The 57208-nt window shown below is 68.1% G+C and carries 50 protein-coding genes (2 of these 50 running past the window's edge); 28 read left to right on the top strand and 22 right to left on the bottom strand.

Going from position 1 to position 57208, the window contains the following annotated elements; genetic code table 11:
- Both glmS and glmU read right to left on the bottom strand, forming a co-directional pair.
- Positions 1 to 1750: the 5' portion of a glutamine--fructose-6-phosphate transaminase (isomerizing) gene (gene glmS / locus CYFUS_RS10235; protein WP_095985049.1), read on the bottom strand. The gene continues 86 nt to the left of window position 1, outside the view; the window shows 1750 of its 1836 coding nt (coding positions 1–1750); the start codon lies at positions 1748 to 1750; its stop codon lies off the left edge, out of view.
- A 109-nt stretch (positions 1751 to 1859) separates the two neighbouring features.
- Complete coding sequence (glmU, locus tag CYFUS_RS10230) at positions 1860 to 3296, bottom strand: bifunctional UDP-N-acetylglucosamine diphosphorylase/glucosamine-1-phosphate N-acetyltransferase GlmU (protein WP_095985048.1); 1437 nt, start codon at positions 3294 to 3296, stop codon at positions 1860 to 1862.
- A 425-nt stretch (positions 3297 to 3721) separates the two neighbouring features.
- On the opposite strand from glmU, the gene ggt reads away from it, so the two are divergent.
- Together ggt and CYFUS_RS10220 are read left to right on the top strand one after the other, a co-directional pair.
- Positions 3722 to 5488, top strand: coding sequence for a gamma-glutamyltransferase (gene ggt / locus CYFUS_RS10225; protein WP_232537485.1), 1767 nt, complete (start codon positions 3722 to 3724; stop codon positions 5486 to 5488).
- 20 nt (positions 5489 to 5508) lie between these two features.
- A complete protein-coding gene (locus tag CYFUS_RS10220; protein ID WP_095985047.1) occupies positions 5509 to 6288 on the top strand; it encodes a TatD family hydrolase in 780 nt (259 codons plus the stop codon).
- On the opposite strand, the gene CYFUS_RS10215 is transcribed toward CYFUS_RS10220, so the two are convergent.
- A complete protein-coding gene (locus CYFUS_RS10215) occupies positions 6289 to 6561 on the bottom strand; it encodes a hypothetical protein (RefSeq protein ID WP_095985046.1) in 273 nt (90 codons plus the stop codon).
- A 292-nt stretch (positions 6562 to 6853) separates the two neighbouring features.
- Between CYFUS_RS10215 and CYFUS_RS10210 the strand changes: the two genes are divergently transcribed.
- From CYFUS_RS10210 to CYFUS_RS10200, 3 genes are all read left to right on the top strand, one after another.
- A complete protein-coding gene (locus CYFUS_RS10210) occupies positions 6854 to 7084 on the top strand; it encodes a hypothetical protein (protein ID WP_095985045.1) in 231 nt (76 codons plus the stop codon).
- Between the two features lie 14 nt (positions 7085 to 7098).
- Entirely contained in the window at positions 7099 to 8043 is a 945-nt protein-coding gene (locus CYFUS_RS10205; protein ID WP_232537484.1) for an amidohydrolase family protein, read from the top strand.
- 93 nt (positions 8044 to 8136) lie between these two features.
- Entirely contained in the window at positions 8137 to 8514 is a 378-nt protein-coding gene (locus CYFUS_RS10200) for a response regulator (protein WP_002630036.1), read from the top strand.
- A 22-nt stretch (positions 8515 to 8536) separates the two neighbouring features.
- Here CYFUS_RS10200 and purU read toward each other — a convergent pair whose 3' ends face one another.
- The 3 genes from purU to CYFUS_RS54490 form a co-directional block, all read right to left on the bottom strand.
- Positions 8537 to 9412: a formyltetrahydrofolate deformylase gene (purU, locus tag CYFUS_RS10195; protein WP_095985044.1), complete on the bottom strand. Its 876-nt coding sequence runs from the start codon at positions 9410 to 9412 to the stop codon at positions 8537 to 8539.
- 86 nt (positions 9413 to 9498) lie between these two features.
- Positions 9499 to 9975, bottom strand: a complete 477-nt coding sequence (gene bfr / locus CYFUS_RS10190) for a bacterioferritin (RefSeq protein ID WP_095985043.1) — start codon at positions 9973 to 9975, stop codon at positions 9499 to 9501.
- A complete protein-coding gene (locus CYFUS_RS54490) occupies positions 9972 to 10208 on the bottom strand; it encodes a (2Fe-2S)-binding protein (protein ID WP_095985042.1) in 237 nt (78 codons plus the stop codon). The genes bfr and CYFUS_RS54490 overlap by 4 nt, the downstream gene beginning before the upstream one ends.
- Before the next feature lie 214 nt (positions 10209 to 10422).
- Here CYFUS_RS54490 and CYFUS_RS10180 point away from each other — a divergent pair, with 214 nt between their 5' ends.
- The 8 genes from CYFUS_RS10180 (at position 10423) to CYFUS_RS10145 (ending at position 21792) form a co-directional block, all read left to right on the top strand.
- The gene (locus tag CYFUS_RS10180; RefSeq protein ID WP_095991919.1) at positions 10423 to 11253 is read left to right on the top strand and encodes an ABC transporter ATP-binding protein; all 831 of its coding nucleotides are present in this window, start codon (positions 10423 to 10425) and stop codon (positions 11251 to 11253) included.
- Entirely contained in the window at positions 11250 to 12905 is a 1656-nt protein-coding gene (locus CYFUS_RS10175; RefSeq protein WP_095985041.1) for a hypothetical protein, read from the top strand. The genes CYFUS_RS10180 and CYFUS_RS10175 overlap by 4 nt, the downstream gene beginning before the upstream one ends.
- A 46-nt stretch (positions 12906 to 12951) precedes the next feature.
- The gene (locus CYFUS_RS10170) at positions 12952 to 14808 is read left to right on the top strand and encodes a two-component system sensor histidine kinase NtrB (protein WP_095985040.1); all 1857 of its coding nucleotides are present in this window, start codon (positions 12952 to 12954) and stop codon (positions 14806 to 14808) included.
- Positions 14809 to 14894: 86 nt separating this feature from the next.
- Positions 14895 to 16118 (top strand): hypothetical protein, encoded by a 1224-nt coding sequence (locus tag CYFUS_RS10165; RefSeq protein WP_232537483.1) that lies wholly within the window; start codon positions 14895 to 14897, stop codon positions 16116 to 16118.
- 16 nt (positions 16119 to 16134) lie between these two features.
- A complete protein-coding gene (locus CYFUS_RS10160; protein WP_198316529.1) occupies positions 16135 to 17133 on the top strand; it encodes a HEAT repeat domain-containing protein in 999 nt (332 codons plus the stop codon).
- Between the two features lie 60 nt (positions 17134 to 17193).
- The gene (locus CYFUS_RS10155) at positions 17194 to 17721 is read left to right on the top strand and encodes a hypothetical protein (protein ID WP_095985039.1); all 528 of its coding nucleotides are present in this window, start codon (positions 17194 to 17196) and stop codon (positions 17719 to 17721) included.
- A 55-nt stretch (positions 17722 to 17776) separates the two neighbouring features.
- Positions 17777 to 20902, top strand: coding sequence for a tetratricopeptide repeat protein (locus CYFUS_RS10150; protein ID WP_095985038.1), 3126 nt, complete (start codon positions 17777 to 17779; stop codon positions 20900 to 20902).
- Positions 20899 to 21792: a sigma-70 family RNA polymerase sigma factor gene (locus CYFUS_RS10145; protein WP_095985037.1), complete on the top strand. Its 894-nt coding sequence runs from the start codon at positions 20899 to 20901 to the stop codon at positions 21790 to 21792. Before CYFUS_RS10150 ends, CYFUS_RS10145 begins: the two co-directional genes overlap by 4 nt.
- 54 nt (positions 21793 to 21846) lie before the next feature.
- On the opposite strand, the gene CYFUS_RS10140 is transcribed toward CYFUS_RS10145, so the two are convergent.
- Positions 21847 to 24522 carry a response regulator gene (locus tag CYFUS_RS10140; RefSeq protein ID WP_095985036.1) on the bottom strand — a complete coding sequence of 892 codons (2676 nt, stop codon included), beginning with the start codon at positions 24520 to 24522 and terminating at the stop codon, positions 21847 to 21849.
- A gap of 435 nt (positions 24523 to 24957) precedes the next feature.
- Between CYFUS_RS10140 and CYFUS_RS10135 the strand changes: the two genes are divergently transcribed.
- Genes CYFUS_RS10135 through CYFUS_RS10120 form a run of 4 tightly spaced genes read left to right on the top strand, consistent with a single transcriptional unit; the run spans position 24958 to position 27833 of the window.
- Complete coding sequence (locus CYFUS_RS10135) at positions 24958 to 26541, top strand: serine/threonine-protein kinase (RefSeq protein WP_095985035.1); 1584 nt, start codon at positions 24958 to 24960, stop codon at positions 26539 to 26541.
- 42 nt (positions 26542 to 26583) lie between these two features.
- Positions 26584 to 27033 carry a hypothetical protein gene (locus CYFUS_RS10130; protein ID WP_095985034.1) on the top strand — a complete coding sequence of 150 codons (450 nt, stop codon included), beginning with the start codon at positions 26584 to 26586 and terminating at the stop codon, positions 27031 to 27033.
- 4 nt (positions 27034 to 27037) lie between these two features.
- A complete protein-coding gene (locus CYFUS_RS10125; RefSeq protein WP_232537482.1) occupies positions 27038 to 27253 on the top strand; it encodes a hypothetical protein in 216 nt (71 codons plus the stop codon).
- A gap of 25 nt (positions 27254 to 27278) precedes the next feature.
- Complete coding sequence (locus tag CYFUS_RS10120; protein WP_095985033.1) at positions 27279 to 27833, top strand: hemerythrin domain-containing protein; 555 nt, start codon at positions 27279 to 27281, stop codon at positions 27831 to 27833.
- Between the two features lie 17 nt (positions 27834 to 27850).
- Here CYFUS_RS10120 and CYFUS_RS10115 read toward each other — a convergent pair whose 3' ends face one another.
- Entirely contained in the window at positions 27851 to 29743 is a 1893-nt protein-coding gene (locus CYFUS_RS10115) for a glycoside hydrolase family 3 protein (RefSeq protein WP_232537481.1), read from the bottom strand.
- 250 nt (positions 29744 to 29993) lie between these two features.
- Here CYFUS_RS10115 and CYFUS_RS10110 point away from each other — a divergent pair, with 250 nt between their 5' ends.
- Positions 29994 to 30989: a lipin/Ned1/Smp2 family protein gene (locus tag CYFUS_RS10110; protein WP_198316528.1), complete on the top strand. Its 996-nt coding sequence runs from the start codon at positions 29994 to 29996 to the stop codon at positions 30987 to 30989.
- 131 nt (positions 30990 to 31120) lie between these two features.
- On the opposite strand, the gene CYFUS_RS10105 is transcribed toward CYFUS_RS10110, so the two are convergent.
- Positions 31121 to 31918 (bottom strand): hypothetical protein, encoded by a 798-nt coding sequence (locus CYFUS_RS10105; protein ID WP_095985031.1) that lies wholly within the window; start codon positions 31916 to 31918, stop codon positions 31121 to 31123.
- 26 nt (positions 31919 to 31944) lie between these two features.
- Entirely contained in the window at positions 31945 to 32733 is a 789-nt protein-coding gene (locus tag CYFUS_RS50510; RefSeq protein WP_157758374.1) for a hypothetical protein, read from the bottom strand.
- A gap of 696 nt (positions 32734 to 33429) precedes the next feature.
- On the opposite strand from CYFUS_RS50510, the gene CYFUS_RS10100 reads away from it, so the two are divergent.
- A complete protein-coding gene (locus tag CYFUS_RS10100) occupies positions 33430 to 34311 on the top strand; it encodes a pectate lyase (protein WP_232537480.1) in 882 nt (293 codons plus the stop codon).
- Between the two features lie 63 nt (positions 34312 to 34374).
- On the opposite strand, the gene CYFUS_RS50505 is transcribed toward CYFUS_RS10100, so the two are convergent.
- Positions 34375 to 34830: a hypothetical protein gene (locus CYFUS_RS50505; protein ID WP_157758373.1), complete on the bottom strand. Its 456-nt coding sequence runs from the start codon at positions 34828 to 34830 to the stop codon at positions 34375 to 34377.
- Between the two features lie 178 nt (positions 34831 to 35008).
- Between CYFUS_RS50505 and CYFUS_RS10090 the strand changes: the two genes are divergently transcribed.
- The 4 genes from CYFUS_RS10090 (at position 35009) to CYFUS_RS50500 (ending at position 40886) form a co-directional block, all read left to right on the top strand.
- Positions 35009 to 35761, top strand: a complete 753-nt coding sequence (locus tag CYFUS_RS10090; RefSeq protein WP_095985029.1) for a glucose 1-dehydrogenase — start codon at positions 35009 to 35011, stop codon at positions 35759 to 35761.
- Positions 35762 to 36012: 251 nt separating this feature from the next.
- The gene (locus tag CYFUS_RS10085; protein ID WP_198316527.1) at positions 36013 to 39828 is read left to right on the top strand and encodes a beta-galactosidase; all 3816 of its coding nucleotides are present in this window, start codon (positions 36013 to 36015) and stop codon (positions 39826 to 39828) included.
- 102 nt (positions 39829 to 39930) lie between these two features.
- On the top strand, positions 39931 to 40407 hold the full coding sequence (locus tag CYFUS_RS10080; RefSeq protein WP_198316526.1) for a MarR family winged helix-turn-helix transcriptional regulator: 477 nt from the start codon (positions 39931 to 39933) through the stop codon (positions 40405 to 40407).
- Positions 40408 to 40439: 32 nt separating this feature from the next.
- Positions 40440 to 40886, top strand: coding sequence for a hypothetical protein (locus tag CYFUS_RS50500; protein ID WP_157758372.1), 447 nt, complete (start codon positions 40440 to 40442; stop codon positions 40884 to 40886).
- A 43-nt stretch (positions 40887 to 40929) separates the two neighbouring features.
- Here the strand turns inward: CYFUS_RS50500 and CYFUS_RS10070 are convergent, their stop codons facing one another.
- The 5 genes from CYFUS_RS10070 to CYFUS_RS10050 all read right to left on the bottom strand — a co-directional run bounded on the left by CYFUS_RS10070 (position 40930) and on the right by CYFUS_RS10050 (position 46567).
- On the bottom strand, positions 40930 to 41688 hold the full coding sequence (locus CYFUS_RS10070; protein ID WP_095985026.1) for a slipin family protein: 759 nt from the start codon (positions 41686 to 41688) through the stop codon (positions 40930 to 40932).
- Positions 41685 to 43025, bottom strand: coding sequence for an NfeD family protein (locus CYFUS_RS10065; protein ID WP_420042683.1), 1341 nt, complete (start codon positions 43023 to 43025; stop codon positions 41685 to 41687). Before CYFUS_RS10065 ends, CYFUS_RS10070 begins: the two co-directional genes overlap by 4 nt.
- Before the next feature lie 155 nt (positions 43026 to 43180).
- Positions 43181 to 44398: a cytochrome P450 gene (locus CYFUS_RS10060; RefSeq protein ID WP_095985024.1), complete on the bottom strand. Its 1218-nt coding sequence runs from the start codon at positions 44396 to 44398 to the stop codon at positions 43181 to 43183.
- Between the two features lie 43 nt (positions 44399 to 44441).
- Complete coding sequence (locus CYFUS_RS10055; RefSeq protein ID WP_095991913.1) at positions 44442 to 45821, bottom strand: cytochrome P450; 1380 nt, start codon at positions 45819 to 45821, stop codon at positions 44442 to 44444.
- Positions 45822 to 45856: 35 nt separating this feature from the next.
- The gene (locus CYFUS_RS10050; RefSeq protein ID WP_095985023.1) at positions 45857 to 46567 is read right to left on the bottom strand and encodes a Coq4 family protein; all 711 of its coding nucleotides are present in this window, start codon (positions 46565 to 46567) and stop codon (positions 45857 to 45859) included.
- 268 nt (positions 46568 to 46835) lie between these two features.
- Here CYFUS_RS10050 and CYFUS_RS10045 point away from each other — a divergent pair, with 268 nt between their 5' ends.
- The 3 genes from CYFUS_RS10045 to CYFUS_RS10035 all read left to right on the top strand — a co-directional run bounded on the left by CYFUS_RS10045 (position 46836) and on the right by CYFUS_RS10035 (position 49154).
- Positions 46836 to 47444 (top strand): TetR family transcriptional regulator, encoded by a 609-nt coding sequence (locus tag CYFUS_RS10045; protein ID WP_157758371.1) that lies wholly within the window; start codon positions 46836 to 46838, stop codon positions 47442 to 47444.
- A 117-nt stretch (positions 47445 to 47561) separates the two neighbouring features.
- On the top strand, positions 47562 to 47951 hold the full coding sequence (locus CYFUS_RS10040) for a VOC family protein (protein ID WP_095985021.1): 390 nt from the start codon (positions 47562 to 47564) through the stop codon (positions 47949 to 47951).
- Positions 47952 to 48137: 186 nt separating this feature from the next.
- The gene (locus tag CYFUS_RS10035; protein ID WP_095991912.1) at positions 48138 to 49154 is read left to right on the top strand and encodes an Rpn family recombination-promoting nuclease/putative transposase; all 1017 of its coding nucleotides are present in this window, start codon (positions 48138 to 48140) and stop codon (positions 49152 to 49154) included.
- Positions 49155 to 49330: 176 nt separating this feature from the next.
- Here the strand turns inward: CYFUS_RS10035 and CYFUS_RS10030 are convergent, their stop codons facing one another.
- Positions 49331 to 50197, bottom strand: coding sequence for an MBL fold metallo-hydrolase (locus CYFUS_RS10030; RefSeq protein WP_095985020.1), 867 nt, complete (start codon positions 50195 to 50197; stop codon positions 49331 to 49333).
- Positions 50198 to 50342: 145 nt separating this feature from the next.
- Between CYFUS_RS10030 and CYFUS_RS10025 the strand changes: the two genes are divergently transcribed.
- Positions 50343 to 51260, top strand: a complete 918-nt coding sequence (locus CYFUS_RS10025) for a LysR family transcriptional regulator (protein ID WP_095985019.1) — start codon at positions 50343 to 50345, stop codon at positions 51258 to 51260.
- A gap of 75 nt (positions 51261 to 51335) precedes the next feature.
- Here CYFUS_RS10025 and CYFUS_RS10020 read toward each other — a convergent pair whose 3' ends face one another.
- The 4 genes from CYFUS_RS10020 to CYFUS_RS10005 form a co-directional block, all read right to left on the bottom strand.
- Entirely contained in the window at positions 51336 to 51563 is a 228-nt protein-coding gene (locus tag CYFUS_RS10020) for a hypothetical protein (RefSeq protein ID WP_095985018.1), read from the bottom strand.
- Positions 51564 to 51624: 61 nt separating this feature from the next.
- The gene (locus tag CYFUS_RS10015) at positions 51625 to 53307 is read right to left on the bottom strand and encodes a sensor histidine kinase (protein ID WP_157758370.1); all 1683 of its coding nucleotides are present in this window, start codon (positions 53305 to 53307) and stop codon (positions 51625 to 51627) included.
- 17 nt (positions 53308 to 53324) lie between these two features.
- A complete protein-coding gene (locus tag CYFUS_RS10010) occupies positions 53325 to 54302 on the bottom strand; it encodes a phosphate/phosphite/phosphonate ABC transporter substrate-binding protein (RefSeq protein ID WP_157758369.1) in 978 nt (325 codons plus the stop codon).
- Positions 54299 to 55165, bottom strand: a complete 867-nt coding sequence (locus tag CYFUS_RS10005; RefSeq protein WP_095985015.1) for a response regulator — start codon at positions 55163 to 55165, stop codon at positions 54299 to 54301. The genes CYFUS_RS10010 and CYFUS_RS10005 overlap by 4 nt, the downstream gene beginning before the upstream one ends.
- Before the next feature lie 443 nt (positions 55166 to 55608).
- Between CYFUS_RS10005 and CYFUS_RS10000 the strand changes: the two genes are divergently transcribed.
- A complete protein-coding gene (locus tag CYFUS_RS10000) occupies positions 55609 to 55860 on the top strand; it encodes a hypothetical protein (protein ID WP_095985014.1) in 252 nt (83 codons plus the stop codon).
- A gap of 183 nt (positions 55861 to 56043) precedes the next feature.
- On the opposite strand, the gene CYFUS_RS09995 is transcribed toward CYFUS_RS10000, so the two are convergent.
- Positions 56044 to 57208 carry the 3' portion of a hypothetical protein gene (locus tag CYFUS_RS09995; RefSeq protein WP_232537479.1) on the bottom strand. 374 nt of this gene lie beyond the right edge of the window, so 1165 of the gene's 1539 nt are visible here — the last part of the coding sequence; its start codon lies off the right edge, out of view; it ends in the stop codon at positions 56044 to 56046.

Below are 57208 nucleotides of genomic sequence, written 5' to 3'. Positions count from 1 at the left end.
GCAGGGGAATGGTGGCCACCACGGGCGCGAGCAGCGCGGTGGCGGCGGGGATGCGGATGACGTGGTCGGCGAGCGTGGCCGCGTGCGTGTCGTCCTCGTCGATGACGGCGATGACCTTGCCGCCGCGCGCGCGCACCTCCTCGATGTTGCCGATGATCTTCTCGTAGGCCACGTGCGGCTGCTTGGGAGCGATCACCACCACGGGCATCTTCTCGTCGATGAGGGCGATGGGGCCGTGCTTCATCTCGCCGCCGGCGTAGCCCTCGGCGTGGATGTAGGAAATCTCCTTGAGCTTGAGCGCGCCCTCGAGCGCCACCGGGTGCATGGGGCCGCGGCCGAGGAAGAGGAAGTCCTGGGCGTTCATGAAGTCACGCGCCACGCGCTTGACGGCGGGCTCGCACTTGAGCACGTCCTCGATCATCTTCGGAATCTCGGTGAGCGAGGTGAGGTGCTCCTGGGCCGCCTTGACGGAGAGCGTGCCGCGCATGCGGCCGAGCTTCACCGCGAGCAGGTACAGGCCCACGAGCTGCGTGGTGAAGGCCTTGGTGGAGGCCACGCCGATCTCCGGGCCCGCGTTGGTGAGCACGGTGACCTCGGCCTCGCGCGTCATGGCGCTGCCGATGACGTTGCACAGCGCGAGCGAGGAAGCGCCGCGCGCCTTGGCCTCCTTGAAGGCCGCCAGCGTGTCCGCCGTCTCACCCGACTGGCTGATGGCGATGGCCAGGTGCGTGGACTCGACGATGGGGTCGCGGTAGCGGAACTCGCTCGCCAGCTCCACCTCCACGGGGATGCGCGCCAGGGACTCGATCATCGCCTTGCCCGCGATGCCCGAGTGCCACGAGGTGCCGCACGCGAGGATGGTGATCTTCGTGAGCGCCTTGACCTTCTCCGGGCTCATCGTCCAGCCCTCGAAGTGCACGTCGCCCTCGGACAGCATCATGCGGCCGCGCAAGGTGTCCGCCACGGCGCGAGGCTGCTCGTGGATCTCCTTGTGCATGAAGTGCTTGTGGCCGCCCTTCTCCGCCATCATCGGCGTCCAGTCGATGCGGCGCGTGACGCGGTTCACCTTCTGGTTGGAGCGGTTGAAGATCTCCACGCCGCCCGCGGTGAGGATGGCCAGGTCGCCCTCCTCCATGTAGATGAAGTCACGCGTGTGCTCGAGCAGCGCGGGCACGTCGCTCGCCACGAAGTTCTGGCCCTGGCCCAGGCCCAGCACCATGGGCGAGGACTCCTTGGTGCACACGATGCGGTCGGGATCGCTCTCCGTCACCACCGCCAGGGCGTAGGTGCCCTTGACGTGGGAGACGGCCGCGCGCACCGCCGCGGGCAGCTCCAGGCCGCTCTTGAGCTCGTCCGAGATGAGGTGGGCGAACACCTCGGAGTCCGTCTCCGAGGAGAACACGTGGCCCTTGGCGCGCAGCTCCTCCTTGAGCGCCAGGTGGTTCTCGATGATGCCGTTGTGCACCACCGCCACGCCGCCGTAGGTGTGCGGGTGCGCGTTCTCGTCCGACGGCCGGCCGTGCGTGGCCCATCTCGTATGGCCGATGCCCACCGTGCCTTGCGGCAGGTCCGTCTGGACACGGCTCTCCAGGTTCTTCAGCTTGCCCGTGGCACGCACCACGTTGAGGACGTTGCGGTTGATCACCGCCACGCCCGCCGAGTCATAGCCGCGGTACTCGAGCTTCTTCAGCCCGGAGACCAGGATGGGAGCCGACTGCTTGTCACCAACGTACCCGACGATTCCGCACATATTGTTCTGTCCTCTCTCACGCCCATGGTCCCCGAGCTTCCACCCGGGGAGCAAACCCACCTACATCGGGCGACCTCGATCGCCCTGACGACAAGCAAGACCCACGCCACTACCCCGTCGACACCTTGTCCGGCTTGGCCGGGCTTGATTCCGCGGACTTCTTGAGCCGAGCCTTGTGGCGCTCGACCCACCCTTCCTTGATCACCTGCGGCGCACGGGACACGGCGAGACTCCCGGAGGGCACATCTTTCGTCACCGTGGTGCCCGCACCGACATAGGCACCGTCGCCGACCTTGACCGGGGCGACGAGCTGGGAGTCGGAGCCAATGAACACTCCGTCCCCGAGTTCGGTGAGGTGTTTGTTCACTCCGTCATAGTTGCAGGTGATGGTGCCGGCGCCGACGTTCACCCCGGAGCCGATCTTCGCGTCGCCCAGGTAGGCCAGATGGTTGGCCTTGGTGCCCCGGCCGAGGCGGGCCTTCTTCGTCTCCACGAAATTACCCAGATGTACTTCCTCGGCGAGCTCCGTCCCGGGCCGCAGCCGCGAGAAGGGCCCCAGGATACACCGCTCGCCGACGCGGGCCTCCTCCAGCACCGTGTAGGGCTTCAGGGTCGTTCCGTCGGCGACCGAGGAGGCGTGCAGCACGCAGCCCTGGCCGATAGTGACGCGGCTGCCCACCACGGTGGCGCCCGTCAGGCTGACTCCCGGGGCCACCTCGGTGTCCGGGCCGATCGTCACGCCCTCCTCGATGTAGGTGGTGGCGGGGTCGGCCAGGGTGACGCCGTTGCGCATGTGCCAGGTGTTGATGCGCTGCTGCAGGTCCCTGGCGCGCGCGGCCAGCTCCACGCGGTCGTTCACCCCGGCCGTCTCGTTGAAGTCCGCCTCGATGGCGGGCACCGGCCCCTGCGAGGCGGCCATCTCCACCAGGTCCGTGAGGTAGAACTCGCCCTGGGCGTTGGTGCTCTTGATGTTGGCCAGCGCCGCCCAGAGGAAGGACGAGTCGACGAGGTAGATGCCGGCGTTGCACTCGCGCACCAGGCGCTCCTCGGGGGAGCAGTCCTTGTGCTCGACGATGCGCTTGACGAGGCCGCCCTCGCGGATGACGCGCCCGTAGCCGGTGGGATCCTCCAGCCGGGTGGACACGAGCGAGAGCACGCCCCCGCCCTTCTCATGCGCGGTGATGAGCGCGGCGAGTGTCTCGCGGCGCACGAGCGGCACGTCCCCGTAGAGGATGAGCACGCGGCCCTTGAAGTCCTTGAGTGCCTCCTCGGCCGAGCGCACCGCGTCGGCCGTGCCCCGCTGCTCCTTCTGGAGCGCGAAGCGCAGGGGCGCGGCGGCGAAGAGGTCGCGTACGGAGCGCTCCACCTCGCTCGCCTGGTGTCCCACCACCGGCACCACGGGCGAGGCGCCCAGCTCCAGCGCACGCATCAGGGGATAGAAACACAGGGGCTTGCCGAGAATGGGGTGAAGGACCTTGGCCTTCTCCGAGCGCATCCGCGTGCCCTTGCCCGCGCACAGCACCACCGCCGCCAAAGGAGTTGTCATGTCGGCGATAACTAGGGATCGCTTCAGGGCACGTCAACCACGAGCCGCGGAACGGGGCCCGCGAGCATCCTCCAGATGCGCCCTGACGGACACGGACAGGGTGTTGCGGCTCACGGTGATGCCATAGACGGGCTTGAGGAAGAGCGTCGTCACGGACACATCCGGTGGCGGTGGCATCGTTGGATTGACTGGGTTCGGCTCGGCGTTCATGGTTCCCCGGCGCCATGGCGACGTCCCACGCAAGATGCCGGGCCCGCCAGGTCCCGTCCATCCGTGGTCCATCGTGGGTGGCGTCCGCCGGACACTTCGAAATGAAATGCGTTGTGGTGGGTCCGGCCGGCGGCCGGGATACTCCAGAACCCCCGGCGCGGGGAAGAACGAGTTGCAGGCCTGAGATGGAGGCGTGGCACGTGCGGATGGGAAAGATGTGGACTCTCCGGAAGAGCTGGTCGCTGGCACTGGGCGTATTGCTCGCGGCGGGTCCGGCGGGGGCGGCGCGACAGTACCGGGGCGGCGCGGTGGCGACGGCCCACCCGATGGCGAGCGAGGCCGCGCTGAAGATGCTGGACAAGGGCGGCAACGCGGTGGACGCGGCGGTGGCGGCGGTCTTCACCCTGGCGGTGGTGGGGCCCTACCACTCGGGGCTGGGCGGGGGTGGGTTCGCGCTGGTGCATGACGCGAAGACGGGCGAGACGCGGGCGTTGGACTTCCGCGAGGTGGCTCCCCAGGCCGCCACCCGGGACATGTACGTCAAGGACGGCAAGGTGGTGCCGGGACTGTCCACGGACGGCGTGCTGAGCGTGGCCGTGCCCGGGGCGGTGGCGGGCTATCTCGAGCTGCTCGAGAAGCACGGCAAGCTGTCGCGCGCGGTGGTGTTGCAGCCGGCCATCGAGGCGGCGCGCGCGGGCTTCTGGGTGTCGCCCAAGTACCAGGCCATGGCGAGGGCGCGGCGCGACTGCCTGGGTCGGGATCCGGAGGCCACGCGCATCTTCCTCGTGAAGAACGCCGAGGGCGAGCTGGAGGCGCCGCCCATCGGGCACACGCTGCGCCAGCCGGACCTGGCCCGCACGCTCACCACGCTCGCCAAGAGCGGCCCGGCGCCCTTCTACACGGGCGCGCTCGCCCAGGCGATGGTGGACACGGTGAAGGCCGGAGGCGGCCTGCTCACCCGCGAGGACCTGAAGGCCTACAAGACGCGCACCCACGCGCCCATGGAGGGCAGCTACCGCGGCCACCGGCTGCTCACCATGCCGCCGCCGAGCGCGGGGGGAGTCGCGGTGGTGCAGACGCTCGGCGTGCTGGAGAAGCTGCGGCCCCAGGGACTCGCCTTCCGCGACCCGGAGGAGCTCCACCTGTACGCCGAGACGCTGCGTCGCGCGTACGTGGACCGCACGAAGTTCCTGGGAGACCCCGCCATGGTGCAGATCCCCCTGGAGCGCCTCACCTCGTCCGGCTACCTCGCGGACCTGGCCGGCAGCATCGATCCGAAGAAGGCCACCCCCAGCGCCTCGCTCCTGCCTCCCGGAGAGGACGCGGGCGGCTCCACGCTCAAGAAGCAGGATGCCGGCTGGTATGATCCCTCCACGTCCTCGGAGAAGAAGAACACCACGCACGTGTCCGTCATCGACAAGGACGGCAACGCCGTGGCGCTCACCACCACGGTGAACTACGGCTTCGGCTCGTGCGTGGTGGCCAAGGGCACGGGCATCCTGCTCAACGACCAGATGGACGACTTCTCCGCGCGGCCCGGGGTGCCCAATGCCTACGGGCTCGTGGGCTACGAGGCCAACGCCATCGCTCCGGGCAAGGTGCCCCTGTCCTCCATGTCCCCCACGCTCGTCTTCTCCAAGGAGGACCCGAAGAAGGTGATGCTCGCGGTGGGCAGCCCCGGGGGCTCCACCATCCCCACCACCGTCATCCAGGTCATCTCCAACGTCGTGGACCAGGGCATGGACGTGACGCGCGCGGTGGGACAGGGCCGTCTTCACCACCAGTACCTCCCGGATGAACTGTGGGTGGACCAGTGGGGGCTGGAGACGGCCACGCTCCAGGCGCTGGAGGCCAAGGGCCACAAGCTGCGCCGGCTGCCGGCCTGGGGCGACGCGGAGGCCGTCTACAGCGATCCCCGGACGAACCTGCGCAGCGCGGCGAGCGACCCGCGCAACGAAGGCACCGCCCTGGGCCAGGACTGACCGAGAGGACGCGCGCCACCGTGCCCGAACTGCCCGAACTCTTCGACGCACACCTCCACCCCGAGTCCCTGAGCGATCAGGACCTCGAGTCCATGCGCTATTTCGGGGTGGAGCGGGCCATCGTGGTGGCCCACCACCTGCCCGAGCCCACGCCCAAGGCGCTGCGCAAGCACTTCGACGACCTGGTGCTCAAGCAACTGCCGCGCCTGGAGCGGCTGGGCATCCGCGCCTGGGCGGTGCTGGGCGTGCACCCGCGCTGCATCCCCCGCCGAGGCCTGTCCGAGGTGCTCTCCCACCTACCCGACTACTTCCGGGGTGGCCGCGTCGTGGCCCTGGGCGAGACGGGTCTGCACTCGGGCGGCATCGAGGAGGAAGAGGCCTTCATCGAGCAGCTCGCGCTCGCGCGCCAGCTCAAGCTCAAGGTGGTGGTGCACACGCCCGTGCTCGACAAGGAACGCCACACCCGGCGCATCCTCACCCTCTTGCGCGACTCCGGCGTGCTGCCCTCGCGCGTGCTCGTGGACCACGCCAACGGCCGCACCGTGCGCAACATCCTCGGTTGTGGGCATTGGGCGGGATTGACCCTCCATCCGGAGGCGCTCCGGGCCGAACGCGCCGTGGCGCTGGTGCGCCGGTTGGGCAGCGAGCGGCTGGTGCTCAACTCCGATGCCGGCGATGGCGCCGGGGACATCCTCGGACTGGCACGCCTGGCCAACCTGCTGACCAAGGCGAAGCTGTCGGAGAGGGTGGTGAAGCGCGTGGCCCATGAAAACGCCGCGCGCTTCTACCAGCCCCGCTGACTAATTCACCGCACTCGACTGCAACTCCGTCTGCAAGGTCAGACGCTGCGCTGCATCATCCAGCGTCGCCTGCACCACGATGCCTCTCTGCCGGTAATCCGCCAGCGAGTCCGCTGCCTCATCCAACAAGCGCTGGTAGCGCTCGTCCAACTCCACTGCGATCAACATCATCGTCTCGCCCGCGTCATCGACGCCCGGGCGGTACACCTGGCAGCGCTGGAACCGCGCCCAGCGGCCGTTCGCCATCTTCACCAATTCGCCGTCATAAGCCATTGCGCAGTCCCCCTTTCGACCGTCCGACACGATTGCCGGCACGTGAGTGGAATCACTGTAGTCACAAATTTTCCGCGCGCCATCCCCCCCTTTGAAAATTCGTGAAAGGCCGTCTCCACGGTCCTATAGAAAACGCTTTCCCTCGAAGCCGCCCCCGTCCACCGACAGGCGGCGTACACTTTGTAAATTTGCTGTGGTGTCAATCTGTTGATCGACCCGCCCGGCCGCCCCACGGTCTGGAGGAAGCGAGCGACAGTGGCCCCCGAACGGGTCATCCCTTAGATTGCCTGGGATGAAGTTGCCCTCGTTGTTCCGCCGAGAACGGACCGTCATCAAGCGGGCGGATGCACAGGACCAGGTGGAGAAGGTCCTGGCCGAGTCGCTGCGTGTGCTCGGTCAGGTATGCACCAAGGTCGCCGATGTCATCGAGACCCAGCGCCTGGAGCGTGCCGGCTACGCGCAGAACACCCTGCTGCGGCGCCTGGACACGCCCGAGGACGAGGAGGCGCGCAAGAAGCAGTAGCCGCGCCCCACCGCATGGATCCCTTCGAACAGCTTCCCGCCTGCCTGGGCGCCGCGGGATGGCTGGCGCCCGGCGAAACCAGGGGGCCGCCGCTGCCCGCCCTGGAGGATGAGGAAGGGCCCCGGCTGCCCGAGGGGCTACCACCCGTGGTGGATGCCCACGTGCACCTCTTCCCGGATCGGGTGTTCGAGGCCATCTGGCGCTGGTTCGAGCAGTACGGCTGGCCCATCCGCTACAAGCTGCACACCCCCCAGGTGCTCTCCTTCCTGCTGTCACGGGGCGTGCACCGGGTGGTGGCGCTGCACTACGCCCACAAGCCGGGCATGGCGCGCTTCCTCAACACCTACATGGCCGAGGTGGTCCGCGCCGAGCCGCGCGTGCTGGGGCTGGCCACCGTGCTCCCCGGGGAGGCGGGCGCGGAGGACATCCTCGCCGAGGCCTTCGCCGCCGGGCTCAAGGGGGTGAAGTTGCACTGCCACGTGCAGTGCTTCGCCCCGGACGCGCCCGCCCTGCACGAGGTGTACGCGGCGTGCGCCCGGGCCGGAAAGCCCCTGGTGCTCCACGCGGGCCGCGAGCCCGCCAGTCCCCACTACTCGTGCGATGTCCACGCCCTGTGCTCGGCCGAGCGCGTGGAGCGGGTGCTCGAGGACCATCCGGACCTGCGCCTGTGCATCCCCCACCTGGGCGCGGACGAGTTCGACGCCTACGCGCGGCTGCTCGAGCGCCATGACAACCTCTGGCTGGACACCACCATGGCGCTCGCGGGCTACTTCCCCCTCACCCCGCCGCGCCGCCTGCTGGAGGTGCGTCCCGAGCGCATCCTCTACGGGACGGACTTCCCCCATCTGCCCTATGCGTGGGATCGCGAACTCCGGCGGTTGCTGGAGCTCGGACTCGACGACGAGGTAGAAGCGGGCATCCTCGGCCAGAACGCCTTGCGCCTCTTCGAAGGGTGTTGAAAAGCGGGCAGACCCCTTCCGCAACTGACGGGCCGTTCGCATCTTGCCCCCCATAGAATCCGGCTTTGTCACCGGATACGCTTCGAGGCTTCCATGTCCTACATCTTGGTCGTCGATGACGACGCGAGCCACCGCACGCTCATCTGCGATGCCCTTGAGGAAATGGGCTACCGCACGGGGCAGGCCGCCAATGGGCGGGAAGCCCTGGATGTCTTCGAGGGAGAACTGCCCCAGGCGGTGCTCCTGGACCTGCGCATGCCCGTCATGAGCGGCTGGGGGCTCCTGGATGCCCTCAAGAAGATGCCGCGGGCGCGCGGACTGCCCATCATCATCATCTCCGGCTACGGCTTCGAGTGGGAGGCCGAGCTCGTGGGCGCCGCGGGCTACATCTCCAAGCCGGTGGACCTCGACAAGGTGAGGATGACCGTGCAGCGCATCATCGGACCGCCCGAAGTGGCGATGATGCACTGAAGGGCCCCACCTCCCGGCGGGCTCAGGAGAAGACGACGGTCTTGTTGCCGTGCGGCAACACCCGGTCCTCCAGGTGCCACGAGACAGCGCGCGCGAGCACGGTGCGTTCCACCCGGCGACCGATGCGCACCAGATCCGCCACCGCGTCCCGATGCCCCACCCGGTGCACGTCCTGCTCGATGATGGGCCCGGCGTCGAGTTCCGCCGTCACGTAGTGGGCCGTGGCACCGATGAGCTTCACGCCCCGCGAGTGCGCCTGGGCATAGGGGTTGGCGCCCACGAAGGCCGGCAGGAAGCTGTGGTGGATGTTGATGATGGGACCCCCGAAGCTCGCGATGAAGTCCCCGCTGAGGATCTGCATGTAGCGGGCGAGCACGACCAGGTCCACCTGGTGCGCGCGCAAGAGCTCCAGCGTGGCCGCCTCCGCCTGCGCCTTGGTGTCCGCCGTCACCGGCACGTGGTGCAGGGGAATGTCGAAGGGGGCCACCACCTCGCGCGCGTCCGGGTGATTGCTCACCACCAGCGGGATGTCGGCGGTGAGCTCCCCCTTCTTCCACAGCCACAACAGCTCCTGCAGACAGTGGTCCTGCTTGGAGACGAAGAGCGCCATGCGCTTGACGCGCGCGGCGGGGATGAGCCGCCACTGCATGCCGAAGCGCTCGGCCACGGGCGCGAAGGCCTCCTCCAGCGCCCCCAGCCGCTCCGGCAGCCCGGGCAGGTCGAACTCCAGCCGCATGAAGAAGCGCAGATCATCCGGCTCGGTGTGCTGATCCGAGTCGACCACGTTGGCGCCGTGCTCGAACAGCAACCGCGTCACCGTCGCGACCACGCCGGGACGATCCGCGCAGGAAATCAGCAGCCGGGCGCGCTCCGCGCTCGGACGGACGAGGGAAGGCATGGGGGCACTCATCGCAAGGGGTTCACGGACCGGAGGCAGGCCCCCCACACTCCCCTCCCCCCTGGGAAGAGCGGGAGGCGGCGCGCTCAGCTTTCCTTCTTGATCTGCTGGGCCAGGTAGTTCGTCTCACCCACCTGCTTGATGAGCTCGAGCTGGGCCTCGATCCAGTCGATGTGCTCCTCGGTGTCCTCGAGGATGCGCTCGAGCACTTCCCGGCTGCCATTGTCCGCCAGCGAGCGGCACAGCTCGATGCCCTCGTTGAGGCGCTTCTGGGAGCCCTGCTCCAGGGCCAGGTCCAGACGGAGCATCTCCGGGATGCTCTCGCCCACGTTCACCTTGGCCAGACGCTGCAGGTTCGGCAGCCCCTCCAGGAAGAGGATGCGCTTGACGAGCCTGTCCGCGTGCTTCATCTCGCCGATCGACTCTTCGTAGATTTTCTTCCCGATCCGCTCGTACCCCCAGTTCTGGGCGATACGCGCGTGCAGGAAGTACTCGTTGATCGCCGTCAGCTCGGTCGTCAGGACGTCGTTGAGCAGGTCGATGACCTGGGAATGGCCTTTCATAGGGCCACGGAAGCTACCCGCAGGGTCGCCGCGGCACAACTCTCGCGGCACGCGGGCCGCACGGTGTTGGACTGACGGGCCTCGCCGATGAGCTGACTGAGCTGATCATGACAACCACCGCACCCTGTCCCCGCCCCACAGGCCGATCCCAGCTCCTCGACTGTGTGGGCTCCCTCGGAGATGCGGGCACGAATGGTCCGATCCGAAACAGCACGGCACAGGCAGACGATCATAGGAGAGGCTCACGACGGTGAAGGCCGCGGATCGCGGCGGTCCAAGTGATAATGAGAATAGGTTTCAAAAACGCCCCGGTCAAGTCACCCCCGGAAGCTCGCCCGGACCCCCAGGACGGGGCCCCCCTCTGCCGGGTGGGCCAAGGTGGGCGGAGCGGGCCAGAAGGGGGATTGTCAACGGGAGCGGGCGTCGGATGAGATCATGGGCTCGCGCATGGCACCCCCTCCCCCTGAACTGGCCGTCGACGCCCGTGGGCTCGTGAAGCGCTTTGGCGGCTTCACCGCGCTGCAAGGCATGGACCTGAACATCCCCAAGGGCGCCTTCTATGCGTTCCTGGGGCCCAACGGAGCAGGCAAGTCCACCACCATCGCGCTGCTCACCGGCGTGTACGCACCCGACGCCGGACACATCCAGCTGCTGGGCGTGGACGCGGTGGCGCGGCCCCTGGAGATCAAACGCCGCATCGGCGTGGTGCCCGAGGAGCTGAGCCTCTTCGAGCGGCTGAGCGGGCGGCAGTACCTCACCTTCTGCGGGCGCATGTACGGGCTGGCGGGCGACGAGGCGTCGGCACGGGCGGCGGAGCTGCTCGAGCTCACCGAGCTCACCTACAAGGCGGGCGCGCTGGTGGCCGAGTACTCCAAGGGCATGCGGCGGCGGCTGGCGATCGCCGCGGCGCTCATCCACGCGCCCGAGCTGGTGCTGCTGGACGAGCCCTTCGAGGGCATCGACGTGCTGGCCGCGGGCGTCATCCGCGAGCTCTTGCGCGAGCTGAGCCGGCGCGGGGTGACGCTGCTGCTCACCACGCACGTGCTGGAGATCGCCGAGCGGCTGGCCACGCACGCGGGCGTCATCCGCGGCGGGAAGATGGTGGACGAGGGCACGGTGGAGCAGTTGAAGGAGCGCCACGGCGCGCCCTCGCTGGAGGCCGTGTTCGAGAAGCTCATCTCCGTGCCGGCCGCGCGCAACGCGAGGCTGTCCTTCTATGGGGAGGTGCCCGGAGCGACCGAGGTGCCCGAAGTGGCGCTGCGCCGGGGCTCCGCGTGAGCCGCCCCGCCGCGCCGGGGCTGTTGCGCCACCTGTGGTTGCTCTGGGGCCTGCGCCTCAACCTCGGACTCAACCAGGGCCGGGGCGGCAGCCGGCTGCTCGCGGTGGGCGCCTTCCTCCTGTCGAGCGCCCCCGCCTGGGGCCTGGGCATGACGTTCTACGGGCTCATGCGCCTGCCCGCCGTGGCCCAGGACGGCGTCTGGCCCTTCTTCATCCTCAACCTGCTGTGCTTCGTCACCTCGGCGGTCTGGGTGGCCTGGCCGCTGATGAGCGCGGGCGTGGATGACCACTCGGAGCTGGGCCGCTACGCCCCCTTCCCCATCTCCCCCCTGCGCCTGCTCATCGCCTCCACGGGCGCGAGCCTCCTGGAGCCGCGCGCGCTCGTCTTCTACGCGCCCCTGACGGGAGCAACGCTCGGCTACGCCTCGGTACACCCGGTGCGCCACCGGCTGCTCGCCCTCGCGCTCTACGTGCTCTTCGCCCTGCTCAACGCCGCCTGGAGCCGGGTGGGACTGCACCTGGTGCTCAACGTGCTGCGCGCGAAGAACAGCGCCCAGTTGCTCGGCGGCGGCTTCGTGCTCTTCCTCACGGCCGCCTCGTTCATCCCCCCCATCGACACCTCGTGGCTCACCGCCGTGGGCGAGGGCGGCGTGGACAAGCTGGACATGGCCCTCATCGTCGACGCCACGCTCGCGCTCGGCCGCGTCCCCTCGGGGCTCTTCGGGGACGCTCTCCTGGAGCTCACCTACGGCTTCACGCGCCACGCCCTGGCCGATGGGCTGGGCATGCTCGTCTTCACCTTCCTGGGCATGGCGCTCGCCTATGCGCTGCTCCTGCGCTTCCACCGGGGCGTGGGCCGCGCGGGCCCGGCGGTCAAGGAGGCTGGCGACAGCGACCCCTTCGCCCACACGCGCACCCGCTTCACCACGCTGCTCGCGCGCGAGGCGCTGGACCTGTGGCGCAACCCCCGCGCCCGGCTGCTCGCCGCCGTGCCCTTCGTGCTGGCCATCCTCATGAAGCTCACCTCCGCGCGCGCCCTGGCCGGGTACGCGCTTGGCGCGAGCGCGGATGCCTGGCTGATGGGCGGCCTGTGCATCTATGGCGCGGTGGTCATGGCCTCCACCTTCTCGCAGAACACCTTCGCCTATGACGGACACGGACTCGCCCTGCTGCTCGCGGCGCCGGTGGAGCTGGGCGACGTACTCCGAGCGAAGAACCGGGTGCAGGGCCTGGCGGCCGGCGGCATGGCGCTGGGGGTGGGCGTCTTCTACCGGGTGTATTTCGGCCACGGCTCGGCGCTGGACTTCCTGTGTGCCATGGCGGCCGTACTGGCGGTGATTCCGGTGCTCCTCACCGCGGGCAACTTCCTGTCCCTGTTCTTCCCGGTGAAGTTCCACGCGAGCCTCAAGCGCCGGGACAAGCTGCCCCTCACCGCCTCCCTGCTGGGCATTGGCGCGGCGAGCGTGGGCTGCGCCCCCTTCGTCTGGGCCCTGCGCTCCACCGGAACGGCCGGCCCCGAGGGGCGCACCCTGGCCCTGCTCGCCCTGTGCGCCGCGCTCAATGGAGCGCTCTACCGCGCGCTGCTCCCGCTCGGCCTGCGACTGCTCGAGCAACGCAAGGAAGTGGTGCTGCGCGCGGTCACGCGGGAGTAACCCTCCCTTCCTGCTTCGGCAGGACTCCACGTTAGACTTCGCGGCCATGAGTCAAGGGCCGCACGCGTGGATACCCGGACGACTGGACGCATTCCTCACACGGGAACAGCGCCGTCTGCCCCCCGAGGAACTCGGACGCTTCCGGGTGTTGGTCGGCACCAAGCTCATCCTGTTGTTCGTCTCCCTGATGAACGTGGTGACGGGACCCCTGTTCTCCTCCGCGAAGTGGCCCGTGGTGTTCGGGCTGGTGATGTCGGTGGGCTGGGTGTCGCTGCTGGTGTTCATGCGCGGACGCACCTCGCCCCGTCTTCCCGCGCTGCTGGCGTGCGGCCTGTTCACCGCCTCGTTCTCGGTGCTCACCTACGTCGTGACCACGCCGGGCGTGACCTCGCCCCACGAGAGCGCGCCCTCCGCGATCGCGCTCGTCCCCGTGCTCGCGGTCTATCTGGTGGGAATCCGCACGGGCCTGCTGTTCACCCTGGTCTTCTGCGTCAACGTGGGGCTGCTCCACCCGCTCTACCTGTCGGGCTTCGGCACCCACCATCCGATCTTCCTCGAGCTCCACAGCTGGATGAACGGCGTGCTCGACATCATCGTCCTGCTGCTCACCTGGGCGCTGAGCGCGTTGTTCAGATCCGCGCGCGATGCGGCGAACGCCGCGGTGCGCGACCGCGAGCGCAAGCTGGCCAGCCTCCTGGAGAGCACGGACGACATCGTGTGCTCGCTGGACGCGCAGGGCCGCATCGTCACCATCAACTCCGCCGCGAGACGGCGCTTCCGCGATGTCTACGGACGGGAACCGCGCCCGGGCGACTCACTGGCCGAGTGCGCCTCGCCCGAGCTCCGGGACAACTGGCAGAAGACCCTGGCCCTGGTGCGCCAGGGGCAGCCCTTCCGCCGCGAGGTCGCCTACCCCCTGGCCAACAACGAAATCCTGGACATGGACATGTCGCTCAACCCCATCCTGGACGAGCACGGACAAGGGGTGGGCGTGACGCTCTTCGGACGTGACATCCGGGAGCGCAAGCGGGCCGAGGCCAGGCTGGACGAGCTGCACCGCGGCCTGGTGGAGGCCTCGCGCCGGGCCGGCATGGCGGAGATGGCCACGGGCGTGCTGCACAACGTGGGCAACGCGCTCAACAGCGTCAACGTCTCGGCCTCGCTCGTCAGCGAGCAGTTGCGCGGCTCCCGCCTGCGCATGCTGTCGCGCGCCGTGGAGCTGATGAAGGAGCACACGAACGACCTGCCCGCCTTCCTCTCGGACGACGCCCGGGGCCGCCAGCTTCCCGAGTACCTCGCCTCCATCACCCAGCACCTGAGCCAGGAACACACGACGATGCATGAGGAGATGCAGCGGCTCATCCGCAACATGGAGCACATCAAGGCCGTGGTGACCCTGCAACAGGAGCACGCCCGCTCCCGCGGCCAGGTGGAGCCCATCTCCGTGGTGGAGCTCATCGACGACGCGCTGCGCCTGCACGCGACGTCCTTCGAGCGGCTGGGCATCCGCATCCAGCGCGAGTACGACGAGCTGCCCCAGGTGCTGGTGGACCGGCACAAGCTGCTGCAGATCCTCGTGAACCTGCTGACCAACGCCCGGCACGCCCTGCTGGAGAGCGGACGGGACGCGAAGCTGCTCGCCCTGCGCGTGCGCAAGGGCGATGACGAGCGGCTGCGCATCGAGGTGAGCGACAACGGGGTGGGCATCACCCCGGAGCACATGCGGCGCATGTTCGAGCATGGCTTCACCACGAAGAAGGACGGCCACGGCTTCGGGCTGCACGCCAGCGCCCTGGCCGCGCAGGAGATGGATGGACGGCTGAGCTGCGACAGCGCCGGGCAGGGCGAGGGCGCCACCTTCACCATCGAACTGCCCCTGCGTTCGCGGGAAATGACGGGATAATCGGTTTCTAATATTTTTTAATTCTTTCCTGGGATGGCGCTCCGGCCGGTGGCTCGTAGTCAGTGCAACCCCGCACCTGGCACGCCATGAACCCTGACGTCCCCTCCCGCTCCGGGCCCGCCCCGGTGAGTCCATCGTCCCGACGCGGTCCGACGATCGCGGTCGCGCTCGGCGCCGTGGCGCTGCTCTCGGCCGTGGCGCTGCTCACCCGGGGCGCCGAGCAGCAGGGCGACGCGTCCGGGTCAGCCCCGGCCCCCACCCCGCGCGTGCCCTCGGCGAGCACGGCGCGTGCGGCCCCGGGCTCCACCACCGGCCAGGGCGGACCCGAGCAGCCCCAGGAGAAGGCTCCGCGCTTCTCGAAAACCACCTGCTGGCAGGACCTGGAGCGCTTCAACGAGTCGGTGACGCTCGGCACGTTCCGGGACTGGGCCGCGCCCCTGCTCGCATCGAGGGATCCCCACGTGCTCGCCTACCTCAAGGAGCGTCTCGCCGAGCTCATCGGCGAGGACGAGGGCCGGGCGCTCGATGTGCTCGGCTGGGCGCGCGAGGCCTCGGCCGTGGAGTTCAAGCTGTTCCTGGCGGGCGTCCGGGGCGCTCCGGCGCTGCTCAAGCCCCGGGTCGTCGAGCAGTTGATGACCCTGGGGCTCGACGAGAAGCTGGACCTGGGACGGCGCGCGGGCTTCCTGGACGGACTGCAGAAGCTGCCCCGGCTCGAGCCCGCGCAGCTCGAGCGGCTCACCCACTTCGCCAAGGACGCCGCCTCGGGCGAGGCGGGCTGGGTCACCACGCGCGCCATCGGCCGGGTGATGAAGCAGGACTTCGAGCGCACGGGCAACGTCAAGCCCTACCTCGACAAGCTCCTCGCCATCGGCAGCGAGTCGATGGACGAGCCGGTGCGCTACCTCGCGCTCGAGATGGAGATGCACGCCGACGCGCCGCTCGACCCACAGACCACCGCGCGGCTGGCCCAGGTGCTCACCACCGAGGGCAGCGGCGACGTGCGGCAGGTGGCCGCGCACGACCTGTCGCTCGCCCAGGACAAGGCCCAGGTGCTGGACATCTACGCCCGGGCCTTCGCCACCGAGCGTGACCTGTGCGTGCGCTGGGCCCTCTTCCGCTTCTCCGCCCGCGCCGCCGGCAAGGACGCGCTGCCCGTGATGGCGAACATGGCCCTCACCGACCCTCGCTTCCAGGGCGACTACCAGGACTTCGAGCGGCTCTACGCCAGCGGCATCGTCGACTACGACCGCATCTGGTTCAGCCTGCCGTCGCAGGACCCCCATGGCTGTCTGGATCACCATGACGGCTGAGGCCCGGAGACTCCCCATGACCCTTGCCCCTCGCAAGAACCCGCTGTCCGCCCTGGTGCTCGGCCTGGGCCTGCTCGCCCCGGCCCTCTCGCCCGCGCAGACGTCCACCTCCGCGGCCGAGGCTCCCGCGCTCCAGGGCGAGACGTGCTCGACGGCGGGCCTGATGGATCAAATCCGCCGCGGGCTCGGCTCGAAGTCCGAGGCCTACAAGCGCTACCTGCGCACGCTCCTGCGCGAGTCCGCCACCACGCTGCCCCTGGAGGAGCTGCGCGCGGCCTTCGAGCGCGAGTACGACCCGGTCATGGTCGAGCACCTCGCGGCCGCGCTCGTCGCGCGCACCGAGCGCGGCCTGGAGGACACGTCGCTGGAGCAGGTGGCCCAGCGCGCCCTGAACGACCGCGACCCGGCCCTGCGCGCCGCCACCGTCCGGGCCATGCGGCAGACAGGCGCGCTGGAGCGCACGGGCGACATGTACGAGCGCCTGGTGCGAGACCCCTCCCCCGAGGTGCGCCAGGAGGCCGCCACCAACCTCGTCACGGACAACCTCGAGGTGTACGGCGGGCGCCATGCCGAAGCGGCGGACACCGCGGTGGCGGCGGCGGCGGCCTCGTCGGATCCCAAGGTGACGGCCCGGATCCTCGGCAACATCATGACGGGCGAGGTGAGCGCCGACTCGGCGCGCAAGCTCGAGCGGTTGCTCGGCAGCGAGTCCCCGGAGGTGCGCGCGGCGGCGAGCACCGCGCTCGGCGGCGTGCCCGCGGCGCAGATGGCCAGCGCGCGCCAGGCGCTCAGCGCCCAGTACCGCGCCGAGACGGACCCCCAGGCGCGCAAGGCCATGCTCGCGGGCATCGCCCGGCTCGGCTTCTCCAGCGCGGTGCCCGAGCTGCAACGCCTGCGCGACGTGGATCCGCGCCTGGCACCGGAAGTCGACGCGTGGACGCGCGTGCTCAACCAGAACCTCCAGGAGTGGAGCCTGATCCTGCGAGCGAAGCAGCAGCTCACCCAGGCTCGCTGAGTAGCACCTCAAGCAGCACCCCCCACGGGGGCCGGACCACCGGCCCGAGAGGAACCTCCGATGCGTAACACCCTGAAGACGACCCTGGCCTCCCTGATGACCCTGGCCCTGCTGCCCACGGCCGCGACCGCGTACACCGTGGGCGCGCCCTTCCCGGGCACCGTGACGGCCACCACCTACTACTCGAGCGGCTCCTTCCACGGCGCGGTGGACCTCTCCAGCGCCAACGCCTGCGGCTACTGGGGCGTGGAGACGGCGGTGAAGGCCTCGCTCTCCTGGAACGTCACCATCCGCACCACCGAGAAGGTCTGCTACGGCAACGGCAGCGGCAACCAGAACGAGGTGAAGCACACCTTCGCCAACGGCTACACCTTCCGCCAGTGGCACTTCCTCTACGTGTCCACCACCTCCAAGGACAAGACGTGCGACCGCTGCCAGATCGGCGACGAGGGCGGCACGGGCAACGTCACCGGTCCCCACACCCACATGCAGTACGACAAGAGCGGCACCAACAGCACCTCCTGGTACTCGGGCACCGTCAAGGGCGAGTTCCTGGACCGGGACGAGGTCGTCGGCACCGTCGGCTAGCAACTCCGCGGGGAGATTTCCCAGGAATCGGGAAAAGTTGTACTCCTAGGAGGACGTGACTACCCCTCCAACGTGTCCGGACGAGACGACGCTGAGTGACTTCCTCGCGGGGATGCTCGCGGAGGAAGAGCGGACGCGGGTGCTCGCGCACCTGGATGGGTGCGAGGGGTGCCAGCGTCAAGTGGCGCTGGGCGCCAGCTCCTCCCCGGGTGTGCCGGAGGAGGAGGCGGCGGACACGCCTCTGGCCCCGGGAGCCCGGCTCGCGCGCTACGTGGTGCTCGGGCGCATCGGCCGGGGCTCCATGGGCGAGGTGTACGCGGCGCACGATCCCCAGCTGGAGCGGCAGGTGGCCCTCAAGCTGCTGCGCCCGGAGGGCCGGCACGTGGAGGAGCTGCGGCAGCGGCTGCTGCGCGAGGCCCAGGCACTGGCCCGGCTGTCCCACCCGCACGTCGTTGTCGTGCACGACGTGGGCGTGTGCGACCAGGTGCTCTTCCTGGCCATGGAGCTGGTGGAGGGCTGCACGCTGGCGGACTGGCTGAAGCAGCCGCGCCCCTGGCCCGAGGTGCTGCGCGTCTTCGTCGACGCGGGACGGGGGCTGGCGGCGGCGCACGCGGCGGGCCTGGTCCATCGCGACTTCAAGCCCGCCAACGTCCTCGTGGGCCGGGACGGCCGCGTGCGGGTGACGGACTTCGGGCTGGCGCGCAGCTCCGATCGGGAACCCACGCCCGAGGAGGATTCCGGCCCCCTGTCCTCCCACCGGGGGCCCGATGACGTCCGCTCTCCGCTCACCCGGACGGGCGCGCTGCTGGGCACACCGGCCTACATGGCTCCCGAGCAGTTCGCCGGACAGAGCGCGGACGCGCTGTCGGACCAGTTCAGCTTCTGCGTGGCGCTCCACGAGGCGCTCCACGGCGTGCGGCCCTTCGAGGGCAAGACGCTCGAGGAGCTGCGGCAGGCCATGCACGAGGAGCGGCTCCGTCCCCCCGGCGGCGAATCGAAGGTGCCCGCCCGGGTGCGGCGCGCGGTGCGGAGGGGCCTGAAGGCCTCGCCTGGCGAGCGTCACCCCTCCATGGAGGCGCTGCTGGCCCAGCTCGCCCCCGCCACCCAGCGCGTGCGGACGTGGGTGGCCGCCTCCGCCGTCGCCGCCAGCCTGCTGGGGGTGTCCCTGGGCTACGTGGCGGCCCACCGACGCGAGGTGCGCTGCGAGCAGGAGACGGAGAAACTCGCCGCCGCCTGGAGCCCCGAGCGGCGCGAACACGTACGCGAGGCCTTCCTCGCCACCGGCAAGCCCTACGCCGCCGCCGCCTGGGAGGCCGTCTCCCGCGCGCTGGATGCCCACGCCGCCACCTGGCGCACGCTGCGCACCGAGTCCTGCCTGGCGGCGACCCGGGACGACTACCACACCGCGTGGCTGAAGACGGCCTGCCTCGACACCCGGCTGTGGCACTTCGCCGCCGTCACCGACGTGCTGGAGAAGGCGGACGCCCAGACGGTGCAGAACGCGCCCCAGATGGTGGCCTCGCTCGAGGGACTCGCCGGGTGCATGGAAGTCCCCCAGGTCGCCACCCGGCCCCAACCCCCCGACGCCCTGCGCCCCCGGGTGGACGCCGCGCGCCGCCGCCTCGCCGAGGCCCGTGCCCGCCTGGAGATCGGCAACCACGCCTCCGGCCTCGAGGTCACCACCGCGCTCCTGAAGGAAATCGAGGGGCTCGACTTCCGCCCCCTGGAGGCCGAGGTACTCGCCCAGCACGGACAGCTGCTCGGCCTGCTCGGCAAGACCAAGGAGGCAGAGGAGCTCCTCTACCGCGCCGTGTGGGCCGCCGAGGCCGGGCGCGATGACGAGATGGTGGCGCGCGCGTGGAACCTCCTGCTGTGGGTGGTGGGGGACCAGATGGCGCGCATGGACGAGGCCAACCGCATCGTCCACCACGCCCGGGCCGCCGTGGAGCGGCTGGGGCGAGAGCGCGTCCCGGCGCTCGCCACGGATCTGAACCTGCGCATGGGCGGGCTCTTGCTGATGCAGGGCAAGCTGGACGAGGCGGAGGCGGAGTTCACCCAGGGGCTGGAGCTGTCGCGCCGGACCCTGGGCCCGGAGAGCCTGCGCACCTCGTACCTGCTGGCCGGACTGGGGCGGGTGCGCTCGCGGCAGATGCGCGGCGCGGAAGCCCTGGCGTTCTTCCGCCAGGCCCAGGAGCTGCGCGAGCGGATGTGGGGACCGGATCACCCCACGCTCGCGCTCAACCTCAACAACATCGCCACCCAGTTGCAGCAGCAGGGCCGGCCCGAGGAGGCGCTCGCCACCTTCCGCCGCGCCCTGTCCCTGCTGGAAGCGGCGCGCTCCCCGGACCACCCGAGCCTCGCCGCGCCGATCAACAACCTGGCCGTCCTGCTACGGCTCGCGGGCCGGCTGGAGGAGTCCCGGCGGTACTTCGAGCGCGCGCTCGCCATCTTCGAGCGCGGCAAGGGCCCGGATCACCCCAACACCATCACCGCGCTCGGCGGACTGGGCATGGTGGCCTACGACGAGCAGAACCTCGACAAGGCGCTCGGCTACGCCCAGCAAGCCCTCGAGCGCATCCAACGCAGCCTGGGGCCGGACACGCCGCGCGCCGAGCTGCCGCTGCGCACCCTCGCCGCCGTCCACCTGCGCGCGGGCCGCCCCGCCCTGGCGCGCGAGCACCTCACGCGCGCCCTGCGTCTCTTGGAGAAGGCGAACGGCCCGGACAGCGCGGTGCTCACGGGCGTGACGCGCGAGCTGGGCGTCGTGAACCTGCGCTCGGGAGCTGCCCGTGAGGGCCTCGCGCGCTGCCAACGCGCCCTCGAGCTCGACGAGCCGGCGCAGGGCGCGGAGAGCCCGGACGTGGCGTTGGACCTCGCCTGTCTCGGCGAGGCCCACCTGGAACTCGGGGCCCCCGAGCGGGCGGTGCCGCTGCTCGAGCGTGCCCGGCACATCCACGAGCGAGCCCCCGGAGACAAGCTGGACGCGGCCTGGGCCTCCTTCCTCCTGGCCCGGGCGCTCGAGCACGGCACGGCCGAGGAGAGGAAACGCGTGGCCGCCCTGCTGGAAGAGGCCCGGAGCCAGATGGATGCGCTGGGGACACGCGCCCGCGTGGAGCACCGCGCGCTGATGGAATGGCAGGCCCGGCACCCCCTGATGGCCGAGCGAGGGCACACCCCATGACGAGCGGAGAGCACGTTCCCCTCACGCGGGTCCTGCTGGCGTGGGCCCCCGAGGATCGCCGGAACTGGCTCCGGGAGTGGCCCGGACTGGAGACGCTGCTCGCGGGACACCTCGCCGCGGGAGAAGGGGCCTGGCCCACGGTGAAGCTCGCGCCGGAGGCATTCCTGCGCCACCTGGCCCGGCACCTGCCCGCTCCGGGGACTCCCGAGGAAGCGCTGCGACAGCTCCACGCGGCCGATCTCTATCTGGCGTGCGCCTGCGCCGAGGGCGAGCCCCAGGCCCTGCTCGCCTTCGAGCAGCACGTGCTGCGCAAGGTGCCCGCGCGCCTCGGCTCGCTGCCGGCCGCCACCCTGGACGAGGTGCTCCAGATGTTGCGCCAGCGGCTGCTGCTGGGCATGGGGGGAGCGCCTCCGCGCATCGCCGACTACGCGGGCCGGGGCCCCCTGCGCGCCTGGGTGCGCATCGTCGCCGCGCGCCTGGTGGGCGCGATGTCCAACCAGAGTGGACGCCAGGAGCTCTTCTCCGAGCCCCCCGAGGCGCTCGAGCAGTTGCTGGCCCCGGACAACCCGGAGCGCGAGGTGCTGCGCGCCGACTCCTCCGAGGCGCTCTCCTCGGCGCTGCGAGCGGCGCTGGCGGCCCTGCCCGAGCGCGAGCGCGCCCTCTTGCGCATGCACCACCTGCATGGCCTCACCATGGACCGGCTCGCGACGATGTATGGCGAGTCACGCTCCAGCGTCGCGCGCCACGTGGCCCAGGCCCGCGAGCGGCTGCTGCGGCTCACCCGCCACGAGCTGGCGGCCCGGCTGAAGCTCGAGGGACGCGAGCTGGAGAGCCTCCTCGGGCTCGTGCGCAGCCGGTTGGATCTCAACCTCGGTGGGTTGATGGACTGAAGGGCCTCCGGGCCCGGCGGCCGCATCCGGGCCGCCAGACCTGGAGGGAGTGGCTCAAGGCAGGGCCACCGCCTGCTCCAGCGCCGCCTGGATCTGCGGCAGCGCGTAGGGCTTGGGCAGCACCACCACGCCCTCCAGCGGCGCCTCTCCCCGGGGCAGCGCCACGTGACCATGGCCCGAGGCGAGGATGATCTTGATGCCCGTCTTGCGGCCCGCCACCTCGCGCGCCAGGTCCACGCCCGACGCCCCGGGCAGCGTCACGTCCGTGAACAACACGTCGAAGCCGCTGGCGGCCAATGCGCCCTTGGCTTCCTCGGCGCTGGTGACCGCCAGCACCTCGTGGCCCAGCAGATCCATCAGCTCGCACGCCGAGGAGCGCACGTCCTCGTCGTCCTCCACCAGCAGCACGCGCAGCCGGCGCGACGCGGAGGGCGCGGGAGCACTCGCGGGCGAGGAGGCCGTGGGAGGCTTGGGAGAAGGAGCCGCGGGGGCCGGGGACGCGGGGGACGTGGGCACCACGCGGGCGGCGCCGCGGACCGCCAGCCGCTGCTGGCGGCCGTTGAGCAACTGCCTCAGCTTGCGGGCCAGGTCATCCCGGCTGTAGGGCTTGCTCAGCAACTGCACGCCCGGATCCAACCGTCCGCCATGGACGATGGCGTTCTCCGTGTAGCCCGAGGTGAAGAGCACCTCGATGTCCGGGTGGAGCGCCTTGGCCTGCTTGGCCAGCTCGGGGCTGCGCACCGGACCGGGCATCACCACGTCGGTGAACAACAGCTCGATGGGCACACCGCTCTGGAGGATCACCAGCGCGCTCTGCGCGTCCACGGCCTTGAGCACGCGGTAGCCCAGCTCGCTCACCATCTCCACCACCGTGGTGCGCACCTCGGGATCGTCCTCCACCACCAGGATGGTCTCCGAGCCTCCCTCGATGGGGCCGGTGATGACCTGGGCGTCCATCGACTCGGCCTCCACCGCGCGGGGCATGTAGAGCTTGATGGTCGTGCCATGCCCCAGCTCGCTGTAGAGCTTGATGTGACCGCCACTCTGCTTGACGAAGCCGTACACCATGCTCAGGCCCAGGCCAGTGCCGCGGCCCTCGGGCTTGGTGGTGAAGAACGGCTCGAAGGCCCGCTCCATCACCTCCGGCGTCATGCCGCTGCCCGTGTCCGACACGGCCAGCAACACGTACTGGCCGGGAAGCACCTCGGGGTGCATCCGGCAGTAGCGATCATCGAGCACGGCATTGCTGACCTCGATCGTCAGCTTGCCGTTGTTGCTCATCGCGTCCCGGGCGTTGATGGCCAGGTTGAGGATGACGTTCTCGAGCTGGTTGGGATCGATGGCCGTGTTCCACAGCCCTCCAGCGGTGACGGTCTCCAGCTCCACGTCCTCGCCCAGCGTGCGGCGCAGCAGCTCGTCCATGCCGCGCACCAACCGGCTCAGGTTGACGACGATGGGCTGGAGCGGCTGGCGGCGCGCGAAGGAGAGCAACTGGGAGGCGAGCTTGGCACCGCGCTCCACGGCGCGGGTGGCCGTCTGCACGCGATGCAGGGCGCGCTCGTTGCCCCCCACGTCGCGCTGCAGCAGTTGGAGGTTGCCGGCGATGACCTGGAGCAGGTTGTTGAAGTCGTGCGCCACGCCGCCGGTGAGCTTGCCCACCGCCTCCATCTTCTGGGACTGGCGCAGCTGCTCCTCGGTCTTGCGCCGCTCGGCCTCGCTCTCCTCGAGCGCGCGGGTCCGCTCGCGCACCAACTGCTCCAGGTGTTCCTGGTAGTGGCGCACCTGGGCCTCGGCTTTCGCCTTCTCGGTGACGTCCTGGCCGTAGATGAGGATGGCCATGACGGGACCGCCCGACACGCGCACGGGCCGGTACTCGAAGTCCACGACGAGGTTCTCGATCGGCCCATCCTTCTTCAAGCGGATGGAGAGATTGAAACCCTTCATGGAGATCGTCTCGCCCTGGTGGAACACCCGCCGGAGCATGTCGAAGATGGAGTCGTTGCCCGTGAGCTCGGGCCGCGCCTTGAGCAGCGGCAGGCCGATGACGTCCCGGAAGCCAACGTAGGGCAGGTAGTTGGCGTTCATCATGTCGAAGACGTAGTCAGGACCGCGTAGGACCCCCACGACCCCGGGAAGCAGATCGATCAGCTGGCGGAGATAGCGGCGCTCGTAGTCCAGCTCCTTGTTGTTCTCCTGAACGGTCCACGCCTGACCGAGGAGGGAAGCGAGCTGCTCCCCGGAGACCCCTTCCAGCCGCTGCCCCTTGGCTCCACTCGCGCCATTCGAGGTGCGCAGATCCGTGACGTCCACGGCGTGCTGGAGGATGAAGGCCACGTTGCCCGTGGAATCCAGCAGGGGCTTGTGGGAGTAGGTCCACACGCGCTTCTCGAGCACGGGGCCGCCCTCGCCGGGACGAGCGATGGGCTGGACCGCCATCGCGAGCAGGTCCGGCATGCGACTGGCGAGCACCCGCTCGAGCGACTCCCGGAGCTTCCCCGCGCCATCGGGATCCGCGGGATCCGAGCCCTGGGGGAGCACCTCGAAGAGGTTGCGCCCGATGATCTCGTCACGCCGTAGCGACGTAGCCCGCAGGTAGGCCTGGTTGGCCGCGACATATTTCAGTTCCCGATCCAGGACCATGAGCGGAGCGGGGGCGGAGTCGAACAGTTTCTGGGAATCGATCATGTCGGACATGCGGAACCAGGAGATGGCGCCCCAGGGCGCGACCATGTGCTTAGTGCATCCACGATATTCGTCTCACGACAAACGGCGCACCGGGTAAGAATCCCACCGGTGGAATTCTCTTGTGAGAGGGGATGAACCTGAAGTGTCGACAGGCTGAAAGTTGGCTTGCCTGCCCGGTGGACAAGGGTTCCCTCATGCGCTCCAGCGCGGGAAGAGCTCGGCTCCCGGCGGAGGCACTCGAGGCGACTCGCGAGGGTCGTGCTTGAACCGCCGCCGACGCATGGACGCCGCTGGGGCAGCGCGCCAGGGGAGCGCCGTGCGGGTGAGAAGGACCCCGCGCGACCGCCGCCCACCGGGGTGGGAGACCAAAGACAAACACCGAGGTGCCGAGCGACTTCGTCATGGACTTCGAGGTTCCGCGACCCGTGACCGCCGTCCCCCCCGAAGGAGGCGAGCCTGATAGGCTCCCCCCCAAGCACCATGGACTCAACCGCTGTCGTCGACCCCCGTATTGGCACCGTCTTGCAGGAGCGCTACCGGATCCTCCAGCGGATCTCCGCGGGAGGCATGGGAGTGGTGTACCGCGGCGAGCGCATCGAGCTCGGCCGGGCCGTGGCCATCAAGTTCCTCCACTCCTGGATGGCGACGGAGCCGAGCTTCCAGCGGCGCTTCCAGATCGAAGCGCAGGCCATGAGCCGGCTGTCGCACCCGTGCTGCGTCTCGGTCATCGACTTCGGCGTGCAGGACGGCGCCCCCTTCATGGTGATGGACTTCGTCACGGGACAGCCCCTGCGCACGCTGCTGCGCGAGAGCGGACCCCTGCCGGTGAAGCGGGCGCTGGGCATCGTGCGGCAGGTGCTCGCGGGGCTGGCCCACGCCCATGCCCAGAACATCGTCCACCGGGACATCAAGCCGGACAACCTCATCCTGGCCGAGGCCACGGGGCTGGGCGATCAGCTCCGCATCCTCGACTTCGGGCTGGCGAAGCTGCGCGACACGGTCTCGGGCCTGACCACGGGTCTGGCCGTGGGCACGCCCAGCTACATGGCGCCGGAGCAGATCCGCGCCGGGGAGATCGATGCCCGGACGGACCTGTACGCCGTCGGCGTGCTCCTCTTCGAGCTGCTCACCGGTGCCAAGCCCTTCGACAGCGAGCGGATGACGGAGGTGATGCGCCAGCACCAGGAGGACGCGCCACCGACCCTGGGCAGCATCCAGCCCGAGGCGGGGTTCTCCCAGGAGCTGGAGGCGGTGGTCCACAAGGCGATGGCGAAAAAGCCCGGAGACCGCTTCCAGTCGGCCTCGGACTTCGCCGCCGCGCTGGACGCGCTTCCGGACGTGGGTGCTCCCTCCGAAGCCCCCCGGGTGAAGGCCCACACGCCCTCCCCGTCCTCGGGCCACGAGGCCACCGTGCCCAGCCGGCCCCAACCGAAGGCGGCGCCCGACCCACGAGCACCGCTGCCCTCCCGGAACAAGCGGCCGATGCTGGCCGTGGGGGCCGCGGGCGCGCTCCTGGTCGGCCTCGGCGCGGCGCTCCTCTGGCAGACGAAGCAGGGGCCCGGCACGACCGAGCCTTCCACCGCGAAGGGCGCGCCACCCACCTCCGGCGACAGGTCCGCCTCCTCCGCCCAGGAGGAGAGCGTCCCGCCCGAGGACCTGCCCAACATCGAGCAGATCGAACGCTGGGTGAAGGAGGGAGAGCGACGGAGGGATCAGACGCTCCGTGCGCTCGCCAGCCTGCGCGCGCAGTACCCCCAGAGCGCCTACGCCCCCTATCTGGAGGGACACGTCAACTTCGACAATCTGCGCTGGGCGGATGGCCTCGCCTCCTATGGGGCGGCCATGAGGAACAACGCGGCCTACCGCACGGACGCGAAGCTCATCCGCAACGTCATCCGCTGCCTGGTGAGCGACGGCTTCCACACGAGGTGCGCGGACTTCCTCGTCCGTGAGGTGGGGGCTCCCGCGGAGCCCTTCCTCGAGGAGGCGGCGCGCTCGGACTCCTACGCCAACGTCCGCGCCCGCGCGTCCAACCTGCTGCGGAAGATGAACACCCGGCGCTGAGGGCTCGCACCCGCTCGCGGCCCCCAAGGGGCGCACGGCGCGATGTACGACGCGGCGGAGGGGTCCAGAACCAGGACCACGGACAGCCAGGCGCCGGAGCGGTGTTTCCTCGTCGAGCAGGCGCCGACACGGGACCCGCGGTGGCTCCAGGGCATGTCGCTCGTCATCGAGGAGGCGTTGCTCGCGGAGTACCACCCGGCCGAGTGCGCTCGGCCCGGGGAGCGCTGTGCCATCGACTACTACCAGGTGAAGTGGACCACGTGGACCCAGGAGATCTGGTCCGAGCCCTACCTGCCCGGGTTGAACGACCTGGATGGGAAGCCCCACTACGACGGCACGCGGCGCCGCAAGTGGAGCTACTTCTACGATCACACGCACCGCTACCGGTATTGCGCTCGGTCAGCGGCGGAGGGAGCGAGTCCCAACAAGCCTGGCCGCCCGGCCGTCCGGTTCAGCGAGGCTGAGCGGGCCGTCCCTCCGGACGAATCCTAGAGGGGTGCAAGAAGGACTCCCGACCTACCGTCTCGGCTATGTGGCCAACTGTCTCTCGCTCGGCCTGGGAGCGAGCCACACGTGTCGGCTCGCCAGTGCCACGCCCCATCGGCTGGAGCAGCTCATCGAGCTGAACCTCTCCGACAGCTTGCACCTGACGCGCGCTCCGGTGGTGCGCAGGTTGCTCTTGGACTCACCCTCCCCCGGTACGCACCGCTGAGCCAGGGGACAACCGTGGAGACGGCATGAGCGACACGATCATCGACCTGCAGAAGCGTGACCACATGCTTCTCGACGAGTTGCTGCAACGCCACGAGCGCGCCACTCCGATCGGGCGCCGTGACACGTTCAGGGAGATCGTGAACCTGGTCACGACCCACGCCTTCGCGGAAGAGACGGTGCTCTTCCCGTTCTCGCGCTGGGTGCTCACCTCGGCGGAAGCCATCACGTCGGAGCTCGCATCACGGCACCAGCGCATCAACGAACTCCTGAAGGAGATGGATGGGTTCTCACCGGGTGAGGCCGGTTTCGAGACACGCGCCAGGGAGCTCTTCCCCTTGCTGCGCGCGGACGTTCGCGACGAGGAGGAGCGACTGCTGGCCGCGCTGGCGCAGCACCTGGACCGAGAGGAGTTGACGCGGCTGGGCACCACCTGGGCCACCGCGAAGAGGGGAGCACCCAACCGAGCCCATTCAGGAATTTCGCGCCGGCCGCCGGGCAACCTGCTCGCGGACATCCCCCTCTTCTTCGTGGACAGGATGCGGGAACTGCTCGCCCGGTGGCGCCACGCCCCCCAGTAGGAGCCCCCGGCGGGTGCTCAGTAACTCAACCCGAAGAAGAGGGGGTACAGCGGATGGGCCGTGTCCTGCGGCATGTCCGAGCGCTTCGCCTCCACTTCCGCCATCGACGAGGGCAGTTCGAAGGGCAGCTTGCCTTGGGGCGAGGCCTTGCCCGTCAGGACATCGAACAGAGCGGAATCGCTCACACCGAAGTTGCCGAGGAGCGCGCCGACCTTGTCCTTCACGTTCGTCAGGATCGCCGGGCGGTCCAGGTAGACCGTGACGATGGTGGGCACCCTGGCGCTCACGCGCTTGATGACTTCATAGTCGGCGTTGCCGTCCTCGAAGGCGAGGTTGCCTTCGTGTTGCCGGAGTCCGAACACGTACTGGGGATGGAGCGTCTCGAACGGAGTCACCGTCCGAATGATCGCGACATCCGCCTCCTCGGGGGTGTTGACGACCGTCAGTCCATACCCGGCGGCGACGGCACCATCGATGCCATGGAGGTAGACCTTGCGGATGTGGGCCCCCAGCGGGAGCAGCTTGTCCTTGTTCTCCAGCAGGACGAGTGAACGCCGCTGGGCCTCCGTCGCCTCGGCCTGGAAGGCGGAGTGGCCCACCACCTCGCCCGCCCGCTCCACATCGACGTAGGGGTTCTCGAACAGGCCTTGCTGGAACTTCTGCAGCAGGATCCGGTACACCGACTCATCCAGGCGTGCCTCGGTCACCAAGCCGGCGTTGACGGCTTCCACGAGCGCGTCGGAGTCATCGACGCCACCGAACTGATCCATGCCCGCGTTCACGCTCTTGGCGAAACGCTCCACCTTGGACAGGTGCTCCACGCCCCAGGGCGTTCCAAACCCCACGAAGGAGGGAGTCTGCCCGGGAGGCGCGCCATGGCGGCACGCCTCGTCACAATCGTTGGTGATGGCCCAATCCGAGAGGATGACGCCATCGAAACCATACCGGCCTCGCAGCAGTTCCATCAGGAGCTGCTTGTTGAAGCCCCCGCCCACCTGCTCCAGGGGCTGGCCATTCAAGGTGACGCCTTGGAGGATGGAGTAGGTCGGCATCACCCCGCCGGTCCTCGCGGCGAACGCGCCCTCGAAGGGCTTGAGGTGGTACTCGAAGTTCTTGCCCGGGAACACCGCGTATTGACCGTAGGCATTGTGGCTGTCGAAACCATCCTTCGCGGCGCCGTAGCCGGCCCAATGCTTCACGACGGCCACCACGCTGCCCTTGCCAATGCCGTGGCCACCGTCCTGGAAGCCCTCGATGTAGGCTCGCACGAGCGTCCTGGCGAGGTCGGCATCCTCGCCGAAGGTTCCATGGATGCGCGCCCAGCGCGGCTCGGTGGCGAGATCGGCCTGCGGAGAGAGCGCCTCCTGGATACCCACCGCGCGGTACTCCCGCCGGGCGATGTCTCCGAAGCGCCGCATCAGGGCCTCGTCCCCGATGGCCGCGAACCCGAGCACCTCTGGCCACTGGGAGAAGCCCCCCGCGGCGACACTGGCGCCCAGCGTGAATTGAAAGTGGTTGCGGGGGTCCGTGCTGATGGTGGCCGGAATGCCCAGGCGCGTCGCCTCCGCGATCTCCTGCAACGCATTGTTCTCCCCCGCGAGGAACCGGCCATTGCCTTCCAGCCTCGTGATGAGGCTGTTGACCCCCTTCTCCGAGATCATCCGGGTGGCGAGTGCCCGGTCATAACGGCTGACGCCTTCCGTCATGTGGGTGGGAGCCGTTCCATGCATCATGACGCCCGCTTTTTCCCGCGGCGTCATCCGGCCGAGGAGATCTCTCGCCCGTTCTTCAGGAGTCCGCCGCCAGTCCTCGTAGACCTCGACCTGGCCATTCTTGTTCAAGTCCTTGAACCGAAGGCCCTCCTTGACGATGAAGCCAACTCCCCTGCTCCCGAGTTCCACCTGAGACATCAACAATCCCATACCCGATATCACCCACGTCCAGAGCCAGGGGGCAGGTAATATTTGGTGTACCGACATTTTTGCAATATATTCGCAACACGAACACGCCATCCGGCACGATGACGCACGACGTCATGTTTGAAAGTGCCATGACGCGAGAAGTCGGGGGACGTCCGCCCGCGTCGAGGGGTATGAGGCGGACCGGCCTCGGGCGGCCCCCATTCCGCTCGAGCCAGCCCCCCCAACCCAGGAGTTCCTCATGACACGAACCGTGACCCAGCCGTTGGCGTTGATGCTCTGGATTCTGAGTGCCATTCCCTCTTCCGCGTCCGCGCAGCTCACCTGCCCGGACTATGCCTCGGTCGCCAATCCCCCGGCGCTCCAGGGCCCGGCGCGCAAAAGCTTCCGGCACTCGGGCAATCAGATCCTGTCCTGGACGAATCCGCCCTACCACATGGTGCATGACCAGCTCGTCCCCGTGGGAACCCCGGCCACGGTCGTGGGCAAGTTCGACTACGGCGGCGTCTTCCACAAGGACCTCGAGGACGAGGACGTCCATGTCTACCTCATGGGAACCCTCACGCCGGGTTGGGAGTACGTCGGCAAGTACCGCACGGACACGGATGGCAAGGTCTACGTGCCCCTCACCCGCCCGGTGGGCGAGTACCGGGTGAAGATGATCGTCGAGGGCGATCTCAGCTCGGCCACCGGCTTCGTCTCCGTGGTGGAACCGGGCCGGAAGAGCGTCCTGTTCGACATCGATGGAACCTTGACGCTCAATGACTTCGAAGCGGTGGGCGACTACCTGGGTGTCAGCACGGCCCAGGCCTACGCGCACGCGGTCGAGGTGGTGAACAGCTACGCGGCCCTGGGCTACCAGATCATCTACCTGACGGCCCGGCCCTACTGGGTGGCCAAGGACACGCGCGAGTGGATTGACTACCAGGGCCTGCTGGAGGGGCACGTGCACACCAATCCCTATGGGGACGGTCCCATCCCGCCGGACACCCAGCAATACAAGACCGATTACCTCACCTACCTGCTCGAGGATGTCGGGCTCGACATCGTCCGCGTGTACGGCAACGCGACCACGGACATCGGCGCCTACGCGGCCGTGGGCCTGCCCAAGTCCGAGACCTTTATCATCGGCGAGCACGCGGGAAGTGAGGGCACCATGCCCATCCGCAACGACTATCTCCAGCACCTGAACACGGTCGTGGCCTCCACGCCCGGCGCCGGGTGCACTCCCCGCTAACCGGGAAACCACCACGCCGGACAAGGGCCAACATCCGGGGGAAATACAGCCCCTCGGATGTTCCGGCGACCACGGCACCCGTTCGCGCATTGATGCGCACGTTGCACGGAAGGGGCTGACCAACCCAGCACCTATCGTGGGCCGAGTTCATGATCCCAATCGTGCAACAAGCTGATCAGATCTCCCGTGCGTGCACCAGACACCCGTTCGAAAGACCATGAGTCGAGCGTGGCGAGGTGCTCGCGTTGGAAGGCAGGGTCGGCCACCAGTTCCCTGTGCTTCAAATGACCGGCATGAGCGAGAGCCCGAGGCATCTCCCGGAAGATGGCCTCGATACAGTCCTCCCGCGTCGCCCTCGCCATGCGCTCCGCCGCCATTTCCAGGCGAACGCGTACCGAGGAATGTCGCACCGGGCACCACACATCCATGGCCCAGTCACAAGCAGCGACCATCAACTCCTCGAGCGTATGAGCTGCCCCCGGTCTCTTGAAGAGATAGCTCGCGCACTGGAGCGGCTCCCAGAAACGCAGCACCGCCTGAAGGCGTTGCGCCGTGCGCTCCGCGCTCACCGCGCCCATGTGCGTCGTCGCGAAGAACAGGGCCCCCCAAGCCGTCTCTCGGAAGAACGCTTCGTAGGCATGCCTCACGGGAAACGGTTTCTGACCTTCCGAGGCCAGGGCCCCCATGACATGCGACATCATATATAGCCGCCAGGCCGGGCGCTCTCGTTGGAAGTCCACCACATCGTGCGCCACCACTATTCCGCCCTCGGGGACCTCCAGCATCCTCCGAGGTGCAGGAAAGGTTCCTCCCCCTTGGTACTGCGCTCCACACCGCAGTCCCTCCGCGCGCGTCTTCTGCTGCACCGAGCGGAAGGAGCCATGGAGGAACGACGGCAGTTGCAGTGAAGTGGACTGTCCTGGCGTCATGGTGCGCGTCCTAGCAAAGCAACCCCTCAGCGAGGAAGGGACATGCCAGCGGCGGCTGGAACCCGACCTGGGAGCGCGGTGGGTGAGGGCCGCGCCGGGAAGGGAATGACCTGGCCACCTCCCTCTGCTGGTGGTTGCTGGGAACCCGATCCCGTGCTCATCCGGCCTAGAAGCGCTCTCCACAAAATTGTCGTCGCGACTCCTCCAACGAGGTCGATGACCATTCCCACGGTTCCGCTGACGGTCGCGAGCTTCTCACGTCGGTTGACCATTCCGTCCACGGCCTGACCTACCCATCCACCGTACTGCCGCAGTTCTTGTTCAGTGAGTTCCACCCATTGCGCGGCTTCGAACGCCGCAGCCTCGGATTCAAATGGTTGTTGGCTGCGCGTCCACCTGTATTGGGTGACTCCGGGTTCTGGGCTGTTCCATTCCAGCCGCCAGATGTATTGCCCTCTCGCGAAACGAACGAGGATCTCACCCTGGAAATTGGTGCCCCCCATGAACCGCCTTCCGTTCAAGATGGTTCGGTTCAATGCGGCAAGATACCTGCGAGCCTCTTCGCGACCTTCCCGGAGAGCCTGTTCGCCCCAGGGTTTGATTTCGAAAAGGCTCCGGAGGGAAACATCGGTGATGTCTGGCCGCAGAGCACTCTCATCCTCTCGCAAGAGGGACGAGTCTCCCAGTTCCGTTTCATCAAGGATGAGTTTGATTGACTTGGTATTGTAATAGGCGATGCTTCGCGGGTGATTGACGCTGTACATGAAGGCAACCAGCCGGTGCGAAGCATTGCCCAAGAAGAACTCCCAGGGCATTCGAGAATGCGGATTCCGGCCAGGAACCTCGTAGCCCTGGACCGTGGGGTCTGCGGGCTGTCCGCCCGTTACCAGCCCATCGCTCATGACCAACAAGAGCCGTGGAGACGGAGCGGAAGCCTGCGTCGCCCTGAACGGTGGCACCTGACTCCAGGCTGAAGAAGCCCGTTCACCAGAGGTCGAGGCGCAGCCCGCGAGCACTGCGGTGAACCACAGGGCCGCCCCAGCCCGAGCGCTCCTGGACAGGGACCCACACCAGACGAAGACACGCACGAGCACCTTCCTACACGACCTGAGCAGGTGCGGCACAGATGCCATTACACGTCGACAAGAGACGCACTCTTCGTGCGAGCCCTCCGAGCAGGCATGACAGCCCCCACCTGTATGTCCCTGGGATTACAGGTCCGGACAAGCGAATACATTTCCGGCGGCGCCATGGCTGCCGTTATCAGCGTGCTGTGACGCTTTGCGTAATCAGCTCGACAGCAGCCCTGAAAAAGTAAATCTCCACCAATGCGAGATCACCAGCAAATCAACGAAGGCGACTTGTCCTTGAATTTCGAGGTTAAACGTTATACTAAACCCTCCACGAAGAAAGTGCCCCTCGGCCAAGGGCACCGCGCAGTTCACTGCGCGTGTGAATTGGCCGGATGCGTCATGAGTTCAAATCGCCGGACCACCAAGGAGAACCAAAGCATGTTCACCCCCAAGACACTGCGTACCCCTGCCCTGCTGCTCGCCGTGGGAGTTTTCGGAACCGGGTGCCTGGACGGAGGAATGACGGCGGAAGAGGAACTCCTGAGCGAGCAGACCGGCGCGCTGGAGACCATCGCGACCACCATCCCGACGCCCAGCAACGGATCTGCTGGCGAGCTCAGGAGCAGCACGACCCGGTTGAAGAATGCCGCCAACGGTGGATCGAATACCTACGACTTCGCCAACAAGAAGATCGGTGTGAACAGCACCAAGTCGTGTGACGGCGAAGGCCAGCTGACGGTGTTCGAGGTCGAGGACGGAGTGACGGTCAAGAACCTCATCATCGCGGGCGGAACCTACGGCGGTAATGGAATCGTTTGTCTGGGCAACTGCACGCTCGAATACGTCTACTGGGAGGATATCTGCGAGGACGCGGCGACGAACAGCAAGGACGGGGCGACGATGACGCTCAACCATGTCATCGCCCTGCACGCCAGCGACAAGGTCTTCCAGCACAACGCCAAGGGCAACTCCAAGACCGTCATCAAGAACTCCTACATCAGTGACTTCGGGAAGCTCTGGCGCTCCTGCGGTGACTGCACGGCCAACGGCGGTCCGCGCAACCTCATCCTCGACAACGTCAAGGTCGAGAACGTCAAGACGGCCCTCGCGGGTGCGAACCAGAACTACGGCGACACCGTCGCGATCACCAACCTCTTCGTCAAGGGCGGCTACAACGCCTCGAAGGACAAGCCGAAGATCTGCACGGAGTACATCGGCGTCACGGATCACAACGGCGAGTCGACGAAGGTCAACGATGGCAAGAGCCAGTGGAACACCCCGACCTGCCGCCTGAGCCAGAGCAACGTGCAGAGCTGGTGATGACCACCGGGTGAGGAGGGAGGGCCCCGAGGGGTTTCCGTCAGGGCTCCCTCAGCGGGGCAGTCAGTTCCCGCTCGTGCTCGAGCGGAACTGCTGCTCACACACCTTGCTCCCCGACACCTGGGCGCCGCTGCTGCCTCCCGACGCGGCGTTCAACGTGCCGTTGTACTTCAACTCGAAGCGTCCGTTGGACACCGAGCCCTCCATTCCGATCCCCACATCCATGTCGGGATAGAGGATGACGGTCTCCGTCCAGGGCAAGACCGGATTCTCCACGACCACCGGAGTGGTAGTACCGTCGCGGTAGATGATTTTCGTGATCGTGCCCGCTCCGCTTCCGATGACCTCGTACTTCACGGAGTAACCCGCGGGCGCCGGTACCAACGTGGGAATCTGGGAGATACCGGTATCGGTGGTGCAGTCCAGGGGAGAAATCTGCTCCGAGGCCGGCTCTCCACATGAGGCCAGGGCAACACCTGCCATCGCGAGGAATGTACGAGCGAAAGAACGTGAGTGCATGAGTCTCCTCGAGCAAGGCACGCGCGAGTGCGTGCACGAAGCCAGGGGACCCCTCTATCACTGATTCCCAACCCGGATGTTCGCGACTTGACACATGTGGGCCCCGCCGCCCAGCATCCCTCCCCCCAGGCGCCGGGAAGCCCCTTTCCGTGGCTCCGCGCCATGGGAGGGGGAAGCCATGCTGCTCGAGAACAAGGTCATCATCGTCACCGGCGCCACGTCTGGCATTGGTTCCGCCACCGCAGTGGAGGCGGCCCGACAGGGAGCCCGGGTGGTGGTCGCGGGACGCCGCGTCGACAAGGGTGAGGAGGTAGTGGGCCGCATCCGCGCCCAGGGAGGTCAGGCGCTCTTCGTCCGCACGGACGTGACGCGGGAGGCCGAGGTCGAGGCGCTCGTCACGCGCACCGTCGCCGAGTACGGCAGACTGGATGGCGCCTTCAACAACGCCGGCATCCCCGGCCCTCTCGGCAAGCTCGCCGACATCCCGCCGGCCGAGTACCGCCAGCTCATGTCGGTCAACCTGGACTCCGCCCTGCTCTGCATGCGCCATGAAATCCCCGCCATGAAGAAGAGCGGCGGCGGCGCCATCGTCAACTGCGCCTCCATCCTCTCGCACGTGGCGGGGCCCACCTTCGGCGCCTATGTGTCGGCCAAGCATGCGCTGCTGGGCATGACCAAGGCCGCGGCGCTCGACTACGCGACGGAGGGCATCCGCGTGAACGCGGTGCTGCCCGGCCCGATCGAGACGGAGCTCTGGAGCCACCTGGAGCATGGAGATCCGGTCTTCAATGCCTTCATCTCGGGCGTGCCCATGCAGCGCTCGGCCCGCTCGGAGGAGGTGGCCCGGCCCGTGCTGTTCCTGCTGTCCGACTGGGCGACGTACATCACCGGCACGGCGCTCACCATCGACGGCGGGTATACGGCCCGGTAGGGCACGCGGCCAGGCCAGTGAAGGCCTGGCCGCACTCCAGGAGCGGCTCGGCACCGGGGTGAACCCGACAACGGCATGGCCGTATGAATCGAGGCCCGCGGTGAAGTCCAAGGTCCGACGCTTGGGTGTCACCGATGGGTGGGAGTCAATCGTCCGGCGAGCCGTGGTGTATGGTGGCTTGGAATCAAAGCCACGGCATCATGACGCCGTATGTCAATTCATCGAGGACATCGGCGGGAGAAGGATCGCACATGAAGCAGCAGGCAGGCGGACGGACCTCCCGAAGGACACGCTGGCTGGGCGGAACCATGATGGCCTCGTGGGTGGCGGCGCTGTCAGTGGCCTCGCTGTCCTGTGACAAGCCCCCGAAGCCACCGCCCGAACCCCAGCCGCCCACCTGCGGAGGCGAGGCCCCGGCGAGCCCTCCTGGCGCGGGCGTGCCCGTGTATGGGGCGGCGGTCGAGGCCTTCGGTGATGGCAAGCCCCATCAAATCACCTACGACAAGTACTCGCTGATGATCGATGGCAAGCGCGAGTACATCTGGTCCGGCGAGTTCCACCCTTTCCGGCTGCCCAACCCCGACCTCTGGCGGGACATGCTCCAGAAGTACAAGGCGATCGGCATGAACGCGGTCTCCTTCTACTTCAGCTGGGCGTACCACTCGTCAGCACCCGGAGTGTATGACTTCAGCTCCGTGCGGGACGTCGAGCAGTTGCTCGACATCGCCGAAGAGGTCGGCCTCTATGTCATTGCCCGGCCCGGTCCGTACATCAACGCCGAGGTCGACTCCGGTGGCTTCCCCGGCTGGCTCCAGACCCAGGCCGGGCGCGCCCGCAGCGATGCCGACGACTACCAGGCCGCATGGGAGCAGTACTTCGACGCGATCAACCCGATCCTCGCCCGCCACCAGCTCACCGACGGCGGCGGCTCGGTGATTCTCTACCAGATCGAGAACGAGTACGACCGGACGGATGGTACCGCGCAGAACTACATGGAGGAGCTCAAGGCCGCCGTCCGCGCGGATGGCATCACGGTTCCCCTCTTCCACAACGACAAGGGCCGTGAGCTGCGCTGGGCGTGCGGTAAGGGGGCGCCCGACCTCTACGCCACCGACACCTACCCGGGCACCTCCGTCACGGATTACGAGTTCCTCCGCCATGGCGAGAAGTTCACGCCCCCCCGGTGTGGTGTCGAGGACCGGCCGTTCTTCTGGGCGGAGTTCCAGGGCGGGTGGTTCCAACCCTGGGGAGGCAAGCTGTACGAGGACAACCGCGACGCGTACGGGCCCACGTTCGAGCGCATCACCTACGGCAACAACATCAACAACCACTTCACGCTCCAGAACCTCTACATGCTCTACGGCGGGACGAACTGGGGCTGGCAGGCGGACCCCAACGTCGTCTACACGTCGTATGACTACCACGCGGCCTTCGACGAGTACCGCCAGCAGACGAACAAGATTCCTCCGCTGAAGCAGCAGGGCTACCTCGTCGATGCCGTCGCGGACCTGCGCCAGCTCGACAACCTTCCGGAGCAGGTGGAACACGGCAACCCCGAGCTCCACGTCGATGGAGACGTCAATCCCGTCACCGGGGCGCGGTTCTTCTTCGTGCGGCAGGAGAACATCAAGTCGGTCTCGCGCCAGGACACCACGCTGCGGGTACAGGTCTCCGACGGCGACTACACCGTGCCCCAGCAAGCGGACACGGCGCTGACGATCAATGGCCAGGACTACAAGATCCTCGTCGCCGGATACGACCTGGGCGCACAGCGACTCGTCTATTCCACCGCTGAAATCTATACGCACCAGCGCATCGGCGAGCGGGACGTCGCCGTGCTCCACACGCGCAAGGGCGAGGCCGCGGAGCTGGTGTTGCGCTACACGGCGGAGCCCTCCGTCCAGGTGCTCTCCGGCGGCGTCACCTCCACGTGGGACAGCACGAAGAACGACCTGCGCCTCAACTGGTCCGCGGACGGACTCGCCCGGGTCCACGTCACCGAGGAAGGTCGCGCACCGCTGGAGCTCCTGCTCGCCGACAGCGACACCGCTTCGACCTTCTGGACGGCCCACACCGCACGCGGCCCGGTGCTCGTCCGCGGCGCACAGTTGATCCGCGAGGTCCAGCAGGATGACGCCGCCCTCCGGCTGGTGGGCGACGTCAGCGCGGCGGCGGACATCGAAATCTGGGCGGGTGCTCCGTTCTGTCAGCTCACCTGGAACCGTGGCGAGCAGACCTGGTCGGAGACGGAGTACGGCACGAAGGTCCTCTCCGTGACCGGTCCCCAGCCGGTGACACTGCCCTCGCTGACCTCCTGGAAGCACACCGTGGATCAGCCCGAGGCGGCTCCCTCCTTCGATGACTCGGCATGGCTCGTCGCCGCGCATACGACGACGAACAACCCGACGAAGCCCTCCACCCTGCCCGTCCTCTACGCCGACGATTACGGGTTCCACTATGGAGACGTCTGGTATCGCGGGCGCTTCCAGGCCGTCGGCGACGAGACGGGCATCTCACTGACCGCGGGCACCGGCAAGGCGGGAGCCTGGGCCGTCTGGCTCAACGGCACCTACCTCGGCACGGTGCGCACGAGCCCCCAGGCGCAGAACTCGAGCAAGGACATCCCCTTCCCCAGCGGGCTGCTCAAACCGGGGCAGGAGAACCAGCTCTCCGTGCTGGTGCGCAACATGGGGCACAACGAGGACGGTGGCAGCAACGACGGGCACAAGAATCCCCGGGGTCTGCTCGCGGCGAAGATGATGGGTTCCGGGTCCGTGATCTCCTGGCGCCTCCAGGGCGTACGCGGCGGCGAGAGCCTCGTCGAGCCACTGACCGGGCCCCAGAACAATGGAGGACTGCACGGAGAGCGGGCCGGCTACACCCTGCCGGGCTTCCCCGACGAGACGTGGGAGTCCGCCACCCTGCCGCAAGCAACGGTGGCCCCGGGCCTGCATTGGTATCGCACGGAGGTCCAGCTCGAACTCCCCGAGGGACAGGACATCCCCATCGCGCTGCGCTTCGGCGGAGAGACGACTCCGAAGTACCGCGCGTTGATCTTCGTCAACGGCTACAACCTGGGTCAGTACGTCAATGACGTCGGTCCCCAGCGAGACTTCTCGCTACCCCAGGGCATCCTGCGCCATCGCGGGAAGAACACGCTCGCGCTCGCGGTGTGGAGCGACGACGGCGCGGGACCGGGCCCGGTGGAATTCGTGACGAAGGCGAACGCCGTGACGGGGCTCGTGGTTCGTGACGTGGAGAGACCCTCGTACGCGCCGGTGCGCTACGCCGAGCAACGGGCGACCACGGTGCGGCTCGCGCTGCCCGCGGAGGCCGAGGATGGTGCGTCCTTCACGGCCACCGCGCGGTTGGAGGTTCCCTCGGGGGAGCCAGCGGCCACGGGGGTGCAATTCACCCTGGAGGTCCCGAGCGGCTGGACGTCCGAGCCGACGGGTACCACCCCCGACGGCATCGCGTCCTGGAAGGTCACGGTCCCCTCCACGGGCCGCACGCCGGCGTCTCCGCCCGCGCTGCTGCGGGCAACGGCCACCTACACGCAGGGCAACGCGGCCCGCTCGTCCAGCGACGTTCGCTTCGTCGGCCGTCCGGTTCCTCCGCCGGTGGCCGGCGAGCAGTGGATCAGCGACATGACCTTCGACGCCAGCACCAACGGCTGGGGCCCCGTGGAGCGAGACATGTCCAACGGGGAGCAGGCGGCCGGGGACGGGCGTCCGCTCACGGTGGGCGGCACCGAGCACGCCAAGGGCCTCGGCACGCACGCGGATTCGTCCGTCACGGTGACCCTGAGGGGCTGCGCGTCCTTCACCGCGATCGTCGGCGTGGACGACGAGGTCGGAGACCGGGGAGATGTCACGTTCGAGGTCCTCGGGGACGGCAAGTCCTTGTGGAAATCCCCGACCGTGACGGGGAGCAGCGCGCCACTGCCCGTGAGCGTCGATGTCACGGGCGTGACCCAGTTGCGCCTGGTCGTCGACGACCTCGGGAGCAACGGCAAGGACCATGCGGATTGGGCCTCGGCGAAGGTCACCGGCTGCACCAGCCCATGAGGTGGTACATGCTCTGAAGAAGAGAGCCACGGCGGCCCCGTGTGGGGCCGCCGTCCTGGCGTTCCCCACGCCCACCTGGGCACCCACAGGACACATCACACCGTGAAGACCAACGAGAGGGGACTGAGAAGGCTTCACCCCTTGGATGATGCGCTGGAGGCGATGTATTTCGGCTGGCGCGGCATGACGCGTGAGGCCGACCAATACCTGGCCACGCTCGGGCTCTCCCGGGTGCATCACCGCATTCTCTATGCCATCGCCCGCCGCGAGGGCATCACCATCACGGACCTGCTCGAGACCCTGGGCGTCACGAAACAAGCACTGCACCGCCCGATGAAGCAATTGATTGACGGCGGCTATGTGGTGACGGAGCGGGATCCGTCTCGTCATCGCTACAAGATCCTGGCGCTCACCCCCGCCGGACAGGCGGTTGAGCACCGGGCGTCCAGCCACGAGCGGGAAGTGATGCGGCGAGCGTTCGAGCACGTCGGGCACAGCGGTCGAGACGCCTGGTCCGCGGTCATGGCGGCGATCGCGCGGAGCGGTGAAGGTGACTCCAACACAGGTCAACAACGTTGACCTGAGCCCGGGACACCGTTACCTTGTGGGCCATGGGGATATTTGTTTTCTTCAAGGCCGTGCTCGTGTTGAACGTGCTGTGGTTCGGCGCGGGTGCTTGTTACTTCGGGCTGACCCCCCAGGCCTCCGCCAGACTGCTCGTGCACCCGTCAGCGCGAGGGTCTCCCTTGTATCCAACACTCGCGGCCACCCTGCCGTTCCTCGGGGGGATGAATCTCGCGATGACCGTGTTCGCGGCGCTGCTGCTCCTGTGTAGCTCGGTGTTTCCCCAGCCCGAACAACAGGCGGTGTTCGCGGCGGTGTTCACCGTGGGCCACGGCAGTCAGTTCGCGGGCAACGTCCGGGTCGAGACACGGAAGCGGCGTCTGCGCGAAGAACTCTGGCCCGTGATGCGCGGCACCATGTCCTTCATCTTCCTGACGGACTTCGTGTTGATGGCCGCCAATGCCGTGGCGTGCGTCTTGTTGCTCCTCGCGTGAATGGGCCGGCCTGACGGTGACCTGCGTCGGCCTGAGCCATCCGTCACTTCCGCGTGAGGTCGAGCGCGCGCATCAGGTCCAGGGGGATGGGAATGATGGTCTGATTGCCTCCTCCGGTGATTTCCACCAGCGTCTGCAGGTAGCGCAGTTGGAGGGTGATGGGATTGCGGTTGAGCACCTCGGCGGCCAGGCTGAGCTTCTCGGCGGCCTGATGCTCACCCTCGGCGGCGATGATCTTGGCGCGGCGCTCGCGCTCGGCCTCCGCCTGCCGGGCGATGGCGCGCTGCATCTCCACCGGCAGATCGATGTGCTTCACCTCCACGTTGGAGACCTTGATGCCCCATGGGTCGGTGTGGGCATCCAGCACCTTCTGGATCTCCCGGTTGACGCGCTCGCGTTCGGAGAGCAGCTGGTCCAGCTCGACCTGGCCGAGGATGGCGCGAAGGGTGGTCTGGGAGAGCTGGCTGGTGGCGTAGAGGTAGTCCTCCACCTGGAGCACCGCCTTGTCGGCGTGGATGACGCGGAAGTAGACGACGGCGTTCACCTTCACGCTGACGTTGTCCTTGGTGATGACGTCCTGGGGAGGCACGTCACGCGCGACGGTGCGCAGGTCGATGATGACGATGCGCTCGACGAAGGGGATGATCCACCGGAAGCCGGCGCGCTTGATGCCCACGAAGCGGCCAAGCCGGAAGACGACGCCGTTCTCATACTCATTCACGATGCGAGCGCCGGAGAGGAAGGCGAGCACGAAGATGCCCAGGGGAATGATCAACCCAAGAGCGCCATAGATGTCGTTCATGTCTTGACCTCATCGACGAACAGGATGAGCCCCTCCACCCGGCGCACCACCACGCGGGCGCCAGCAGGAAGGGGGGTGGAGGAGACAGCGGACCAGCGCTCGCCATGGACGAACACCGCGCCGCCGGAGGGCGAGACGGTGTCGAGCGTCCGACCCACCTCGCCGACGAGGCCCAGGTCTCCACCCAACTGGGGTTGGCGGCGGGTCTCGGCGGCACGAAAGGCGAGATAGACAGCCGCCCCGGCGACGAAGACGGCGGTGGGTAGCAGCGTGGACAGGGGAACCCTCGGCGGGCTGTCGAGGAACCACTCCGGATCGAAACGATCCACCAGGAACACGCCGCCGAGCACGAGCAGCCCAAGGCCGGCGGCGCCGAGCAGGCCGCTGGTGACGAAGAGCTCGGCCACGAGCAGGGCGACCCCCAGCAGCAGCAGCACGATGGCGCCAGCGCGCACGGGCAGGGCCGAGGAGGCGAGCAGGGCCAACACGAGGCACACCACGCCGACGAGGCCGGGGGCGAAGAGGCCGGGGTGGGTGAACTCCACGGCGAAGCCGAGACCCGCGAGGAGGAAGAGGATGTAGACGACGGCCGGCTGGGCGAGGGCGTGGAGGACGCGCTGGGAAAAGGAGGGTTCCAGCTCCACGAGCCAGGCGTTGGCGGTGCGCAACGTGACGGGGGAGTCGGCGACGGTGACGGAACGGCCATCGGCCCACTGGAGAAAGGCCTCCTCGGTGGGGGCAACGTGCTCGATGACGTGGAGCTCGAGGGCCTTCTCGGCGGAGACGCTCTCGCTCTGACGGACGGCGCTGATGGCCCACTCGGCATTGCGGCCGCGCTGTCTGGCGATGGACTCGACGAAGGCGACGGCGTCGTTCTCGATCTTCCGGGCCATCTCCTTGCCTCCGCTCTGTTCGGGGTCCTGCCCGGAGAGGCCGGAGACGGGGTGGGCGGCGCCGATGTTGGTGCCGGGCGCCATGCCCGCGAGGTGGGAGGCCAGGGTGATGAAGACTCCGGCACTGCCAGCCCGGGCGCCGGAGGGGCCAACCCACACGAGGACGGGGACGCGGGCTCCCAGGAAGGCACGGACGATGTCGCGGGTGGACTCGAGCTCTCCGCCGGGAGTGTCGAGCCGGACGAGCAGGGCCTGATGACCGGCCTGCTGCGCGCGGCGGACACAATCGACGAGGAAGGCACTGGAGCCAGCATCCACCGTGCCCTCCAGGACGCAGCGGGAGACCATGGCTGGCGGAGGAGCATCCGCATGGCTGGTTGCCTGGCAGAGCATCACCATCCCCAGCACGAGCACCCTCCACACCGAATGCCCAGACTCGCTCATGGCGCCGGTCCCCGTGTCCCATCATCCACATGGAACATCTGGCCACCGCGCCCCACGGTGTCGCCCCTCCCCGAAGGCCATCCATCCAGCCGCGCACTCCCCCCAGGGGCCAGCGTCTCTTGTTCTACACCGCGGCCCGCCCGTGTGTTCTCTCCCTATGCCCAGCTCAGCGGCAGGCTCGTGAGGGCCAGAGCGAAGCCACCCGAGAACCGCGGCGGGGCCTGGGGGTCCAGCCGGAACGGCGGCACGCGCTTCAACCACTCCTGGTAGAACACCTTCATCTCCAGACGGGCCAGGTTCAGGCCGACGCACCGGTGCGGACCCGTATTGAACGTCATGTGCTGCTCCGTCCGGCCCAGGATGAACTGCTCGGGGTTGGGGAACGCCGTGTCGTCGTAGTTGGCCGCGGGCAGGAGCAACAACAGCGCGTCACCCTGCTTGAACTGGACGCCATGGCAGACCGTGTCGCGCGTCACGTGCCGGGGAATGGACGCAATACCATAGAGCCGCAGCAGCTCCTCGATGGCTCCGGGCAGCAGGCTGGGGTCGGCCCGAAGCTTCGCCTGCAACTCCTGATCGCGCGCCAGGTGCCGGACACCAAAGCACAGGGCATTCACCACCGTGTCCAGCCCCCCGAGGAACAGGAGGATGCTGTAGCCCATCATCTCCTGGAACGTGGGGTTGCGGCCGTCGAGGTTCGCGTCGAGCAGCCGGCTGATCAGGTCATCCTCGCGCTTCTCCTGCCGGGCCTCGATGGTCTCCGCCAGGATTCCCGCGATGCGTTTGAACGTCTCCGCGCGAGTCGCGGGCTCCACCGTGGCGGACGCCGCCTGCAAGGCCAGCTCACGGAACTCGGCCAGGCGATTGGTCGGCATGCCGGCCAGCTTCAGGAACAACGTGACGGGCAGCGGCTCGGCGATGTCCGGGAGGAAGTCGCAGCGTCCCGCGGCGAGCACCTTGTCGATGAGCTCGTTCGTCATGGCCCGGATCGCCGTCTCCAGTCCGGCAACGGATTTGGCTGACAGCGGCTGGTTGAGCGGGGTCCGGTACAGGGTGTGCTGCGGCGGATCCACCGAGATGGGCAACAGCGACAAGCCCCCCGTTGCTTCCTTGCCGTGTTCCCCCGGGTTCTTGCTGCTGTAGACCTCCGGGTTCATCGTGATGTCCACGATGGCCTTCTTCCGGGTCACGAACCAATGGCCCCCATTGAACGGGGAAAAGAAGATGGGAGGGGCCTCGAGGATGAGGGAGCGCATCCGGGCGTGCGGATCCTCGAGCACCCGCGGATCCCCGGCGATGTCGTACTCGTAGACCAGCTCCGGCGGAACGTGCGCGGGGATCTTGTCCAACTTCTGTCCGTTGAAGGCATTCATGGTCGAACCTCTCTGGGTGTTGGAGAAACGGTGACGGAGGGGCTCACCGCGCCTCGATCAGCATCGGCAAGCCGTTGCTCGAGCCGAGGGTGCCGAACATGTCGATTCGCGGCACGTGGCCGGGCTTCAGGCGCAGCTTGAAGCGGCGTGCGAGCATCGCCGCCATCACGTGTGTCTCGAGCAGGGAGAAATTATTGCCCAGACAGATGCGCGGTCCGGCGGCGAACGGGTGGTAGGCGTGCGCATGGCGCGCGGCCTCGCGCTCGGGCAACCAGCGGTCGGGATCGAAGCGCTCCGGCTCGTCCCAGAACGCCGGGTGCCGGTGGGTGCCGTAGGAGAAGACAATCATCCTCGTGCCGGCCGGGATGCGGACCCCATCGAGCTCGTCGTCGGCAACGGCGTCACGGGCGTACATCGGCGCGGCCGGATAGAGCCGGAGGACCTCCTTCACGACCTGGAGGGTGTAGGGGAGCTTCTTCAAGTCGTTGAGCGTCGGAGGCGCGTCGCCCAGCACCGAGTCCAGCTCGACGTGCAGCCGCCGCTCCACCTCCGGGTTCTGGGACAGCGCGTACCACAAGAACGAGAGCGTCCGCGCCGTGGTCTCATGCCCGGCGGCGAACATGGTCAGGCCGTTGTCGATGAGGAGCTGCTCCGCCATGAGCCTCCCCGTCTCCTCGTCCCGGATCGTCATCATCTTCGTCAGCAGATCATCCGGCCACTGCTCGGTGGGGATGGCCCGGCGCCGCGCGATGAGCTCGCGGATGTAGGCCGTCACGAGCTTATGGGCCCGGCGGAACCGCAGGTTCCCGGGGGTGGGCACCCACTGGGGCACCTGGACGGGGCGCATCCCCGTTTCCGAGATGTGGGAAACCATCGTCTCGATCGAGTTCTTGATGCGCAGCAGGGCCTCGTCCGACTCGGTGCTGAAGACCGAGTGGAGGATGACGGAGGCGGTGACCCGCATCATCTCGTCGAGCATCTCGACAGGGCGGCCGGAGCCCTGGAGCTGGGACCGCCAGCGCTCGATGAGCTGCTGCGTGTCGGAGAGGAAGATGGGATAGAACTTCTCCACGCCACGAGGGGTGAAGAACGGCGCCATGAGCCTGCGCTGCCAGCGCCAGTCCTCCCCGGTGGCGGTGACGATGCCATTGCCGAGCAGCAGCTCGCGGAGGACGTCGTAGCTCTCGCCCTTGTCGTAGCTCTCGCGGCGCGTGACGTTGACGTGGCGCACGTGGTCCGGGTGGGTCACCAGCACGAGCGACTGCGAGCCCATCCGGATGCGGAGCAGATCCCCATGCTGGCGCCAGGTGTTCGTCATCCAGCCGAGAAACCCCTCTCGCCGGATCGCCTTGAGCAGCTCGAGGGTGGAGGGGGCGTACTCCTTGAGGGGGCGAGGCGTGTCGATGGCGAGTGCTGGATTCATGGTCGTGGAGTCCTTGGAGAGGGGTTCAGCACGGCTCACGCGCGGGCCGGGGTCGAAGAGGGAATCCTGAGCCGCTGGCGCACCACCTCGACCGTCGCCGCCCAAAAGTGGTCGTACCGGATGCGGACAAGCTTCTCGGACCGCTGGCCCCGCCGGTACGCCGCGCGCAGCCTTCGCGCGTACTTCCAGAAAGGAGGGAGGCCATGCGGCCGAAGCACCGCGGCGAACAGGAGGATGAGGACGCTCGTGCGGAGTCCAAGGTTGCCGGCCACGAAGGCCTGGAGCTCCATCTCGCCGACGGCGTCCGTCGCGTAGCCGGTCACCACGTGGTGAAGGTCATGCGTCTCCCGGTACCACTTGACGAGGTAGTCCACGTCGTTGCGGACCTCGTACGGGCTCTCGAACGGGTGGATGCCGTTGTCCGAGAAGTAGCGGGCGAACGCGTTCCCGAGCGTCCCAGCCGGGAGCCGGCCGAGCGCATCGAGGTCGATGCTGCGACCCTGGAGGCTGGGGCGAGCGGCGAGCAACTCCCGGCCGTCCTCGCTCTTCGCCAGCTCCGAGCAGAGCCGCTGGAAGACGTCGCCGTCGAGGCTCGCGTTGAACAACGGCGCCGCGATGCCGTCATCGGGGCGCTTCTCGAGGACCTTCAGTGCCCGGACCGCCACCCGCAGGCGGGTGAACAGGGATGCGCCTTCGGGCAGGAAGAGGCCGTCTTCGATGCGTGAGGTGGGTGAGCTGAAGTTCATCTCGATTCTCCGCTGATGACAGGCAGGTGCCCCATGAAGGCACCTGGACTTCGTGGCAGTTTATGCCACGGAACTGGCAGAAACCGCCACATGCGTCAGGGTGGGGATGGGTGCGCGACGGGCCAGGAGACAGTTCCCGCCACGACTTGTTAGGCTCCACGCCATGCCCCAGCGAGTGAGTCCTCGCCCACAGGAACGACCGGCCGCAGGTGCGGACCGGGAGCATCCGCGCCTCACCCTCGAACCGCGCGAGGGGCGCGACCAGGCGATGCTCGAGGCCTCGCGCGCCGTCATCGACCTGTTCCTGCGGGAGCGCACGAGCGACTTCTCCGTCAAGGAACTCGCGGCCCACGCGGGCCTGTCCGAGCGGACCTTCTACCGGTACTTCCCCCGGAAGGAGGACGCCATCCGCCCGGTCGTCGACGCGTCGCTCGCGCGCATCGTCTCCGACATGCGCGCCGCCCCCCGAGACAAGCCCCTGCGCGAGACGATGGAGGAGGCGCTCAGCCAGAGCCTCGCGCAGGAGAACACCCTGAACTGGGAGAACTTCCTCTCCGTGGTGAACGAGACGGAGAGTTTCCGCGCGGTGTGGCTGCAGATCCTCACCGACGCGGAGGTCGCGCTCGCGCGCGTCGTCGCCGAGCGGCTGGGTCTCTCCCCGGACTCGCAGCGGGCGCGCCTGGCCGGCGCCGTCCTGGCCACCGCGGGACGCCTCGCGATGGAGCAGCCGTTCTCCGCGGGGCGCAAGCGCGACGCGAGCAAGGTTCTCGCCGAGTGCCTCGAGTTGCTCGGCCCGACCCTGTTCGAGGAGCCCGCGGGCGGACGCCAGCCCGTGAGACGCCCGCCACCCCAGCGATCCCGCCAGGGACGCAGGTAGGCAGTCCTCCAGTTCCCCGCGCGCGGCCGCGCTTGGAGATGAAGCGCACGACATGCCAGGGCCACGGCGTAGGAATGGGTGCCGCTGGATCAGGACGGCTCCCGGTAGGATGAGTCCATGCGCATCGAACACATCGCCATCTGGACGCGGGACCTCGAGCGGCTCCGCTCGTTCTACGAGACGTATTTCCAGGCCAGCGCGGGGCCTCGGTACGTCAACGAGCGCAAGCGCTTCTCCTCGTACTTCCTGAGCTTCGCCTCGGGCGCGCGCCTGGAACTCATGGCGAAGCCCCTTCTGGTGGACGCGAGCGGCAACGCCGACACGCCACCCACCGGCTATGCACACCTGGCGCTCTCGGTGGGCTCGCGCGAGGAGGTGGACGCCATGGCCGAGCGCTTCCGCCAAAACGGGCTCCCCGTGGTGGATGGCCCCCGGCAGACGGGGGACGGCTACTACGAATGCGTCGTGCTCGACCCCGACGGCAACCGCATCGAAATCACCGTGTGAGCCTGGAGAAGGTGTCAGACGATTTGTAGAGATGATTCGTACGACTCGGGCGAGCCCGTTGGAGACCGCTCCCGGGAGAAGGGCATCTCGCCCAGGAGACGAAGGGGGGCGGACACGGACGTCCACGGCCTGTTGACTCCCTCCAGGGAGCTCCTGGCCCGCTCCGTGCTGAAGGCACCGTGCGCCATGCCCGGTCCTCATGATCTCTTCGCCCGCTATACCTTTGGCCGCCCCGAGCGGGCCGAGGCCGAGTTGCGTGCCGTCCTGCCCGCCCAGCTCGTCTCCGCGGTGGACTGGTCGAGTCTGCGCCTGGAGCCCGGCAGCGTGGTGGACCCGGAGCTGCGAGAAACGGAGAGCGACCTGCTCTTCACCGCCCGCCTGCGCTCGGGCCGCCCGCTGCTGCTGTACGTACTGCTGGAGCACCAGTCCTCGGTGGACAAGTGGATGGCTCTGAGGATGCTGCGCTACGTGGTGCGTCAGGTGGAGCGCTGGCGTCAGGAACACCCGGAGTGCTCGGGGTTGCCCGTCATCCTCCCGCTGGTGATGTACCACGGGCCCGAGGGGGCCTGGAGCGCACCGCGGCGGGTGGAGGACCTGTTCGAGCTGCCGGGGGAGAGCGAGGAGGAGCGGGCGCGCTGGCGAGCCTGGGTGCCGCGCTTCGAGTACCTGCTCGATGACCTGACAGCCGAACGGGAAGAGGCGTTGAAAGCACGACCCGGGCCTGCGCTGGCCCGGCTGGCGTGGTTGGTGCTGCGCTACGGACGTACTGAGGAACTGGCGAGAAAGCTGCCCGAGTGGGTAGGCCTCTTCGCCCAGGTCCAGGCGGCGCCAGAGGGCGCCGAACATCTGCGGGTGGTCATCCGTTACCTGCTGTGGACCGGGGACAAGGCCGTCCACAACGTTACAGGTCAGGTGCTACATTCAGTCCAGGACGAGCAACGCGCGGAGGAGTTGATGCGGAGCTATGGCGAGGAACTCATCGAGCAGGGACGTCAGCAGGGGATGAGCCGAGGACGTGCCGAGGACATCCTACGGATTCTCACCCTCCGGGGGATTCACGTGGAGGAAGGAGCCCGGCAGCGCATCCTCGACTGCACGGACATGGACACGCTCGACAGCTGGTTCGACCGGGCCCTCCAGGCCACGACCCTGTCCGAGTTGCTGGACGTCGGAGCACACGCGCCTCGGCGAAAGGACTCGTGACACGGCCTCCGCTCGCGTGCCTCTGACAAGGCAGGCGCGGCCATCGCCTGGCCGGCCGACAGAAACAATCACAGAGCGCAGGCGGCCCCAAACGCCGCTTTTCGCATGGTCATCTCAATGGACTGCAAGGCCGCGCCGTCCGGTAGTCCGGTCAGCGCGGCCTGGGTGTTCAAGGATCAGCGCTTCGCCTTCCCCGCAATCGCCGCCTGCGCGCTGAAGTCGAGGATGATGGGGAGTTCGAACGCGCTGTACTTCGCGAGCACGGGGCGCTTGAGGCCGTCCACGTCCTTGGCCGCCACGAGCGAGGCCTCGAAGTCGCGGATGTAGGCCGCCGTCTCACGCAGGGCCGCGGGGCCCAGGGCCGCCTTCTCCGCCCGGTGGCCCGGGATGACCGTAGTGGCGCCACGCTTGTCGAGCTGCTCGATGTTCTTGAGCCACTGTGCCCGCCACGTGGCGTCCGCGTTCACGAGATACGCATGGACCTGCTGGTAGGCCGTATCCCCCGCGATGAGCGTCCGGGTAGAAGGAATCCACACCGCCGTGGCCGCCTCGCTCTCACCGGGGTTCAGGCCGATGAGTTCGAGTCGCTGCCCCTCCAGCTCCAGATGGTCCGCCGCGAGCGGGGACGGAATCACCGGCTCGGAGGTGAGATTGGCGCCGAAGAGCGGCTTCCACTGCGCGAGCTGCTTCGGCGCGAGCGCCTTGAGCTCCGCGATGACAGCGGGTGCGGCGACGAGCCGCGCCTGGGGGAAGGCGGCGCGCACCACCTCGAGGCCGAAGTAGTGGTCCGGGTGTCCATGGGTGATCAGGATCGTCTTCAGCGTCTTCTTCGACTCGAGGATCTTCGCGACCAGCCGGTGCGCCTCCGCCAGTGTGAACTGCGAGTCGACGAGCACCGCGTCCTGCTCCCCCGTGATGAGGGTGGACGTGACGCGAAAACCCTCGGGAGCCGCGGTGAAGACCTCGGTCTTGAGCGGCGCGGCGGCCTGGACCGTGGTCGCGAGGGTGAGGGAAATGGCAAACATTGGAAGGGTGAGTTTCATGGCGTTCTCCTGAGATGAGGGATGACTCCCGGAGCCGATGGCTTCGAGACGCCTGACAAGATGCGAGACAAGCCCCGTGAAGGAAACGACATGAAAATCATCGCACTGTTGACGCTACATCACGAATCACGCGAGCGTGGTCCGCATGGATGCCTTCTCGGAGATCGCGGTCTTCACGCGGGTGGTGGACCTGGGTGGCTTCACGCGGGCGGCGGAGAAGCTGAGGCTCACGCCGTCGGGGGTGAGCCGCATCGTGTCGCGGTTGGAGGCGAGGCTGGGGGTGCGGCTCATCAACCGGACCACCCGCAGCCTCAGCCTCACGGACGAAGGGGCCGCGTACTACGAGCGTTGTACGCGCATCATCGCGGAGCTCGAGGACGCGAATGCCACCCTGGCGCGGGCCAGCGTCACTCCGCGTGGACGGCTGCGCGTGGACGCTCCGGTGCCGATCGCGGACTTCGTCCTCGGGGCGGCGCTCCCGCGCTTCCTCGAACGCTACCCGGAAGTGTCGATCGACTTGACGGTCCGGGACCAACTCATCGATCCGACCACCGAGGGAGTGGACGTGGTCATCCGCCTCGCGGCGGCGCGTGATTCCGAGCTCATCTCCCGCAACCTCGCCCGCGCGCGCTCCATCCTGGTGGCTTCTCCCGCCTACCTCGCCGCGCATGGGCGTCCCCGCACGCTCGCCTCGCTGCGCGAGCACACGTGCCTCGCGTACCTGTCGAGCACGGGCCCCCTGCCCTGGCGTCTCAAGGGAAACTCGGGGGAGACGAACTACGTGGTCAACGCCAGGCTCGTCGCGGGCTCGGGCAACGTGCTCACCCGGGCCGTGGTCGCCGGGCTGGGTATCGCCCAGACCTTCGAGTACCACGTGGCCGCGGAGCTCGCCCGCGGCGAGCTCGAAATCCTCCTCGAGGAGCATGAGCCCGAGCCGCGCATCGTTCACGCGCTCTTCGCGCGGCAGAAGTCCGCCGTCCCCAAGGTCAGGGTCTTCATCGATTTCCTGGCGGAGCTGTTCGCGTCCACGACGGCGGATCTCGCCGGCCGGAAGCGACGCTGAAAACACGACGGGCGGTGGGGTTTCCCCCGCCGCCCGTTCGAGCAACGACACGTCTGGTTGACTTCAGCCCGGCGGTCAGCGAACGACCCGGAAGCCGATGTCCGGCCCGAGCTTCTGCACACAGCCGAGCAGGATGTTGAGGTAGCCCAGCGTCTCCAGCCACCGGGAGTTCCGCAGCGGCCCGGCGTCGATGGGGTCGAAGCCCAGCTCCCGCCCGAAGCCGAGGACACGCTCCTTGGCGGCCGCATCATCCCCCGCGATGAGGAGACTGAGCCGCTCGCCCTTCACCTGCCCCTTGTCCATGTTGACGCCACGTCGCGAATCGCGCGACGGCGGGGGAAGGTGGTCGGGTCGAGGATCGGCGTTATGCGCTGCCCTGCTCCTCGGGCCGGTAGGGAAGCTCCAGCGTGAAGGTCGCGCCCTTCCTGGGGCCATCGCTGTGGGCCACCAGCGAGCCTCCCAGCGCACGAGCGGCGATCGCACATGAGTGGAGCCCGAAGCCGTGTCCGTCCTTGCGCGTGGTGAACCCATGCTGGAAGATCTTCGTGAGCAGCTCCGGCGCGATGCCCATGCCGTTGTCCCGCACCTGCACCTGGACGCGGTCCTCCGTGGGACGCTCGACCCTCAGCGTCAGACGCCGCTCGCCTTCTGGATTGTCATTCACCGCGTACTTGGCGTTGCTGATGAGGTTCAGGACGATCTGCAGCAGCTTGTGCTTGTCGACCATCACGTGCGGCAGTGGGGCGAAGTGCCGCTCGACCTCGACGCCGTGCCGCCCGAGCGCCGCCGCGTTGATGCGGAGCGCGTCCTCGACCAAGTCCTGCAGCGAGGTCACCTCCAAGATGTTCGAGGACATGGCGTAGTTCTGCTGGAGCTCGACGATCATCCGGATGTGCTCGACATGGCGGTGGAGAGCCGCCGTCATCTCCAGCAGTTCGTCGCGCGTGGAGGACAAGTGCTGCCCGAGCTTGCCGAGGTACTCGGGCAGGCGCCGCCCGCGCTCGTCCTCCGTCATGAAGACCGCGAGGTCCGCGCGGTGCGACTCGAGCAGCTCGGCGAGCTTGATGAGCGGTTGCACGCGGAGCGTCCGCAGCCGCTCGTCCAGGATGCTGGCCGAGGTGTTGATGCTGTTGAGGACGTTGCCCACGTTGTGCAGCACGTTGGTGGCGAGCTCGGCCATGCCCGCCTGGCGCGCCAGCTCCACGGCGCGGCGCTGGGCGTCCTTCAGCTCCTGCGTGCGCTCCTTGACACGGACCTCCAGCCCATCATGCGCGTGGCGCAGGGCCTCGTTGGTCTGTGCGAGCTCCCGCGTGCGCTCGGCCACCCGCTGCTCGAGCTCGTCGCGGGCCAATCGTAGCGCCGCCTCGCTGCGTGCGAGCTCCTCCGTCGAGGCCGCGAATGGCAGGAGGATGCGCCAGATGACGAACATGGCGCTCCCGAGCATCAGCAGGAAGAGGCCAATCGGGGTGAAGCGATGAACGGCGGTGAGCCGGCTGCTCTCCACCTGCACGCGACGCTGCAGGAGCACGGAGACGTCACCCAGTGCCAAGGTCAGCTGCGACGACGCGGCGCGGAAACGCTCCACCTCGGGGTTGTTCTTGAGGGAGTGGTTGTCGGAGCGGAGCAGACGCACATGAGCCGCGTGCGTCTCCTCCCACAGCGCCCGCACGGAGGTGAGTGCCTCACGGACCTCCGGCGCCTCAACGCCCCGCAGCGTCACCATCACGTCACCGGTGCGCGCCTGTCCTCCCTGGAGCATCGCGGTGTTCGCGGCCACGAAACGCCCCGCCAGCGCCTGGGAGGTGGTGCGCTGCCGCACCAGCAGTTCCCAGTCGGCCGTCGCCAGTCCGACGAGGGCGAGGGAGGTGGCGCTCTCGAACTGCTCGGCGGTGGTGCGCTGGTCGGCCACGACCGCGACGTACTGCCGGCTCCGGTCCGTGATCGCGTCAATCTCCACCACGGCCAGCAGGGAGAACACCTGCAGGACGATGCCCAGCGTCACCATCCCCGCGATGGGCCAGAGCAACCTCCGGGTCTGGTTCGCCATCCGTGTCTCTCCGGCGATCATCGGATGTGGGTGAAGCCCGCCTTGTCCGCGGCTTCCCGCATCGAGCGGATGTCGTCGTAGTTGCTATCGTCCACGAGGGTGAAGCGCTCGAGCAGTGCCTCCTCGAGGATCTTCCGCCCTTCCGGCTCCTCGTGCATCGTCACCAGCGTGCGCTGGAGCGACTCCCGGATAGACTCCGGCATCCGGTTCGAGGCGACGATCGGGCAGATGCCGGCCGGGCCCACACTCTCGAGGACCCGGACCTCCGCGGCGTGCCCGAAGCCCTTCTCCCGGTCGAAATCCAGCACGAGGCTGTCGACGAAGCTCGCATCCGCCTCACCGGCGGCGACCATGCGGATCGACTCCTCGTGGGAGCCGGACCGGAGCACCTTGCCGAAGAACCCGTTCGTCAGGCCAAGTTGGATCAATCGGTAGCGAGGCAGGTTGTAGCCCGAGTTGGAGATTTCATCGTTGTAGACATAGGTCTTGCCCGCGAGGTCGTGGATGGACTGGTAGGGGCTGTCCTTTCGGACGATGAGGTCCGAGTAATACTTGGGCTTCCCTCCATACCGGGCGGCCTTCATGATGGGCGCGGCGATGAGCCGGACCGCGGGCCGCGGGTTGTCGCGGAGCATCACGTAGGGCAGGCCGCAGATGAAACCGCAGTGCACGGTTCCCTCATCGAGCATGCTGTTGATGGTTCCGTAGGCCAGTCCACTGATGAACTCGGTCTGGATGCCGGTCTTGTGCGTCAGGTACTCGGCGAGCCGCGAGTAGACGCCGATCCCCGACTCGGAGACGAAGGCGGCGGACATGGCGAGCCGGATGGTCATGCCAGCGGTCCCGGCGCGTTCCCTCGAGGGGGAAGGCAGCTCGGCGGCCATGGCGGCGGTCTCCGGCACGTAGGTTCGCCACCCGAGGAGGGCACCGCCAGCGATCGCGAGGACACCTGCGAGGCCGAGGAGCAGAAGGGAGCTGCGCGTAGGGACACTCACCGGGGCTTCTCCAGGGCGAAGGCGACGCCGCTTTGCAACGTGGAATGTGTCTTCACGCCACCCAGGTCGCCTCCGAGAAGCGCCAGGGCCCGCACGAACTCGGGCCCCACTCCGGTCAAGACGAGCTCGGCGCCCGCCAGACTCACGGCCCGCGCGGCGCCGATGAGTCCCTCGGCGAGTTCGGAGCCCAGACCCGGCACACCCGTCACATCGAGAATGGCGAACCGCGCACGCCGGCTCGACAGCCCCATCACGAGCGCCTCCCGCACCTGTCGCAGCCGCTCTGGATCCACCTGGCCGAGGAGCGGCAGGAGGACGACGTCCTCGGAGAGAGGGAGGAGGGCCAGGGACGTCGGCGCCGAGGGCCGCGCGAGGTGATTCCACTTGTCCACCAGGGCGCATGCCATCTGGCGGACCTCGAGGGGATCGAACGGTTTCTTGAGGACGAGGAGGCGGTCCGTCCGGCCGAAGCGGGCGCTCATGGCCTCCCAGGAGTAGTCCGAGTAGGCCGAGCAGATGACGGCCTGGAGGCGCGGGTCTTCCTGCCAGATGCGAGCGAGCGTCTCGACCCCATCCCAGCCCGGGGGCATCCGGACGTCGATGAACGCGAGCGCGTAGGGAGAGCCGTCCGCCAGCGCCTTCTGGACCTTCGCGAGTGCCTCGGAGCCCTGGTGGGCGCTCGTCAGCTCGAAGGTCGGCGGCCTGGGTGTCGCCGTGCTCGTCCCACCGAGGAGCGCGGCCTCCAGCTCGTCCAGGTCGGAGGTGTCCCCGCGGGGCGCGAGGATCCGGCGGAAGTCATCATGGATATCCTCATTGTCGTCGACGACGAGGATTCGCCTGTTCTCGGACGGGTGGGGGCTCATCCCAGCATAAGACGCGTGGCGCGACACGGATGACGACCAGAGAGAGGGGGACCGTGAGTTTATGGCCGTGCCTCGTCGGAATGCAAAGGATCTCCCCGTGCCGTGGAGGCGCCCCGCCGTCCCCCCCGCGTGTGACCCGCGTACCTGACCAGGCGCCGCATGACGCGCCGGCCAGGCCATCGATCACCCATGAGGACGTGTAGAGAGACGTCCAGGCTCGCCCTGAAACGCATGAAAGCAATTCATTCCCGCGAACGTCTCGCCCTCGGGCCGCCTCGCCGGGCAGCCAGCCGGTCAATCCCGCGCACGCGGGACAGGCCCCCCGCCCGCCCGTGAGCCCCAACCAGTCCTGTGGCCGCGAGCCCCAGAACGCCGCGCTCCAAACGCTGAGCAGCCTCTTCAGCGAAGACCCCTGACACCAGCCCCCCCTTCCAGGAGACACCATGAGCACCTCGTCCAGCGCATCCTCGAAGTCTTCCTCGGCGTCCCGGAGCAACCCGGCCGCCACCGCGTCCAGGTCCGCCACCACCAGACCCACCGACAAAAAAAGCTGTCACCTGGCGGAGCCCACCCAGACGCAGAAGCTGCGCGGAGACCTCGACACGTTCGCCAAGCAGCACCCGAGCAGCTACTCCACCCAGGTGCAGACGGTGAACAAGGCGATGAGCGCACTGGGGATTGGGATCTCGCCCTGATCGCACCAGAGCATCAAGGACAGGCGGAGTCCTTCGCCAGGGACTCCTTCGAGAGTCATGCGCACGGCCGGAGATAGCGAAACGACGCTTCCCGTCCAAGGGGCCCGCGGCAAGGCGGCGCCCCTCTTCCGCGACAAACGAGGACCCCGAGAGGCCCTCACGTGTTGGCGACGTGCCGCGGCATCACTTCAACGCGCCCGCCGGAATCTCGACCACGTACGTATCGACGTCCGTGGCGCTGCCACTGCCCCAGTTGGAGCCGAAGACCACCCGCGTGAAGTCGCGGTTGACGCTGGCGTGCGGCTCGCTCCAGTAACCGTTCGACACGGTGCGGTGGTGCGCCAGCGTGTAGATGGTGGGGTTGGCATTCAGCTGCACGGCCATCACCTTGCGGTGCAGCCACTGCAGCGAGCCGCCGTAGTCGGCATAGGTGCTGACCACCACCCAGCCGGGTCTGGCGAACGCCTTGCCCGAGACATGCAGCGCCGTCGCGGTGCCGCTCAGGTAGGTCGAAAACAGCGCCGTGCGCACGCCCGTGCGCAGGTTCACCATGAACACGTCGCCCGCGTTGGACTGGTAGTCGACGGCCACGTAGACGTCTTCGCCGTTGGCGTCCAACGCCAGATCCGAGTGCTCGGACTTCGAGAGCAGCTGGGTCTTCGTGCTGAAGTCCCGAGAGAACGCCACCGTGCCCCGCGCACCGTCGCCGGACACCACGCAGTAGTTGCCGCTGGGGGACATGCTCACATGGTCGGGACGCTCGCCCTGGGTGTCATACATGCCCAGGATGGTGTTGGTGTCGCGGTCCCAGGTGAACACGCCGACGCTGCTCCAGTCGCTCGCGTCGACCATGAAGCACCAGTAGCGTCCGTCCGCCGAGGGAGAGCCCTCCGATTTCGTCCATGCCGCCGCCGAGGTCGGCCACCTGGCTTTCAGCCGTGCGCCAAAGTCGCCCACGACGCGGGAGACCCCGGTCGAGACATTCAACTCGTGGAGCCGCATGCCGACGCCATTGGTGGGCAGGTAGTACAGCAGGTCCGGGTTCGTCGGGTGCCATTGCGGCTCCGCGTCCGCGGCCGGGCCCGACAGCTGCTTCAGGCGCGCATGGGTGTTGGCGTCATACACATGCCAATACCCATCGAGGGCGTACACCAACTGCCTGGTGCTGTTCGCGTTGAAGGCCTGGCGGCGCGAGTAGTCGTTTCGGGCAAAGCCCGACACGCCATCAGCGGCGTGGTCGGTGGCGCGCACGACACACGTCTTGTAGGTGGGCTCCGAAAACGCCGCCCCCTTGGAGGGCTTCGCCACCGTGGGGATCGGCGTGGCCTGACGGGTGCTGGTGAGAGCG

It is taken from the genome of Cystobacter fuscus (genome assembly GCF_002305875.1).
In the GTDB taxonomy this organism is placed as follows: Bacteria; Myxococcota; Myxococcia; order Myxococcales; family Myxococcaceae; genus Cystobacter; species Cystobacter fuscus_A.
Note: the sequence above shows the minus strand (reverse complement) of the source record. Positions and strands in the feature narration are given on the sequence as shown.

Coding starts and splice junctions, on each gene's coding strand:
- glmU (WP_095985048.1), bottom strand. CDS start 3,296: ATGACAACTCCTTTGGCGGCGGTGGTGCTGTGCGCGGGCAAGGGCACG.
- ggt (WP_232537485.1), top strand. CDS start 3,722: ATGTGGACTCTCCGGAAGAGCTGGTCGCTGGCACTGGGCGTATTGCTC.
- CYFUS_RS10215 (WP_095985046.1), bottom strand. CDS start 6,561: ATGGCTTATGACGGCGAATTGGTGAAGATGGCGAACGGCCGCTGGGCG.
- CYFUS_RS10210 (WP_095985045.1), top strand. CDS start 6,854: ATGAAGTTGCCCTCGTTGTTCCGCCGAGAACGGACCGTCATCAAGCGG.
- CYFUS_RS10205 (WP_232537484.1), top strand. CDS start 7,099: ATGGATCCCTTCGAACAGCTTCCCGCCTGCCTGGGCGCCGCGGGATGG.
- CYFUS_RS10200 (WP_002630036.1), top strand. CDS start 8,137: ATGTCCTACATCTTGGTCGTCGATGACGACGCGAGCCACCGCACGCTC.
- purU (WP_095985044.1), bottom strand. CDS start 9,412: ATGCCTTCCCTCGTCCGTCCGAGCGCGGAGCGCGCCCGGCTGCTGATT.
- bfr (WP_095985043.1), bottom strand. CDS start 9,975: ATGAAAGGCCATTCCCAGGTCATCGACCTGCTCAACGACGTCCTGACG.
- CYFUS_RS54490 (WP_095985042.1), bottom strand. CDS start 10,208: ATGATCGTCTGCCTGTGCCGTGCTGTTTCGGATCGGACCATTCGTGCC.
- CYFUS_RS10180 (WP_095991919.1), top strand. CDS start 10,423: ATGGCACCCCCTCCCCCTGAACTGGCCGTCGACGCCCGTGGGCTCGTG.
- CYFUS_RS10170 (WP_095985040.1), top strand. CDS start 12,952: ATGAGTCAAGGGCCGCACGCGTGGATACCCGGACGACTGGACGCATTC.
- CYFUS_RS10165 (WP_232537483.1), top strand. CDS start 14,895: ATGAACCCTGACGTCCCCTCCCGCTCCGGGCCCGCCCCGGTGAGTCCA.
- CYFUS_RS10160 (WP_198316529.1), top strand. CDS start 16,135: ATGACCCTTGCCCCTCGCAAGAACCCGCTGTCCGCCCTGGTGCTCGGC.
- CYFUS_RS10155 (WP_095985039.1), top strand. CDS start 17,194: ATGCGTAACACCCTGAAGACGACCCTGGCCTCCCTGATGACCCTGGCC.
- CYFUS_RS10145 (WP_095985037.1), top strand. CDS start 20,899: ATGACGAGCGGAGAGCACGTTCCCCTCACGCGGGTCCTGCTGGCGTGG.
- CYFUS_RS10140 (WP_095985036.1), bottom strand. CDS start 24,522: ATGGTCGCGCCCTGGGGCGCCATCTCCTGGTTCCGCATGTCCGACATG.
- CYFUS_RS10135 (WP_095985035.1), top strand. CDS start 24,958: ATGGACTCAACCGCTGTCGTCGACCCCCGTATTGGCACCGTCTTGCAG.
- CYFUS_RS10130 (WP_095985034.1), top strand. CDS start 26,584: ATGTACGACGCGGCGGAGGGGTCCAGAACCAGGACCACGGACAGCCAG.
- CYFUS_RS10120 (WP_095985033.1), top strand. CDS start 27,279: ATGAGCGACACGATCATCGACCTGCAGAAGCGTGACCACATGCTTCTC.
- CYFUS_RS10115 (WP_232537481.1), bottom strand. CDS start 29,743: ATGTCTCAGGTGGAACTCGGGAGCAGGGGAGTTGGCTTCATCGTCAAG.
- CYFUS_RS10110 (WP_198316528.1), top strand. CDS start 29,994: ATGACACGAACCGTGACCCAGCCGTTGGCGTTGATGCTCTGGATTCTG.
- CYFUS_RS10105 (WP_095985031.1), bottom strand. CDS start 31,918: ATGACGCCAGGACAGTCCACTTCACTGCAACTGCCGTCGTTCCTCCAT.
- CYFUS_RS50510 (WP_157758374.1), bottom strand. CDS start 32,733: ATGCCCTGGGAGTTCTTCTTGGGCAATGCTTCGCACCGGCTGGTTGCC.
- CYFUS_RS10100 (WP_232537480.1), top strand. CDS start 33,430: ATGTTCACCCCCAAGACACTGCGTACCCCTGCCCTGCTGCTCGCCGTG.
- CYFUS_RS50505 (WP_157758373.1), bottom strand. CDS start 34,830: ATGCACTCACGTTCTTTCGCTCGTACATTCCTCGCGATGGCAGGTGTT.
- CYFUS_RS10090 (WP_095985029.1), top strand. CDS start 35,009: ATGCTGCTCGAGAACAAGGTCATCATCGTCACCGGCGCCACGTCTGGC.
- CYFUS_RS10085 (WP_198316527.1), top strand. CDS start 36,013: ATGAAGCAGCAGGCAGGCGGACGGACCTCCCGAAGGACACGCTGGCTG.
- CYFUS_RS50500 (WP_157758372.1), top strand. CDS start 40,440: ATGGGGATATTTGTTTTCTTCAAGGCCGTGCTCGTGTTGAACGTGCTG.
- CYFUS_RS10070 (WP_095985026.1), bottom strand. CDS start 41,688: ATGAACGACATCTATGGCGCTCTTGGGTTGATCATTCCCCTGGGCATC.
- CYFUS_RS10065 (WP_420042683.1), bottom strand. CDS start 43,025: ATGAGCGAGTCTGGGCATTCGGTGTGGAGGGTGCTCGTGCTGGGGATG.
- CYFUS_RS10060 (WP_095985024.1), bottom strand. CDS start 44,398: ATGAATGCCTTCAACGGACAGAAGTTGGACAAGATCCCCGCGCACGTT.
- CYFUS_RS10055 (WP_095991913.1), bottom strand. CDS start 45,821: ATGAATCCAGCACTCGCCATCGACACGCCTCGCCCCCTCAAGGAGTAC.
- CYFUS_RS10050 (WP_095985023.1), bottom strand. CDS start 46,567: ATGAACTTCAGCTCACCCACCTCACGCATCGAAGACGGCCTCTTCCTG.
- CYFUS_RS10045 (WP_157758371.1), top strand. CDS start 46,836: ATGCTCGAGGCCTCGCGCGCCGTCATCGACCTGTTCCTGCGGGAGCGC.
- CYFUS_RS10040 (WP_095985021.1), top strand. CDS start 47,562: ATGCGCATCGAACACATCGCCATCTGGACGCGGGACCTCGAGCGGCTC.
- CYFUS_RS10035 (WP_095991912.1), top strand. CDS start 48,138: ATGCCCGGTCCTCATGATCTCTTCGCCCGCTATACCTTTGGCCGCCCC.
- CYFUS_RS10030 (WP_095985020.1), bottom strand. CDS start 50,197: ATGAAACTCACCCTTCCAATGTTTGCCATTTCCCTCACCCTCGCGACC.
- CYFUS_RS10025 (WP_095985019.1), top strand. CDS start 50,343: ATGGATGCCTTCTCGGAGATCGCGGTCTTCACGCGGGTGGTGGACCTG.
- CYFUS_RS10020 (WP_095985018.1), bottom strand. CDS start 51,563: ATGGACAAGGGGCAGGTGAAGGGCGAGCGGCTCAGTCTCCTCATCGCG.
- CYFUS_RS10015 (WP_157758370.1), bottom strand. CDS start 53,307: ATGGCGAACCAGACCCGGAGGTTGCTCTGGCCCATCGCGGGGATGGTG.
- CYFUS_RS10005 (WP_095985015.1), bottom strand. CDS start 55,165: ATGAGCCCCCACCCGTCCGAGAACAGGCGAATCCTCGTCGTCGACGAC.
- CYFUS_RS10000 (WP_095985014.1), top strand. CDS start 55,609: ATGAGCACCTCGTCCAGCGCATCCTCGAAGTCTTCCTCGGCGTCCCGG.